This is a genomic window from Shinella sp. (genome assembly GCF_052438155.1).
Lineage (GTDB): Bacteria > Pseudomonadota > Alphaproteobacteria > Rhizobiales > Rhizobiaceae > Shinella.
In genome coordinates this window covers 113712-161008 of sequence record NZ_JBQVPI010000013.1, presented here as the reverse complement: position 1 = coordinate 161008, position 47297 = coordinate 113712, and the positions used below count along the sequence as shown (strand labels likewise).

Here is a 47297-nt window from a genome sequence, read left to right as displayed (position 1 = left end):
GATATGAACAGGATTAAACCGGACGTGCTCTAGTGTCGATGATGGTGGCAGCATAATCGAGGCGGAAATCCACTTAGCGAAACGCCCGAAACTGTTCAGACAAACCGAGCCACCTCTCCGCTCTACAAGGTGGACCGTCATTTCGGTCCACCTACCCAAGCTTTGTGCTGGGCCCACTCCCACTTCCTTCAAACCTGTTTAATAGGCATTTCTCCCAAGCTGCTTGATGGCGTCGTAGCCCATTTTTCCGCCTCCGTAATGGATCAGGACGCTGTGCAGGCTGTCTCCAAATTCTACATTCGAGTAGATTTCGGTCATCAGGACCCCGGCTTCGCAGAGCAGATCGTTAGGGTTGGCCTCTTCGGCCGGTTCCGTCAGGGGCATGTTGCCAAGGACAGTCCCGTCAAAAATACTGACGATCTTCAGCTCCGACATGACGATCTTCTCACAGACGTCAATTTTCCCGTATACACCGACGAACATCGCTTTCCCGGTGTGGTACCACATCGGTATTTCCACCCTGCCTTCGATGCGTTCCTCATCGTTGTTGTCCAGCTCTGCGATCTGGCGCAGTTGAACGTCGAAAGAGGTCGATCCTGATTTCCAGCTGCCTGTCAGATTGTTTGACGACGCTAGAAGTGAAAATACACATCGCCGCTTGATCACTTCATTCGTCTGCGGTTCTCCCGGCCGGAGATCACTCTCGCAAAGAGCCATATTGCCATCGGGCAGCAGATTTCCGTCCAGTTTAATGGGAATACGATGTGTATCGTAGTAATAGGTGCCGACGACGTGCGTGTCCGCTTTCCCGTTTAATTTGCCGAATGTTTGAAGCGACACATGAACCAGTCGATTCCTGATCATGCCTTCGTAGTTTTTTATTTGGTACCATCCGGCATGTGCGCTGTTAAAAGAGAGTAAAAGGAACGAAAGCGTCCAAAAAAATGATGAAAAAGGACGAAGTCGGTGCATGAACGCTTCTTGCATGCTGGGTAGCTCGCTTTAATACTATTCGGCAGGAACGATTCTTAGCGGTGTTGCATAGGGTTCGACACGCAACGAATTGTGGCCGAGTATGCTGACGCGGCGAAGCGGCGCTTCCTCCAATGAACCATCGGCACCCTTTCGGACGGCGAACTGCCAAAGTGACAACTCACGATCGGTCGCCAACGCTTTTCCGATGGCACCGGCAGTATTGCCCTTGAGTTCGGCGATGTCCGCAACGGTGAGACCGACGACGATTTCGTCTTTGACGGTGATGATTTTGAAGAGGGAAATCGGTTCCTGAGCGGATACGCTGCTGGTGAACGACATGGCTGACCCTATGATGCCCGCACACAGCAGGAGGGCGGGCGAACTGAAATGGGAAGCAAGCATTGGGATCCTCTTGGGTTGCATTCTCGTCTTTTGCTGCGGACATAATCCGACTTTGTTTCCCTAGGATTTCAGTTCGCAGAATAGATGTGCCTCGATTGCGCTGCGCAGACCAGAATGCAGCTCTATCTGGCCGACCAGCAATGCGAAGAGGCCGGCGGGGATTTTATCGAAGCGGATCGCTTGCCGTACGTTGGGGTACAGTGTCATCGTCACACCCGGCGGCACCAAAAGGATTGCTGAAATCGCAACTCATGGCGTCTCGCATGTAGGCGATGAACATGTACGGCCTCTCGTCACAGGTAAGCTTTCGAGGCGTGGCGTCGGGGCCGGTGATTTCAAGGCCGGCTTCCCCTCCGCCCGCTCCGTCGTCTGAACTCTTTGGTGGGGTGTAGAGCGAATAGAGCCGATAGGCGTTTTGTCCGCTCCTAAAACGCACCTCTACGAGATAGCCTTCAGGTCCGTCGGAATTAGAGAAAAAGAAATTGTTCCTGCCCGGGCCAGGATCGAGCGGGAAATGCATTGGCGGCATTCCTTCTCCGAAGCCGGCAAATTGCAACGCAGTCCACTCGCCGCTCGGCAGCAGGACACCTGTCAATTCAAACATATTCGTCGGGGCGGCGGCGGGGCCGGAACCGCATACGAAAAGCTGCTGCCGATCATCGGCGAGGGCATGATTAAGCGCAAAAAGAAAGGCCGCTGACATGCAGATACAGAGCTTGCGGGTCAGCAAAGAGAGCATTCTTCTCGAGTCCGCTTCAAACAGATGGAGCCAGTTTATGCGCCGGTGGTACGGAAGCAGCAAGCGGTGTGCCGATGTTTGCGACGAGCTTGACGAGGTCGGCCTGGCGCGCAGTTCCCGTTTTGGCGAAGATACGTCGAAGATGCGTCTTCAACGTGCTTTCGCTAATTCCGAGCGACAAGGCGCTTTTGGATGGTGTCAATCCGCTGCCGATCCGCAGGAGGACACGTGCCTCCGCCGGTGTAAGATTAAACAGTGTCGTGAGGACAGCTTCCGGCAGCGGTGAGGCGGATGTCGTCGTCGATATGAAGATTGCGGCGCATGCGGGCCTGAAGGCCGCGCGTGCCGTCCCATCGGTCAGCGGCAGAACGTAGGCGACGGCGGGTGCCTGATCAATTCCTGAAATGGGGAGTCCGATGCCGCGGGCGCCAAGCGATGTGTCGGCATTCGAGGCGCCGGCGATTGCATCCAGCAAAGCTCGGCCGACCACCGCATTTTGTACGTGGAGCACGCCGTTTCTTGAAAGGATGGGACTTTTCGCGGACAACATTACCTCGGCACTTGCATTCGCATAGAGGATCGTACCGTCCGCGCCGGTGAGAACAATGGGCACGGCAAGGTTGTCGAGCGCTTCGCGATAAAGGCTGGCGACGACGCGCGCATGATCGAGCAAGTCGCCAATCAGGGACGCGCGGCGCAGATGCGGCGAGAGCAAAGCGAGGAAGCGCTGCTCCTCGACCGTGATGATACCCCTGTTCATCCCGATGGTGCAGCCCAGGAGGCCAATCCGGTCTGCCGTGTGAACGAACTTGGTCATGCAGCCTTCTCGCAGCCCCTGTGGCCTTGCCCAGTTCTGAAAAAATGGCGTTTGTTCGAGTTCGGCTTCGCTCATCGTGGAGAGGGTGGTCAGTGGCCTGTCGATGTCACCATCGACCGCTGCTTTCAGGCCTGGAATCTGATCGAAATCATAGTCCTCCTGGAGTGTGCGCATTTGTGCGGGGTCCCAGGGGGATTGGGCAGCAAAACGCCCGCGGTTGTCGGTAGCACTGGCGAGAGCGATGGTCGTGTAGGCCGCGTCGATCGTTTGCGTGATCCGGGTCAAGACATCAGTCCAGCCGGCCGGGTTCAAGGCACAGTCATAAATTTCACCGATAGTCGAAGACAGCACTTCGCTGGTCAGTCCACCCATACTGTCCTATCCTTCAACCTGTCTTTGTATTGCTTGCGGGATAGCGCAGAGAAAAACTCCAAGAAGCAAGCGCTAGATGTACGCCGGCAAAAAAAACTGCGGTGATTGGATAGATTCGCGTGTCGTCATCCTTTCGGATGACGACACGCAGGGGTGGCAGGGTTTAAGCAGCCCGCCACCAGTCTCATCCAGCAACGGCAGTTGAGGCGATGCGACGATTACATGTCCGGTGAGCGGCGAATGTGTTGCCGATCCTGGTTTCCTATCCGCATGCCTTTGGAGAGCCGCATGGATGAGCATCATTCGGTCCGGTCACCGCGCCTCATCGTCGTCGACGATGAAGAGCATTTGCGCGATATGATGGCAGAATATCTGCGTGAAAGCGGATTCTTGGTGCGTACGGTGTCCGGCGGCGCGGCGCTTGATCAGCTTCTGGCGGTGGAAGAGGCGGATATGCTCCTTCTTGATGTCAACATGCCGGTCGAAGATGGATTGTCCATCGCCCGGCGCATCCGGGCAAGAAGCAGCATGCCCATCATAATGGTGACGGCTGCAAGCGACACCGTCGACAAGATCGTCGGCCTGGAAATCGGCGCCGACGACTACGTGACCAAGCCTTTCGACCTGCGTGAATTGAAGGCGCGTATCCGCGCGCTCTTGCGCCGGAATCAGAGCGGCGGGCCAATCACGCAGAATGAAAAATTGGGTGAGGCCCAGCGAGCGAAAAACCGGCCCTTCGGAAAAATGCTTCTCGATATGGAGGCCTGCTGCCTTGTTCGCGCGGATGGCACCAGCGAGCCGCTGACGGCCATGGAGTTCGACCTGATCCGCGTCTTCATGCAGAATCCAGACCGGGTGCTGACGCGGGATCGGCTTCTCGACCTTGCGCATAAACGCGATAACGATCCTTTCGACCGAAGCATCGATGTTCGCGTCACGCGTATTCGCAAGAAGATCGAGCACGATCCGGCAAAACCCCAGACAATCAAGACCGTGCGTGGCACTGGCTATATCTACACGCCTGGGAACCGTGCCGCATGATCGAACCTGATCATGTGGCGCGTGCATTTGACGACACGCATGTGGGTGACCCGCAGCTCCTGCGCGCCTTCTTCAGCGGATTCGTCGGTTGTGCGGCTTTCCTCGATCAGGCCTGCCGCTATCGCGCGGCGAACCAGGAATATCTCGATTTCGTCGGCAAGGCAGAACAGGCCGTTCTCGGTCGCAAGGTTTCCGACATACTCGGAAAAGAGGTTCACCAGTCCTACCAGGAGTTCATCGAGCGCCTGCGTCCCGGAGATAGCATTCGGCGTGAAGGCTGGAGGGATTATGGCCCGCTTGGCACGCGCTATGTCGAGCAAACGATCACCGCTTACCAGGCAAGAGGTGGCGGAGCGCTTGGGTTCATCGTGCTTTCCTGTGACCTGACCGAGTTGAAGGTGCAACAGCAGGAGCTTATCGAGCGGATCGAGGCCCTGCGCGCAGCCGAAGCCTATCATGCCATTATCGTCGAGACGGCTCTCGATGCGATCGTCGTGACCGATGAAACGGGTATTGTGGTTGATTTCAATCCCGCTGCCGTTTCGATTTTCGGTTACGGCCGTGACGAGGCGATGGGACACCAGATTTCAGACCTGATCATTCCGCCCTCGTTGCGCTCTGCGCATGGCAACGGCATGAGGACCTATCTGGAAAGCGGTATAAGCCGGGTGCTCGGTCAGCGGTTGGAACTCGAGGCACTGCGCGCCAATGGGGAGCAGATCCCCATCGAGCTGACCATCACGGACGTGACCTTGGGGACAAAACGGCTTTTTGCCGCGCATTTGCGTGATCTGACCGGCGCGCGTCGGGCGCAGCAAGAAATCGAGCGCCAGCGGGAGGCGCTGCACCAGAAAGAGAAGCTTGCAGCACTCGGCTCGCTCCTTGCCGGCGTCGCGCATGAATTGAACAACCCGCTGTCGATCGTGCTCGGCCAATCGATGATGCTGCGGGAAAGGCTGGCCAATGAAGCGCCCTGTCTGGCACAAAGCGAGGACCTCGCGCAGCGCGCCGTGAAAATCGAGAACGCCGCCAACCGTTGTGCGCGCATCGTGCGCAGCTTTCTCGATATGGCCCGGCAACGCAAGACCGAGCGACAAGCCGTTCTCCTGGCGCATCTCGTCAGGGACGCTCTCGATCTCCTGAGCTATAATCTGCGAAGCGCCGACATTATCGTCGAAACGGATCTGCCCGAAACCCTCCCTCCGCTCTGGATCGACAGCGATCAGATCCATCAGGTGATCGTCAATCTGGTGGTCAACGCGCATCAGGCGCTTGAAGCAAAAAACAACGGCGAGCGGCGTATCCGGATCGCCGCCGAAAGCGAATCCGGGGCGCAGACGGTGCGAATGAGCATATCCGACAATGGCCCCGGTATTCCGCCCGACATCCGCCCGCGTATTTTCGATCCCTATTTTACCACCAAACCACAAGGCATCGGCACAGGCATCGGGCTTGCGGTTTCCCGGGGGCTTGTCGAAGCGCATGGCGGCACGCTCGATGTCGCTGATCGGCCGGCCGGCGGCGGCGCCTGCTTCCTCATCCGGCTGCCGCTGGGGTCATCGCCGTATAGCGATGCTGACATTCACCCGGACGTCACGACAGCACCTGCCGGCACAAAACGATGCGTTCTTGTTATCGACGATGAAGTGGAAATTGCCGAGCTGCTCTCGGACATGGCGGAGCAGCTTGATTTCCGCGTTGTCGTCGCTCACAGCGGGCAGGCCGCAAAGATCCGGCTGGGGCAGGGCGACCTTTCGCCTGACGCTATTCTCTGCGACATCCACATGCCTGGCGGCGATGGACCGGCCTTCTATGAGTGGCTCCAGATGACCCATCCATCCCTTTCGACCCGCACCGGCTTTGTGACCGGCGATACGCTGGGGCCGGCAGCAGGGCGATTTCTTGCGCGTTCGGGATGTCCGGTCATCGAAAAGCCATTCCACCCGGAGGATATTCGCCGCATTCTCGCGTCCCTGACGGGGCCTGCTCCGATTGCATGACGAGCGTCGTAACAGCGCGCCGGAATACATCTGCCCAGCCGTTTTTTGCCAGACCAGCGTCCCTGCGCCCTCTACTCCGTTCCACCGCCGTCGCCAATCTGCTTGGCCATATTGATCCCGGTGGCGCGGAAACCGCTGGTGCGATACACATGTTGCGCACGCGCGTTGTCCGCCGCTACCCTCAGCTTGATCGTGTTGTACCCGCGGGCGCGCAGCATCGCCTCCAAAGCTGCCAAGGCGCGCTGGCCGTCGCCCTTTCCCCTATGCTCGGGCAGCATGCAGAAGTCGCTGATGAAGACCGACCGGTGTTCATCGTCGGGACAATACCAGACGTAGCCGATGATTTCGTCGGGATACCCATCCTGAAGGATGCAGAGCAGGACCTGACCTTGCGTTTCCGGACCTGAGGGAAGGTCCCGGTCGATCTCCTGCTCCGCCCGCCTCAGCCCATCGGGCATCGATACTCCGTAGTTCGTGGAAATTTCTGCGGCATAGTCCGGGATGAAATAGTTCCGGTATCCAAGGAATTCTCCGCGCGACATGCGCCTGAACGCAATCATTCCATTCCCCCTGGTTGTCCGTGCCCGTTCCCGGCGGCCATGCTGCGATGGCGGCTTGGCGAGGGCGAGATACGAAGTGTTTGGCTGGAGCATTTCCGCTTCTGTTCGGAAAGCGAAAGTGCCCCAGCCTTTTGTTCTTACTCGTCCCGGCGTTCGTGACGGTCGGGCGGCGAGATTACAATATGAAATCTCCGGCCTGGAAGGCGATGGCATCATCGAAATGGATGACAAAATCGGCCTTCTTGTCACCATTGGTGTCGCCGGAGACATAGGTATCGGAGGCCTGCATTTCGAAATGAAGCTCGCCTTTGGCTCCGCTGAAAGCTGCCGTACCCTTGAACAGAAACGGCTGGTCGCCTGCGAGCACGGTGTTGGCGTCGATGCCCGAAAGGCTGATCCGGTCACCTTGTGCGTGGTTGAAATCGAAGATGCTATCCCGGCCAGCCGTCGCCACGGTGGTATCGGTGGAGGCCTTGAACAGGAAGATATCCGCGCCCGTGCCGCCAGTCATCTTGTCGCCGCCGGCGCCGCCATACAACGTGTTGATACCATTGTTGCCCGTCAATGTGTCGTTGTGGCTGGAGCCGATCAAGTTCTCGATTGACACATAGGTATCTCCCTTGGCGTCACCAGCATTGGCTAAGGCTGCCGCGAGATTGGCGACGACGCCAGCAGTAGCACCCGCATAGGACGCAGTGTCGGTGTTGGGGCCGCCATTCAGCTTGTCGGCGCCTGCTCCGCCGATCAGCAGGTCGTTTCCCGCACCGCCCGAAAGGGTGTTGACCCCGGAATTGCCAGTGAGCGTGTTCGAAAGCGCGTTGCCTGTGGCACTGATATTGGCGACCCCCAGAAGCTTGAGGTTCTCGATCGTTGCGAATGTGCTGAGGTTGCGCGAGATGAGAGAGGTGATCGTGTCGATCCCGGAGGCATCGATGACCTTGTCGGCCCCGGAACCCAAAACATAGGTATCGTTACCGGCGCCACCATTCAGCGTGTTTGTGCCGGCGTTCCCGGTCAACACATTGGCCAGCCCATTGCCCACAGCGTTTATGTTGCCGTTGCCGGTCAGCGTCAGGTTTTCGATGGTCGAGTAGGACGTGAGACTGCGGCCGATGCTGGAGGTGATGGTATCGATGCCGGCGCTATCGGCAACCTTGTCGTGGCCGGAGCCAAGGACATAAGTGTCATTGCCAGCGCCGCCGCTCAGCGTGTCGATCGCCTCTTCTAATTCCACCCCCCCGTTCAGGATGTTGTTGCCCGAATTGCCGATTATGACATTGGCATAATTGCCGCCGGTGCCATCTATATTGGAGGAACCAAGCAATTTTAGATTCTCGACGAAATCATACTTCGCAAGCGAGCGGCTTATCGTCGAGGTGATGGTGTCGACCCCACTCTCGGTGGTTCCCGGAAACTCCATCTTGCCGCCCTCAAGGACGACATCATGGCCGGAACCGAGGATATAGGTGTCATTTCCCCTGTCCCCTCTCAATGTATCGATAACGGCATCATTGCCGCCATAGAGAACGTTGTTGCCATAGTTCCCGGTGATGGTGTTCACAAAGGCATTGCCTGTGCCATCGATATTCTTCGATCCAACGAGGTAGAGGTTTTCGATATTGTTGTCGGCGGCGAGAGTGTAGGTAACGCCAGTGCCGACCGTGTCGTTGCCGCCGCTATCGATGATTTTAAACTCGGTGTCGCCAAAAATATAAATGTCGTCTCCGCCACCGCCATCGACGGCGTGATCAACCGTGCCGCCGCGGTTGTCGAAAGAGTCATTTCCCTCGCCCAGAACGATCTTGCCCTTGATCGTCCCATAATTTTCGATGCGGTCGTGGCCCGACTTGCCTTGAATAGCGATATCGGCGGACTTGATGAGGCCTTCGTTGACGATCACGTTGGCACTCGCGGAATTTGCATCCAGTTCGATGCCGATGGATGTTGCATCGATTATGCTGGTTGCGTCGAGCTTTAGGTAAGCACCACCATTTTTGGCGACAAACCCCCTGTCAGCCGTGATCGTCCCAGCATTGCGAAAAATCGAAAACATGCTGGCGGTGTTTTCGAAATACACACCCACATTGGCTGTGATTGCTCCGGCGTTGAAGACATCTGCATTGTCGGCATTTGCATAAATCCCCAGGTTTTCAGCGGTTATATGCCCGAAATTTTCTGCAGATGATCCTTCGCCATACATGGCTATGCCGCTATAGGCGTGAATGGTCCCGCCAGCGTCGACCTTGAGGATGGCGCTCGGGCCGTTGGAGAAAATCCCGGACTTGTACATCCCGTCGGCAACGATATCGCCCGCTACCGTGATGACACTGTCATTGAAGGCGTCATTGTTGACGATGCCGTGACCGTCGGCGACGGTAATCGACCCATCGGCGGTGAGAACCCAGCCTTCGTTCGGGTCGTCGATATAGAGCGTCTTGGTTTGCGGCGTGGAGATGTAGACAGGCATGGTGTGGCGTTCCTTGAAGCTAGAGTTGCCTCCAACTAGGCGCTGCCCGTTTCATTCGGATTTCTCGGTTCGTGTTCTCTGTTTCAATTGTTTCAGCCACGTCCGGCTTGAAGCCGTCCTCTCACCCTGGCCTTTGCGGCATCATCTCGACCCTTGTCGTTTCGTCTTCATCGATGATGACTTGGATCAAGGCCGATATGACGTCAATCAGAGGCTAGGGGCCGACTGGAAAGCGTCTTAGCGCCTTTTATTCCGCACGGTCACGGGCGCACGCTGACTTTTCCGGGTGCCTTGCGCTGCGACCGGTTGGTGGCCCCTTGTGAGGAGTGTCAGGAACTTCGTGTACGGGCGTGCATAATGGGTAGGAAGGAGATTGCCCAGGATAAGACGGAAAGAGCCTATTATCCCGGCTAGCGTCTTGAACTAGCTATTGGCCGGTTCTGATGCGAAGATAGCTTTCGAAAGCAACGGGTTGCTCGATCAACGGAAGAAGGCCTTGGCGGGATGCGCTTTGCACGCAGAGATGGATCATCACCTCTCTGGCGAAGGGACCGCCGGCAACAGCCGCAATGGCTACGGCCGCAAGACGGTTCTGACGGATAGCGGCTCTCTGGAGCTTCCATTCCGCGCGATCGGCAGTCGAGTTTCGATCCTCAATTGCTTGCAAAATACCAGCGCCGCTTCCCTGGCTTCGACGAGAAGATCGTTTCGATGTATGCGCTTGGAAAGAGCACGCGCGAGATTGTCGGGCATGTCCAGGAGCTTTACGGCATCGACGTGTCGCCCGACTTGATCTCGGCCGTTACCGATGCGGTGCTGGACGAGGTGGCGACATGGCAAGCGCGGCATCTGGATCCGGTCTATCCGCTGGTGTTCTTCGATGCCTTGCGCGTCAAGATCAGGGATGAAGCCCACGTCCGCAACAAGGCGGTGCATATCGCGCTCGGCGTACGTGTGACGGCACGAAAGAAATTCTCGGCCTCTGGATCGAAACCAACGAGGGCACGAAATTCTGACTGCGGGTGATGAACGAATTGAAGAACCGTAGCGTCGAGGACATCTTGATCGCGGCCGTCGATGGTCTGAAAGTCTTTCCAGACACGGTCAATGCCATCTTTGCAGAAACGACGGTCCAGACATGCATCGCCCACCTGCTGCGAAACGCGCTGGGTTTTGCCTCCTGGATGGACCGCAAGGACCTGACTCGCGAGTTGAAATCAATCTACGGAGCCATCGATGAGAAGGCGGCTGAGGCGGCTCTGACGACGTTCGAGGGTGGCTTCTGGGGCCGGAGATTCCCAGCCGTCGCCCAGATTTGGCGGCGAGCATGGCAGGAGGTCATCCCCTTCTTTGCTTTTCCCGAGGACGTTCACAGGATCATTTACACCACCAACGCCATCGAGGCGCTGAATTCAAGGCTGCGTCGCGCCGTCCGGGCAAAGCGTCATTTCCCTAGCTATGAGGCGGCGACCAAACTGCTCTATCAGGTCTTCAACAGATCGGAGAAAGAGTGGAGGATGCTGCCGAGAGAATGGGCGATGGCAAAATCGCAATTCTCTTTGCGGACCGCTTTCAGGCCGCAAGGGCGTAGACGCGAATGTTCAATCGCACACCCGTACACGAAATTCCTGACGCTCCCGGCCTGGACGATCTCATCGAGCACGTAGCCATCCTGATCGACAGCACGCCAAGCCAGTATTTCCTCCGACCAGTTGTCACGACCATTTCGTCCAGATGCCACACATCGCCTGGGCTTGGCGACTTTCGCCGGAAGCAGCCGACATACTCCGAATTTGACCGATAATTTCAGTAAACTTTTCTCGAAGCCAGAGTCCCAAATCTGGAAAGCCGATCGTCTACTCCACGAGCAGAATGTGTGGCTGCTCTTGGTGGTGGGCTGTGGAGCCTTGAACGCCGTACGATTTGGGGGTTTCGATGACTAAGACTAATTCCGCCTTGGGCCGGGCCGGGGCAGGCCTCACGGCCGTCCTTCTAACGGGAACGGCACTACTGCTGCTGGCCCCCGTGCTGCCGGCGATGGTGCGAGAGGCGCTAGCACAGGCGACCGAGCAATCGATCTTCGTGCCGGCCGGCCCGCTGACGCCGGCGCTGAACAGCCTCGCCGCACAGACTGGCCTCCAGATCCTGTTCGATGCATCGGTCGCCGAGGGGACGACGACCCGCGGCGTGAACGGCACGCTGACGTCCGAACAGGCGCTGAGGACAGTGCTCGCAGGCACCGGCGTCGACGCTCGCTTTGCCGGCAGTAACCAGGTGACGCTGCAGAACGACGCGGCCGCTTCCGGCGTGGTGCCGGAGGGCGCGACGGAACTTGAACCAATCATAATCTACGGCGCTCGCAACGCGACGACCTTGGGCGGCACGACGAGCAGCGTTGCCATTTTGAATGCCAAGACCTTGGCAGACAGCCAGATCCGAACCACGCAGGACACCTATCGCCGCATGGCGAACGTGCTGGACAGCGCTACAGTCAATGCCGGCTTCGTCATCCGCGGCATGAGCTCCGAAGGGCTGGTGCCTTCCGGCGGACCGGCCGGCTCGGTCTATGTCGATGGTATTGTCCAGACGAGATACAATGCCCGTTTCGGCGCGCGCAACCTCTGGGACGTCGAACAGGTCGAGGTCTATCGCGGCCCACAGTCGACGCTATCCGGCCGTGCAGCGATGACCGGCGCAATCTACATAAAATCGAAGGATCCTACATTCGACAAGGAAGTCGAGCTTTCAACGACCGTTGGCAGCAACGACCTGGCAGGCGCCGCCTTCATGGTAAATACGCCGCTTGTCGAGGACCAGATCGCGCTACGCATCTCGGGCGCCTTCGAGCGTTCGCACGCCGAGCCCAGCTACTCAGACTTCAAGATCTTCGACAATTACGACGAGCTGACTACGGATATCAGCGGCCTGCTGCGCGCCAAGTTGTTGATTACGCCATCGGAAATGCCGGACACCCGCGCGCTGCTGACCTATTCCTATTCGAAAGATCGGCCGAACGACGCCCTCGTCGGCCTCTACACAGGGCGCGGTGACTTCAACAATTCTCCAGTCACCTATACGGAGTATCGCTGGACCGAGGCGCACAATCTCGGTCTCGAGATCACGCACGACTTCTCGGACACGCTGCGCTTCACCTCGCAGACCGGGTATCAATATGGCATCAACAACCGTCGCTCGATCGATTACGGCACCGAGGGCGTAATCAACGGCATCACTGGCGAGGACGACAATTCCATCTTCACCCAGGAGTTCCGCCTGAACTACGAAGGCGATCGCTGGAAATGGGTTGCCGGCGTCTACGGCAGCCACGAAGTCTGGGATGGCGCAACGGATATCGTCGCGTTCGACGCCTACCAACAGAGCGACACGCAACACCGCAGGACGTCGAATTTCGCCGTCTTCGGTGAAGCAACTTACGAATTCGCTCCGAGCTGGTTCGCAACGCTCGGTGGGCGCCTAGATTATCTGAAAGACAAGGATCACCAGCAGAACTATTTCGGCCCCATCGATCCGTCACCGGCCATGACTGGCAATCCGTCGTCCCTCAGCGAATTGAACTTCGTACCGAAGGTCGGGATTTCGAAGGAATTCGGCGACAACCAGACTGTTGGCCTTACCTATACGCAGGGCTTTCGTTCTGGTGGCTCCTATTTCGACCGGGTGACAGGCGAACTCGGGACATACGATCCGGAATACTCCCAGAATGTTGAACTGTCATACAAGGGCACGCTCCTCGACGACAGGCTGACGCTGAATGCCAATCTCTTCCATACGAAATACGAAGATCAGCAGGTCGAGATCCGCCCGGATCCATCCATCCCCGGCTATCGCATCACATCGAATGCCGCCACATCGCGGGCCTGGGGTTTCGAGATCGAGCCCACCTTCGAGGTTACCGATCAGTTCACCGTCTTTGCATCGATCGGCTACCTGAATACCAAGTTCCTCGAATTCAATCACGCGGCGCTTACCGAACCGCAGGACGGAAAGTCCTTCCCTGAAGCACCGGAATGGAGCTGGGCTTTTGGCGGCCGATATGAGTTCGAAAACGGTGTCTTTGTCGGGGCCGATGCCAAGTACACGACCAGCTACAATTCGCGCTTCGGCACGAATGGTATGTACAAGATCGACCCGCGCTTCCTCGTGAACGCGCAGACGGGCTTCAAGAAGGACAACTGGGAGGTCACCGCCTTCGTGGAGAACCTGACGGACGAGAAGTACTTCACGATCATCGATCCAGATTACTCGCTGCCATTCGGCCAGGCCGGCAAGCGCCGTTCTTTCGGCCTTAATGTCCGCGCGAAGTTCTGACGAGCATGGCTGTGGGGCTTATTGCGCCACGGCCGTTATCAACCCCTGCGATGTGATGGTGTCTGTCTTGCGTTTTTTTCTCACCCTCTTCACTTTCCTGCTAACCGGCTCGCTCGCGCATGCGACCTGCCAGGGCAAAGCCATCGCGGAAGAGGTTTATAATCCGCCCATCTGCATTCCGGCGAAGCCCAAACGGATCGTGACGCTCGATCCACTGATTACGCTTGGATTGCTGATCGAGCTCAATGCGCCTGTCGTGGCGACGCCCTATATGGCTATCACCGAGGACGAAGTCCTCGACGTGGTGAAGGCCGAGAAGATGGTCGATCTCGGCAATCCCAAGGAGCCCAGCCTCGAGCGGGTCGCGGCGCTGAAGCCGGATCTCATTATCGGTTCGGCCGAGGCCCATTCGGCAATCTACGAGCAGGCGGTGAAGATTGCACCTACGGTCTTTTTCAAGCACATGGACTGGAAGAAACATCTCCAGCGCCTCTCCGAGGTGACCGGCCGCGAAGGCGTGGCAAATGCCGCGCTCAAGGCCTACCATACCCGCGTCGCCGGGATCCGCGAACGGATGAAGGACAAGGACCTGACTGTCTCGACCGTCCGTTTCGCGCCCGATCGCTTCGTCGTCTTCGTCGATGGACCAGATGCGTACGCCCCCTTTGCCGTGCTGCGTGAAGCGGGCGTGAAGCGCACAGCATACGAGACTGTCACCGATGGAACGATCGTCAAGCGGCCGGACTGGGAGGAACTCGCCAATCTCGACGGTGACGTGCTGCTGTACGTTTCCGCCAGCGGATTCGAAAGCGGGCCGGACAACACGTTGGAAAAGCAGGTAACCGAGAACCCGCTCTGGCAATTGCTGCCCGCTGTTCAGGCCGGACGCGCCCATCGGGTCGATCGCGGTCCCTGGCAGAGCTTCCATGGCATCGGTTCGGCGAACCACATCCTCGACGACGTCGAGCGCTATATCCTGGCGGACCAGTGACCGACAGAAGGGCCGGCTGCATTGCCGCGACCGATTGCGGGCGAGTGCTCGCCTTCGCTATCCTCCTCGGCCTGCTGCTTCTTGCCGCACTGAGCGCCATCGCGCTTGGCACGGTGGCGATGGCGCCTTCCAACGTCATATCTGCGATCTTCGCGTTCGATGGCTCGCGAGGCCACCTTCTCGTGACGAGCATTCGCCTGCCCCGCATCATCGCGGCGCTGCTCGCCGGCAGCGCACTCGCCGCCTCCGGCGCCATCATGCAAGCCGTGACGAACAACCCGCTCGCCTCACCCGGCCTGCTTGGCATCAATGCCGGCGCGGCCTTCTCGGTCGTTTCCTCGATGACCCTTTTCGGTGCTGGCATCGGCGACATCTATGTATGGTTTGCCTTTCTCGGCGCCGCCATCGCCGCGAGCATCGTCTATGCACTGGGCTCATTCGGCGCGTTCAGGCATTCGCCACTCGGGCTTGTACTGGCGGGTGCCATCGTCGCGACCTTCCTCACGTCGCTCACCACCACCGTTCTGATCTTCGACCAGAGCACGCTCGATGCCGTGCGTCTGTGGACCGCTGGCTCAGTGACAGGGCGAACCATGGCGCAAGCAAGAACTGTAGCGCCTTATATCCTCACCGGCCTTGTAGCAGCCCTCCTTCTCGGCCGGCACCTCACGACGCTCAGTCTCGGGTCGGATGCCTCGCGCTCGCTCGGGCAGAACCCGGTCGTCTGGCGCGGTGCATCGGTCGTTATTGTCATCCTCCTTGCGGGCGGCGCCGTGGCGCTCGCCGGACCGATCGGCTTCGTCGGTCTCGTCGTACCGCACATCGCGCGTATGTGCGTCGGTGTAGACTATCGCTGGATCGTTCCCTTCTCGGCGGTCGGCGGTGCACTGCTGGTAGTCGTCGCCGACACGGTCGGGCGGCTCGCGTTCGGAAGCCAGAGCTTTCCCGTCGGTGTGACGATCGCGTTCGTCGGCGCACCGTTCTTTCTCTATCTCGCCCGAACACGGCTCAGGGGCGAGACATGATTCGGCTTCTCGTCGCCCTAATGCTACTGCTCGCCCTCCTCGTAGCGGCAAGTCTCGCCTTCGGCGACGTCTCGCTGACCTGGCGGGATCTCTACCATGCCACGACCGGCACGGGCGATCCTGATCCGCAAACCACGATGATTGTCTTCGACCTTCGCCTGCCGCGCGTCCTTCTAGCCCTCTTCGTCGGCGTGGCGCTCGCGACCGCGGGCACGATTACGCTGGCCATCATGCGCAATCCGCTGGCCGAGCCGGGTGTTCTTGGCATCAACAGCGGCGCGGCAGCAGCAGCTATGGCCGTTATCGTCCTGGTCCAGGAGCCTCCCATCGCGCTCTTGCAGGCGGCAGGCTTCTTCGGCGCAGCGGCCATGGCGCTCGCTGTCTACACGCTCGCCTGGCGCGGCGGCACGTCCTCGCTTCGTATCATCCTGATCGGCATCGGGCTTTCCTCTCTCGCCACAGCCGGTACGACCTTCCTCTCCGCATTCGGCGATATCGGCGACGTTCAGCGGGCGATGGTCTGGCTCGCCGGCAGCGTCTACGATGCCAACATGGACAAAGTCCGGCTGCTTGCGTTCTGGCTCATCATCCCCGTCACGCTTGCCTTCTTATCCGCGGGCGAACTTGATCTCATCCGCTTCGGCGACCATTCTGCAAAGAGCCTCGGCCAGCCGGTCGATCTCGTGCGTGGCGTGATGATCGTACTCGTCACAGTGCTTTCGGGCGCCGCCGTTGCAGTCTCGGGCCTCATCGGCTTCATCGGCCTCGTCGCACCGCATATCGCACGCCGGCTGGTTGGGGCCTCGCATGCGAGGATCTTCCCGGTCGCCGCTCTCGTCGGTGCCTGCCTCGTCGTCGCCGCCGATCTGATCGGCCGCATCATCCTGCCGCCGACGCAGCTTCCGGCCGGCATCGTCACTGGGCTCGTCGGGGCCCCATTTTTTGCCTATCTTCTCTGGGGACGCCGCCATGGCGATGGATAATGTACCCTCTTCCAAGATTGCCGGCAGAGGCGTAGATATTGCCTATGGCCAGCGCCGGATCGTAGAGAAGCTCAATCTCGCGATCCCGGAACGGCGCTTTACAGCCCTGATTGGCCCCAATGGCAGCGGCAAGTCGACGATCCTGCGCACCTTCGCAGGGCTCATGAGGCCTTCGGGCGGCAGCATCCTTCTTGATGGCCGCGACTTAACGGACCTCTCGACCCGTGACGTCGCGCGAAAGGTAGGCGTCCTGCTACAGGGACCCGTCGCGCCGGAGGGCTTGACTGTCGACGATCTCGTGCGTCTGGGCCGGTATCCGCACCGATCGCTTTTCAGCCGATGGTCAGCGGAAGATCAGGAGGCTTGCGACGAGGCGCTGGTGCTGACCGGCACCACGGATCTCGCTGACCGCGCACTCGACAGCCTCTCCGGCGGTCAGCGCCAGCGCGCCTGGATCGCCATGACACTGGCACAACAGGGCGAGGCAATTCTTCTCGACGAACCCACGACGTATCTCGATCTAGAACACCAGATCGAGCTTATGAACCTCATCACGATGCTCGTCACAAAACACGGTAAGACGGTTGTTGCAGTCCTGCACGACATCAACCAGGCGGCGCGCTATGCCGAGCATATCGTCATATTAAAACAAGGCAGGATCACCGCAGCCGGAGAGCCCGACGCGGTCATCTCCTCCGAGACGATTGCCGATGTCTTCAAGGTGAAGACGGTCGTGATTCGCGACCCAGTTGCCGGGACGCCTCTTTGCATTCCGCTATAAAACTACCCGCCGCCGTTACCAAGATATCACACTGCTCACCCTTTTGAACCTCGAGAATATGCGGCACGCGACCCACACCAGAAACCTACAACGCGGAATCTGGTAACGAAATCAGACATAAAGATGATTTTTTTTATCATGTTTTATTTAAGGGCTGCCCAACAGTTTCGAGTGTTTCTAACCTGTTGCACTTGCGTGGTTTTTCGAGATTCGCTAGCCATTCGGTCATCATGGTTCAGCCCTGCTTTGAACCTGACTGTTGGTTTGGGAACTGTGCGAATGTCGAGCTCCTCCCCTTTGCCCACTGACTGGGACAGTGTCGACAGCAACGACCTGCTGAACCATGCCATTGAAGCCCACTATGCCGACATGACCAGCGCTGTCCGTCGGCATGGCCATCCCTGGTCCACTGCCCGCGACGTAGTGCATGATCTCTATCTGAAACTCGCCGCCCAGCCCGAGGTGCTGCAGAATAAGCGCTCGATCAAAGCCTTTCTCTGCCGTGCTGCCATCAATCTCGGCATCGACCGCCAGCGCCGGGAAAAGAAAGAAGCGCGGCTCTTCTCCGGCTTCGAGCGTGAAGCGCTTTCGGTGGCGAGCGTTGGACCCGCGCCGGACCAGAGGTTGGAAATCGAAGCGCGGGTCGCGATCCTGCGGGAGGCGATCGCCGAACTGCCGGAACGCCGCCGTGTCGTCTTCATCCTGCACCGCCTGCATCATCTGACGCCGGACCAAATCTGCGTAGAGCTCAACATTTCCAGGAACATGGTGGACCGGCACCTGCGCCGCGCCTTCGCCCACTGCCTCGACCGCCTTCTCTAAAACTGACAAGAGATTCCCGCATTCCGGGCGGAAAACCGCTACGCCTTTTTGCTTGAATTGATCTAAGAGTCCCAAACCGACGACGTCGAACGTCTTAAGTTCAAAGGACAAGTCTGGAGATGGCGATGCCGGCCAAGGGAGTGACCAAAGCTCAGAAAAAACGCAACCGAGAAGCGGCCGACTGGATTGTGCGCAATGGCGACCCGAGCCAGTCGCCGGCCAACAGGGCGCGCTTCAGGGACTGGCTCGACCGCGATCCGGAAAACTGTCGGACCTACAGCGCCGCTGAACGCGTGATGGGTGACGCCCGCCGGGCAATCCAATCCGATCCCGCACTTACCAACATCAAGGTGAAGCCCCAGAGCACGGGAAAGCCAGTCACCCTAACGCTGCTCGTGGCCGTGCTTGCCACGGGCGCTTTCTTCGCTCTCAATGGAGCGATGCGCCTGGAAGCGGATGTGATCGCCGGAACGGACGAGATGCCCGTTCTCACACTTGAGGACGGCTCCGAGGCCCAACTCAATGCCTCATCGGCAATCGCCGTGGATTTCACTGACAAGCGCCGCACCATCCGCCTTCTCCACGGCCAGGCGTTCTTCCAGGTAGCTCATGTAGCTGAAAGACCCTTCACGGTCGTGGTAGGGACGGCAAGCGTGACGGCGCTCGGCACAGCATTCGACGTTCGCTACGGCAATGACGACACAGAAGTGACCGTCACGGAAAACGCGGTCCAGATTGAATTTAACGGGAGCCGCACCAGCCCTGTCCGTGTCGAGCAGGGCGAGCAGGCGATTTATGACAATGCGAAAAAGGAGACGGTCGTCTCGCCGGTCGATAGTCTTGTTGCGCTGGCCTGGAAGCGCGGCCAGATCGCCGTGGACAATGCGCCGCTGTCCTACGTCGTCGAGGAGATGAACCGGCATTTTCGTGGCCGGATCGTAGTTGCAAGTTCGGCGCTGGCCAATCGCCGCGTCAGCGGCACGATCAAGGTTGTGGAAACGGATGACGCGCTTACCTTCGTGACAAAGGCCCTCGGTGTGAAAGTAACACGCCTTGGGCCCCTCATCATCATTCACGGGTAGCGCTTCATGCGGACTTAAGGTCTTTAACCGATATGAACGGTCGGCGCTGTCATTCCCTTGAACCGGCCGAGCGGGTGGGCCCTTGTTAGGTTACGAACTACGTCCCGATGAACGCGGCGCGTATAGGTATATACGAAGGATCGGCCGTTGCAGACGGTTGCTCACGGATCTCTGGTTCCGGCCGACCAAATCCGCATTAATCCAATGATCGCTGCCCTTTCAGCAATAGGAATATTTACTTTTTCTAATGGGCGTGCTACCCCGACGGCCATCCGTCGCAGGCATTGCAAATATATTCGCCGTTGGAGTTTCCTCCGAGGAATTGAACATGCTTGTGAAAAATTTGCTCGCCTGTGCAATGCTTGTGCTCGGCTCGGTATTTTCACACACCTGCGCCGGCGCATTGGCGGCGACGCTAGACGCTCCCACCGATACGTGTCACGAGATAGCGGCTGCCGGTACGCCCGCTTCAGACGGTGCAATTCGAAACAAAGCGGGCAAGTTCGCCCTTGTGATCGGAAACGCGACCTACAGCGGAGGAATATCACCGCTTCGTAACCCGGCGCATGATGCCTCCGCCGTGACCGACGTCCTTCGAAAGCTGAACTTCACGGTATTCTTGGCTCTTGACGCGCGAGGGGCGACGATACGCGACTGCGTCGCGCGTATGCAGGCGTCACTTTTGGGTGACGATATCGCGCTTATCTATTATTCCGGCCACGGCATCCAGATCGATGACCGCAACTATTTGGTTGCAACCGACGCCAAGGCCGGCGGCGCCCTTTCCGATGCCTTCGTTTACATCGATGAGATCATCGACGGAATGAAGGAAAAATCGGCATCAATCCTCGTCTTCCTTGATGCTTGCCGGAACAATCCCTTTGCGGGGGAGGGCAACCAGGGTTTGTCGGTATCCACCGGTCGCGGCCTCGATAGAGGATTGGCGAAGGTCAATTTAGGGACGACGGGCGCGAGAAAGGAGGCGCGCGGCATTTTCGTTGCCTACTCGACATCGCCGAATGCAACAGCGACAGATGGCGAGGGGGACCTCAGCCCCTTCACCGCTGCCTTTGTCAAAGCCGTAAAGACCCCCGGCTTCTCAGTTCAACGCGCCCTTAGTGAGGTTTCTCGTAGCGTCGGCGAGGCGACGGACTGGTCTCAGACACCATGGGTAAAATCGTCGCTCACCGCCGAGATCCTGTTGAACGGCGTCCTGACGCTTGAGGAGGCGCTTTCGGTCTCCCAAAATCACGCGACGACATCGAAGCGTCTTCTGGCAACGGGCGATGTCCAGGGTGCGATCGTTGAAGCCTTTCGCGGGCTTCCGCAGCGAATAGACGAGACGACCGCGGTACAATATCCGCCCGCCTATCAGGCGCTGACGGCTGCTACGCGGTCCAGCAGCATCGTTCTTCCCGTCCCTAAGGACAACATTCATGTCGTCATCGTCAATGCGAGCGGCAGTCGGGCCGTTGTCGCCTCCGTCGACCGCGAATATCGCGGAACAGGCAAAGGCACGCTGGAAATCTGGGATACGGCTGCCAAGAAGGTGATCGGCACTCTCGGAGACGTGGGCACCGCAGTTCCCAGCGCAAAATTCTCTGCGGACGGATCACGCGTGGCGGCCTATCTTGGCAACGGGATCACAAAAGTCTCCGACGCCATCACGGGCGAGACCATCGCAACGATCACACTCTCTACGGACAATCTCGGCCCAGCACATGGTGCCTTCAATCCCCCGATATTGGTGTTCAGCCAGGATGGCGCGGTTCTTGTCAACACGCTCCACAAGAAGGGCATGGCGTTGGTGCAGGGCTGGGATGTGGCGAGCGGTGCGAAGCGTTTCGAGTTCGATCTCGGCTCCAGGTGCAACGAACTGGTGAAGATAGCCGGGTGGACCTTGGACAGGGGGTTTGCCGTGCTGAATGCCGACGGCGCATCCCTTTCCTTCGTTTGCACAAACAATTCCCCCAAAATAGGAAAGGCCATCGTCGTCGGCCGATGGTCATTGTTGCAGAACACCATGATCGGATCCGGTGTCTTGCCGGTCGCGGATGAGATTTATCCGATGGGATTCGGCTTCAGCCCCGACGGGACGAGAATGACTGTCCAGGAACTCGACAATGGCGGGTCGTACCAGATAGTCGTCCTGGATACGCAGAGCGGGCAACAGATCGGAGACGTGACGAAAGGGCTTTTTTCGTCGTTCTCCCCGGAAGGCGACCTCTACTCGGTCGTTCATGAAGGAGGGGCCATGATTTTCTCTGCGAGAAATGGTGAACTCGTGAATGAGATCACGGATTACGCCTATACAGTGCCGGCAGCCTTTCGGAAATTCGGCGAGAAGTTTGCCGACTACGCCCTTCTCGACAACGATATGTCCACGCTGACCCATGACGTGTGGTGGCGACCACCGGGCACTCTCACGGTCGCGGAGGCGGCACGATCGAGGTTGACGACGGAACAAAAGGCGGAGGTGGATGCCGGCGCGCTGGCTTACAATGAAATTCCGTGAAGATGCGTGAAAGGCGCGGCGTCAAGTCATGCCCGCAGTCGAGCATCGATCGCACAAAGGTTTGAACAACCGCGCCGAAAATTCGCATCTGCCTTTGCGAAAGCGGGAGCGTGCGATGCAACGGTTTCGATCGCCAGGTGCACTGCAGCGCTTCGCTAGCGTCTTTTCGGCGGTCCGAAATCTCTTCGTCCCGCCTCGCTCGCAATGCTCAGCCATCGCCATCCATCTGCATCGCCTCAGCGTGATCGCACATTGGAAAACCGTCACCGGGATGGCAGCCTGATCCAAATGTCATGCCGAAAGTGTCCTTCGCTAAGTCAACCTGACATCACCATGGCGACCCGGCGGGCACCGGTCTAAACCATCCAACCAGAAGAATGCGCCAATTATCTCAGAAATGCAGGATGCGCTTCCGTCACGCGTGAAGCGCTCTAGCCATGGTCGCCCAATCATCTTCGGCCCCTTACTTTGGGCAGGTTGCTCAAGAGGGACTCGCAGGCCTTGGTGATGTGGGTGACGAGCAGGTCCGTCGCGAGCGCCACATCTCGTTTGCGGCAGGCGGCAAGGATCTGCCGGTGCTCCCGGTCATCGACGCCCGTCCCGCCTGACAGGGTCAATTGAATGCGAAGATACCGTTCGATCCGGTCGTTCACGGAACGGATGAGATTAAGCAGGAAGGGCTTGTCGGCATCCTCGTAGAGGCACGAGTGAAACTGCCAGTTCAGTTCCGCCCAGCGCGCGACGTCGGTCTCGCGCGCGAATTCATCGCAATAGTCTTCGGCGCGCTGGAACGTGCGCTCGGTCATTCGCGGGATTGAGAGTTTCAACGCATTCGCCTCCAGCATGCCTCGGACTTCAAAGATTTCGGCGATCTCCGGCTCGGTTATGCTCGTTACGACGGCGCCGCGATTGCGTTGAAACTCCACGAGCCCTTCGGCCTCCAGGCGCTTCAGGGCCTCTCGAACGGGGATTTTGCTGACGTCGAAAAGCTTGGCGATATCATCCTGGCGGATGGGTTCGTGTTCATCCAGGGCGCCGGTGACAATCGCCTCGCGGATATATTTCGCGATAATATCAGACGTTGGCGGCGTGTTGCCGAGGGACGGCAAGTTCTGGGCTTTTAGCGGCATTTTTCACTCCATGATCGGCAGTCGCCGACGCATCAGGCTCATCGAATAACGTAGCGTATATACGATATGAGCTTGCCTGTCTTGACTCGCAATCGTATACGATATTCTATATGGTGAATGTAAAACGGACTGCAAGCGATGAACGTGCAGAAAATACCGGGACTGATTGGCTACGTTACGCCGCTGAGCGCTGCGCCCGGCGGCACTTTGGCGTTCAAAATCTCCTCACAAGGCAATCGTCCCGTCACCGCGCGTGCTGTTCGTTTGATCTGTTGCGATCCGAACCCGGCCGGGCCGGGCATCAAGATCGAGGCGGCCGATTTTGGGCTCGCCGAACAATACGCCGCCACGGAACAGCGGGCCTATCTCGGCTCCTGCGCGTTCGGCGCCATTCCGGATCTGAGCGATCGTGTCGCGATCAAGGTCGCGCTGATGGTAAAGCCGACCTTCCATTCCGATTTCGCTCAGACCGTTTTTTCCCTGCAGAATGTCGATGGGACCGCAGGGGTGGCTGTGGTTATCCGGGGCAACACGCTGTTTCTCCAGCTGTTGGATGCGGGTCACGCCGTTGATATCGGTGTCGGCTTGGCCAAGGACCATTGGTCTCGTCTCGAGGTGGTTTTCGAGTCGGACGGTTTTTCGGTCGCTGTCTCGCAGGGTTCGACCAGGAACGGTGACGTAAAACATGTCAGCTTTTCGCATCTCACGAGCCGGGCGCTGGCCGGCGCCGATCATATCTGCTTTGCCGCCGTGTGGCGGGGACACCCTGAGCAGACTTTTAATGGTTCTCTCGAAAATCCAGCGCTGAGTGCAAGGCGTCTGGAAGCGCCGGGATTGGCTGAAGAACCTGCGTGGGAGGTCATCGCCAGCTGGAATTTCGGGAGAGACGCACGCGACACCTGGGTGGACGACGAAAAGGACGAGGGGCGGCGGCTTTCCCTGATCAATATGCCGACCCGCGCGGTCAGGTCGTCGGCGTGGTCCGGCCGGAACCAGGATTGGAAGCAGGCGCCGCACGACTATGCGGCGATCAGCTTTCATTCCGACGATCTCGGCGACTGCGGTTGGGAAACGACGATCCTGATCGACGTGCCCGAGGGTATGCGCTCAGGGGGTTATGGACTTGAGATCGACAACGGCGTCGGCAAGGACACGATCCCGTTCTATGTCGTCCCGGGGGAAAGAACGGAACGGCAGAGGATCGTGTTCCTCGCGCCGACATTCACCTACATGGCCTATGCGAATTTCGCGCGCGGCAACTTTGCCGGTGAACTCGCGGAAAGGGCTGCTGCCTGGAACGCCTATCCGCACAATCCCGACATGGTGGGTGCCTACGGCTATTCCACTTACAGCCGCCATCCCGACGGAACCGGTGTAAGCCTGTCGTCGCGCCATCGCCCCATCCTGACGATGCGCCCGCAATATCTCGTCTATTACGATCCGAACGGATCGGGCATGCGCCATTTCCCGGCCGATTCGCATTTGACGGACTGGCTGGAGGAAAAGGGCTTCGCCTTCGATGTTATCACGGATGAGGATCTCGATCGGGATGGTCTGGACACTCTGTCGCCTTATGACGTCGTCCTGACGGGGACCCATCCCGAATACCACACCCGGCGCACCATGGAGGCGCTGATCGCCTACCGGGAGGCCGGCGGCAACCTTATGTATCTCGGCGGGAACGGCTTTTACTGGAAGATCGGCCGCAACGACGACATGCCCCACCTGATCGAGGTTCGGCGGGCCGAGGGCGGCATGCGGGTATGGGCGAGCCAGCCCGGCGAATATTACCACCAGCTCGACGGTGAGTATGGCGGCCTGTGGCGCCGCAATGGAATTCCGCCCCAGACAGTGGCGGGCGTCGGCTTTACAGCCGAGGGCGGGTTCGAAGGCTCGTACTATGTTCGCACCGCCGCCGCCTATCGGGACGATCTTGCCTTTCTTTTCGAAGGCATATCGCTCGACGAACGTATCGGCGATTTCGGGTTGTCCGGAGGCGGCGCTGCCGGCTTCGAAATCGACCAGGCGGCGACCGATCTCGGCACACCCGATTTCGCAACCGTCGTCGCTTTCTCGGAGGGCCATGGCCCGTCGTTTCAGACGACGTTCGAAGAGCTTCTCCTGCCGGACGTGTTCGATGGAGCGCCGCGCGAGCATGGCGGCATCAGCGCCAATATCGTCTACGGAAAGTCTGAAACGGGCGGCGGTCTGTTTGCCGTCGGCTCGATCACATTCTGCGGGAGCCTTTCGCACAACAATTACGACAACAACGTCTCGCGCCTCCTCGAGAATTGCCTGAAAAGGTTCCTCGCCGATGATTGAGAAGGGTGAAACGCAAGACGCGCGTATCAGTTTTCATGCGCTGAAATCACTGCTGAGAACGATTTTCGTCAACAACGGCACTGTCGCCGAGACAGCCGATATTCTCGCGGAAAACTGTGCTGCATGCGAAAGGGACGGTGCGCTCAGCCACGGCATTTTCCGCATGCCCGGCTATGTCGATTCCCTGAAATCGGGATGGGTGGATGGTCTGGCGGTTCCCGAAACCACGCGGCTCGGGCCCTCCTTCATCCGGATCGATGCGCGCAACGGTTTTGCCCAGCGGGCGCTTGCAGTCGCGGACCCGTTGATCAGAAACGCCGTTCGGGAGACGGGTATAGCGATTGCCGCGATCCGCAATTCCCATCATTTCAGCGCGTTGTGGCCGGATGTCGAACCCCTTGCGCTTTCGGGCTACATGGCCATCACGGTGGTCAATGGGCTTGCGAATGTGGTTCCGCATGGCGGCCGGCAGGCGGTTTATGGAACCAATCCGATAGCCTTTGCCGTGCCGGTGGAGAATGCCCCGCCGCTGGTTGTGGACCAGGCGACCAGCGTGATGGCGAATGGCGAAGTCCGCCTGCATGCACTCGCCGACAAGCCGGTTCCGGACGGAACAGGCATCGACCGTGAGGGCAATCCCACCAACGACCCTCATGCGATTTTGGCGGGCGGAGCATTGAACACTTTTGGCGGCTACAAGGGCTCGTCGATCGCCTTGTTCGTCGAGATTCTCGCTGGCGCCATCACCGGCGGACAATTCTCGTTCGAAAACGACTTCACCGGCTTTCCCGGCGCACAAACCCCGAAGGCGGGGCAACTCCTGATCGTCATAGATCCGAATTGGGGCGGTTCGACGAATTTTGAATCGCGCCTGGCTCGCCTCTGCACCCAGCTGGTCGATGCCGGCCAGGATCGTTTGCCGGGCGCAAGACGGTTTACAAACCGCGTGGCAGCCAAACAATCCGGCATCCCGATCGCACAGGACAAACTCCAGCGGCTTCGAACGCTGGCAGGCGAAGCGCCGTGAAACCGCAAAATGAATGGCTCAAGCAGGAAGGCCGCGACATGACGCTCGATAAAAGCAGACTAGAACTTTTGCGCGCGCTGACGCCGGAGCAGGTGGATCAGCTGGTGGATCTCTTTCAGCAGGAGTGGTGGACCAAGGGCCGCGAGAAAGCGGATGTCGAAAGGCTGATGGCGCAAGCCGGGCCGATCTTCGCCTTCATCGATCCGCTGAACGGGGAACTGGTCGCCTTCGCACGCGCCATGACGGACGGCGTCTACAAGGCGATGATCTTCGACATCATCGTCAAGGATACCTGGCGAAACACCGGGCTCGGTCGGCTCCTGATGGACACCGTCATGACGGATCCCGTTCTCGCGGGCGTCAAGCATCGCGAACTCTATTGCCTCGAGGACATGCTGCCCTTCTACGAAAAGTGGGGTTTTACGGCCAATCTGCCCGGCCTTTTCTTCATGCGCCAGTCGTCCTGAAATACCATGACTACCGTTCGAACCATTCTTGACGTCGACTACGCCGTGATCGGCCTTGGTGTGATGGGCGCTTCAACGCTGTATTTCCTGGCCCAAGCGGGTGGGAAAGTCGTTGGTATCGACGCTTACAGCCCCCCGCATGGCCGGGGTGCCAGCCATGGCGGCTACAAGGTGACGAGAGAGGCCGTCGCCGAAGGTCCTGCCTATCTTCATTTTGTCCGGCGTACGAATGCGCTTCTGCGCGACTTCGAGCGCCGATACGATGTCGACCTGATGCAACGCACTGGAACGCTGATCATCGGGTCGGAGGCGGCGGACAGTTCCAACAGTTTTCTGCGCGACACCGTTCAGATTGCCGAGGCCAACGGCATTGTGCATCACGTCTTGTCTTCCACAGAGCTGAGGAAGCGCTATCCGCAGCTTATCGGCGTGGTGGACGACGACGCGGGTTATCTTGAGCCCGGTGCCGGCTTCATTCGCCCCGAACCGCTGCTGAACCTGCAGATCGCGCTTGCCAAACAGGCCGGCGCCGAGGTTTTGCGGAACGCTGCCGTCAAACGCATCACACCCGTGGCCGGTGGCGTGGACATAGAGGCCGAGGGGGCGCGGATCCGTGCTCGGCAGGTGGTTGTCGCGACAGGTCGATGGACGGGCGAACTCCTTGGCGGACCGTTTGACCCTCTGCTGTCCGTCAGCCGGCAAAGGACGTTTACCTTCAAAGCGCGCGATACGGCCGCCTATCAAGCGGATAGGTTCCCGACCTTGATGTGGTTCCGCAAGGGCGTTGGCGGCGCTTGCGCGACGGTCTTCCCGCTTGAGGGATCGGGGGAGGGGATCAAATTTTTTGTCGCTGACACAGAGGCTGAAGCACCCGCTGGCCTGTCTGGCGACCGCTTTTTCCAGCAGCACGTCGAGCCGTTCTTTGGCGGCGTTTCGCCTGAGCTGCAGGCGTCGGAAACGTGTTTCTACACATCCACGCCCGATCATGGATTCCTGCTCGACTGGCATCCGGATATTCCGGGGCTGTTTCTGGTATCCGCCTGCTCCGGCCATGGTTTCAAACATGCCTTGGGGATTGGGGAGGCCGTCGCCGCGGTGCTTGCGGGACGTTCCGGCCCTGATCTTTCCGCATTCAGCTTGGAGCGATTTTCCGCCAACCAGCCACTGAGTTGAGCATCCGGCCGGGCAAAGCAAGAAACGGCCTTGACACATTTGGTAGATCGTATACGATATCTTAAAGCGAAAAATGAACGATGACACACTGGTCGTCGGCGAGAGGGAGAGACATGAAATTCGATCGGTTCCTAACCACAGTTGAGCTGCACACCTGCGGCGAAACCTTTCGTCTGGTCACGCAGGGTCTGCGCAAGATCCCCGGCAAGACGATTGTCGAGCGTATCACCTGGCTCGAACAGAACGCCGATCACTATCGGCGCGCCGTGCTGCTGGAGCCCCGTGGCCACAAGGATCTCTACGGTGGATATCTGACCGAGCCGGTCCACCCCGAAGCCGACTTCGGCGTGATCTTCCTCAACAATATGGGCTACAGCCCCCACTGTGGTCACGGCGTCATCGCGCTTGCGACTGCGGCCGTGGAACTGGGCTGGATCGAGCGGAAGGCGCCGGAGACGAAGGTCGGCATCGATGCGCCCTGCGGCTTTATCGAAGCCTATGTGCAGTGGGATGGCGAACGCACCGGCTCGGTTCGTTTCGTCAATGTGCCGTCGTTCATCTTCAGCCGTGACGTGACCGTTCACACGCCGACCTTCGGCGAGGTGACGGGTGACGTGGCCTATGGCGGCGCGACTTACTTCTACGTCGATGGCCGCAAGCACGGTGTCGAAATCCGCGAATTCGATGCACAGCGCGTCATGCAGCTTGGCTACGAGATCAAGGCGGCTGCGAATGCCAAGATGCCGTTCGTGCATCCCGAAATCCCGGAATTCAACAATGTCTACGGCGTCATGGTCTATGGCGATCCTCGCCATGTGGGGTCTACGCAGGCCAATTGCTGCGTCTATGCCGATCGCGCCGTCGATCGTTCTCCCACCGGGTCAGGCACGGCCGGCCGTGTTGCGCAACTCTATCTTCGTGGTGAGATGACCGCCGCCGATACGCTCGTCAATGAATCGATCATCGGTACGATCTTCAAGGGACGCGTGTTGTCCGAAACGAAGGTCGGGGATTTCGATGCGATTATCCCGGAGGTGGAAGGCAACGCTTACATTTGCGGCTTTGCCAATTGGGTGATCGACGAAGCCGATCCGCTCAAGTTCGGTTTCCTGGTGAACTGATGATGATCCAGCGCTTCGATGCAACGTCCACCGAGGCCCTGCTTCCCTTCGATTTGCTCGTCGGGGAGCTGGAAAAAACCGTGGCAGACTATGCCGACGGAAAGATCGCCAGCCCGGAACGGCTGGTCATTCCTCTGGCGGCGGGTGGTGTCATGCTCTCCATGCCCGCCAGCGCTCAAGACATTGCGAGCCACAAGCTGGTCAATGTCTGCCCGTCGAATTTCGCCAGCAATCTCGCGACGATCAACGGCGAGGTCGTTGCCTATGACGCCGTCACCGGGGTCTCGCTGTTCGCCCTCGATGGCCCGAACGTCACGGGTCGGCGAACGGCGGCGATAACGCTCCTGGCCATCAGTCGGCTTCGGAAAACGCCGCCGAAGACGGTTGCGCTCATCGGCACCGGCAAGCAGGCGTCGACGCACGCTGAGGCGCTCTCGTCCTTCTTTCCCGGGGTCGACCTGATCGTTGCCGGAATTTCCCCGGAGGAGGAGGCGCAATTCTGCGCCCGGCATGCCGCCTGCGCCGTCAGGCCCTTTGTGGATCGCGATTGGTCCTGCGTCGATGTCGTCGTGACGCTGACCACCAGCAAGACGCCGGTCTATGTGGAAGCAGCGGTACAGCATCGACTTGTCATTGGGGTCGGGGCCTTTACGCCGGATGCCGCCGAAGTGGGCAGGGAGACGGTCTTGGCAAGCACCCTGATCGTCGACGATCCCGCCGGCGCGCGGCACGAGGCGGGCGATCTCATCCAGGCCGGGATCGATTGGTCCGGTGTGATTTCGCTGGGCGATGTTCTGAAGGGAACGGCAAATGTCGGGGGGCCAATCTTCTTTAAAAGCGTCGGCTGTGCCGCCTGGGATCTCGCGGCCTGCCGCGTGGCGCGCGAGATGATCGCCGCAAACACTGCGGGTTAACCCCCGCATTGACTCGAAAAGACTATCGTATGCGATATCCAAAGAGGTTCATTCATCAGCCTCTTGTGCGTGAAAATGGCCTCGCAAAACGTATACGATAAGCGATATTCGAAAATGAACCTATAACAAGAGAGGAACTGAAAATGAAAAAAATGATCCCGCTTATGGCTCTCGCCGCCGTAGCAATGTGCGGCTCGGCCGCCCACGCGGACCAACTCGACGATGTCATCAGCGCCGGCAAACTTCGCTGCGCGGTCCAACTCGATTTCCCGCCGAATGGCTCGCGTGACGCGGACAACAATCCGATCGGTTTCGACGTCGACTACTGCAACGACCTGGGGGCGGCGCTGGGCGTCGAAGTCGAGATCATCGACACGCCGGAAAACGACCGCATCCCCGCAATCCTGTCGGGCCGGGCCGACGTCGCGGTTGCCGTCGCCTCCGATACGCTGGAACGCGCGAAAACCGTTGGTTTCTCGATCCCCTATTTCGTGTTCGAGACAATCGTGCTGGCGCGCGAGGATTCGGGCATCAAGGGGCCGGACGACATCAAGGGGCACGCGGTTGGCGGCCCGGCCGGCGCCTATGAAACGCTCGCGCTCGCCAAGGAAATCGAGAAGGCGAAGGATCCGAAATCGCAGATGATGACGTTCCAGAGCCAGTCGGACACGTTCCTGGCGCTCGGCCAGAAGCGTATCGACGCGACCTATACGACGTCGACGATCGCTGCGGCGATCATCGAGTCCGGCAAGTATCCGGGTCTGAAGGTCGTCGGGCCTGCGCCGGTCGATGCCGACTTTTGTGCGCTGATCGTCAAGCGCCAGGAGCAGGGCTGGCTCAACTATGTCAACCTGTTCCTGAACCGCCAGGTGCGCTCCGGTCGCTACGCCGAACTCTACAAGAAGTGGATTGGCGAGGACGTCGGCGCAGCCCCGGACCTCACAGTTTCCGGCGTCTACCGATAGGCAGCATCCGTCTCATCGAAGGGCGCCCGGTCGCAATCGATCGGGCGCTCCGAGACTTGTGTGCTCATAAAATCCTCTTTGTGCGCAGGGCTGCGACCCGCGGGCGCTTGCAGAGAATGAGGTAGCAAATGGACTATCAATTTCAGTGGCGGCCGGTCCTGCGCGCGCTTCCCGAGATGCTGTGGGGCGCTCTGGAAACGATCGAGATCGCTGGCCTTGCCATGGCGTTCGGAACCGTTCTCGCCATTTTCCTGGCGCTCGGCAAACGCTCCGGCAAAAAATACCTGTCCCTGCCAGCCGATGTGTGGATCGAGACGGCGAGAAACACCCCGGCGCTGTTCCAGATCTACATGCTCTATTTCGGTCTTGGTTCACTTGGGCTGCAAGCCAGCTCCTACGCCGCGCTGTTGTTCGGGATCACCTTCAACAATGCCGGCTACCTTGCCGAGACCTTCCGCGGCGGCTTCGCGGCCGTTCCGGAGACGCAGACCCGGGCAGCGCGCTCGCTCGGATTGGGGGCCGTGCAGACTATGTGGCACATCGTGATCCCGCAGATGTTGAGGGCCGTTTTTCATGCCATGACCAACCAGATGGTGTGGTCCATCCTGATGAGCTCCCTGGGCATCATCGTTGGCCTGACCACGGACCTCACGGGCGTTACCCAGAAACTCAATGTCCTGACCTATAGAACCTTCGAGTATTTCTTCGTCGCTGGTTGCCTCTACTACATCATTTCCAAGTCATTCACGTTTTTGGCGCGGGCTCTCGCCTGGCGCTTGTTCAGATACTAGGAGGTCGAGATGTATTTTGGCGGATCATTCACATGGGGCGACTTTCAGTTTCTGCTGTCCGGCGCCGTGACCACGCTCGCAATTACCCTCGTCGCCGTCGTGATCGGCACGGTCCTCGGCGTCCTGTTCGGCCTTATTCGAGCGGGCTCCCCCTGGTGGATCGGCAACACGCTGGGTGCCGTCCTCGACGTCTTCCGCTCCGTGCCGCTCCTCATTCAGCTCGTGTTGTTCAATTCGTTCAACAGCATGCTCAAGCTGAACTGGCCGACCTTCACCATTGGCTGCCTATGCCTTGGCATCTACGCCTCGGCCTTCTGTACCGAAATCGTCAGAAGTGGCGTGGGTGCCGTCCCCCAGACGACACGAAGGGCGGCCCGGTCTCTCGGCCTCAGCTGGCGGCAGGAGTTGACCTCCATCACATTACCGATCGCCACCCGGGTCGTCTTTCCAAGCTGGATCGGGCTGACGCTTGGCGTGATGAAGGACACGGCCCTCGTCCTGTGGATCGGCATCGTCGAACTTCTGCGCAGCTCGCAGATCGTAACATCGCGCGTTCAGGAACCCTTGCTGATCCTGGGCATCACCGGGCTGATCTACTTCGCGATGAGCTTTCCAATCGCCAGGCTCGGCAATCAACTTGAGAAAAAGTGGGGCACGCAATGATCGCCATTGAGAACGTTCACAAGCAATTCGGCGCGCTGCACGTGCTGAAAGGCGTCGATCTGACGGTGCAGAAGGGCGAAGTCCTGTCGATGATCGGCGGTTCGGGGTCCGGCAAGTCGACGATGCTGATGTGCATCAACGGTCTCGAGGGGATCCAGGAGGGGCGGATCACGGTTGACGGCGTGGAGGTTCACGCCAAGGCCACCAACCTCAACAAGCTGCGCCGCCGTATCGGCATCGTTTTCCAGCAGTGGAATGCATTCCCGCATCTCACGGTTCTGGAGAACGTCACGCTGGCCCCGAGAAAGGTGCTTGGAAAATCCAGGGACGAGGCGGAGGCGATCGCGATCGAGCAACTGTCGCATGTCGGATTGAAGGAAAAGCTCGCCGTGTTTCCGTCCCGTCTTTCCGGCGGCCAGCAGCAGCGCATGGCGATCGCGCGGGCGCTTGCGATGTCGCCCGACTACATGCTGTTCGACGAGGTCACCTCGGCGCTCGATCCGCAGCTTGTCGGCGAGGTGCTCGATACGATGCGCATGCTGTCGAAGGAGGGCATGACGATGATCGTCGTCACGCATGAAATGCGTTTCGCGCGCGAAGTGTCGGACCGTGTCGCCTTCTTCCGCGAGGGACGCATCCACGAGATCGGCGCGCCGGAGCAGATTTTTGAGAACCCCCAGAAGCCGGAAACGGCGGCCTTCCTGAAGTCCATCTGAACCTATCAAGGAACCTGAACAGTGCGCTCATCCAAGATCGTCCATGTCGTCAGCTGCCATGCCGAGGGTGAAGTCGGTGACGTCATCGTCGGCGGCGTCGCTTCCCCTCCGGGCGCGACGATCTGGGAGCAATCCCGCTGGATCGCCGAAGACGAGACCCTTCGAAATTTCGTCCTCAACGAGCCACGCGGCGGCGTTTTCCGGCACGTCAACCTGCTGGTGCCGCCCAAGGACCCGCGGGCGCAGATGGGCTGGATCATCATGGAACCCGCCGACACGCCTCCCATGTCCGGCTCGAATTCGATGTGCGTCTCGACCGTCCTGCTCGACACCGGCATCATCCCGATGCAGGAACCGGTCACGCGTCTTGTCCTGGAAGCACCGGGCGGCCAGATCGACGTCGAGGCAGAGTGCCGAAACGGCAAGGCCGAGCGCATCCGCGTGCGCAACGTGCCCTCCTTTGCCGACAAGCTCGACGTGACGCTCGAAGTGGCAGGGATCAGCACTATAACCGTCGATACGGCCTATGGCGGTGACAGCTTCGTCATCATTGACGCCGCGTCGCTCGGCCTGAGCCTTCGCCCCGATCAGGCCCGCGACATTGCGCGCATGGGCGTCAAGATCACGCAAGCCGCCAACGAACAGATCGGTTTCAAGCATCCGGCAAACGACTGGAGCGGCATCTCGTTCTGCCAGATGACCGATCCGGTGGTCATGAAGGACGGTGTCCTGCATGGGAAGAACGCCGTTGCCATCCGTCCCGGCAAGGTCGATCGCTCCCCCTGTGGCACCGGCTGCTCCGCCCGCATGGCCGTTCTCCACGCCAGGGGGCTGATGAAGGTCGGCGACCGGTTTGTCGGCACCTCGCTGCTCGACAGCGAGTTCCATTGCAGCATTGACGAGGCGCTGGAGATCAACGGCGTGTCCGCAATCAGGCCGATAATTTCGGGCCGCGCCTGGATCATCGGAACGAAACAGCTGATGGTCGATCCCGCGGATCCCTTTCAGGGTGGATATCGCGTTTCTGATACCTGGCCGATGGACAGCTGAGGTCGCCAAGGCGCGCCAAAAAACCCTTGCGAGAACCGCTTTGCCCACGAGTTAAAAGTCTATTCCAGCCGAGATGTGGTCAACCGCTTTGCACCGTCGTTGCCCGGCGAAAGGCCGCCGGGCTCCTTGCCGTCCATTTCCGGAATGCGCGATGGAAGGCGCTGGGTTCGGAGAAGCCGAGGCGTGTCGCGATCTCGCCGACCCCGAGCGTCGTCTTTTGCAGCATCTCGATTGCAAGGTCGCGCCTGATTTCATCGCGGATGGCGGCGTAGTTCTGGCCTTCCGCATGCAGGCGATGTCGGAGGGTCGAGGGCGACAGGCGCATCTGCGCGGCCAGATCATCGAACGTGCTCCATGATGCGGGCGATACCTGTCGCAGCCGTTTGCGAATGCTGGCGGCAAGGCCGGCGTCGTAGCGGTAACGCACGAGGATGTTGGCAGGTGCGTTGCGCAGAAACTGCTTCAGCGCCTGCTCGCTGCGGGCCACCGGCAGCTTCAGAAGCGAAGCATCGAAGGCGAGCCGGCTGACCGGCTGCGCGAAGCGCACGGGCGCGCCGAAGAACAGCCGGTAGTCAGCGGCATGGTCCGGCTCGGCACAGCGGAAATCGACCATCCGCAGCGGAATGCGGCGTCCGATGAGCCAGCATGCGATGCCGTGCAGCAGGATCCAGTAGGTTCGGTAGGCAAAGGCGGAGCGTGCGCCGGTCCGGTCGTTGAGCACGACCTGGGCCAGCCCGTCGGCAATTTCGAGATGGCCTTGCGGATCCTCCAGCACGACGTTGAGGAAGCGTAGCGCGCGCCGCAGCGCCCGGTCGAGGGTCTTGGCATGCAGCACGCAGTGGCAGAGCAGCGTGAAGCTGCCGCGCCGCATCGGCCTGCCGCCCATGCCGAAGAACTCGTCGTCTATCTCGGCAGCGATCGCAAGCCACAGCGCACCATAGCTTTCGGCGGAGACCGGCGCATCGATCCGGGTGGGCAGCCCGACCGCCGCCAGCACCGCTTCGGGTGCCTTGCCATGCCGCTTCAGGCAGTCTGTCGCCTCTTCCACGAAGGAAGGTGATATCATCCGCCGCCCGGTTTCTGTCATCGTAAGGTCCCGCAGGATGTGGTAAAACTGGCCGATGGTTCGAGACGCTTCGGTCATCGCATGCAATATCCCACCGTCATAGAGTGAGGCAAGACGGGCGGGTAGGCTGTCGGCAGAATGTGGCTCAGGGAGGACTGCATGACGCTTCGGGCCGGCCCTACGGAAATCGAATGCGCTGAGGGAGAGCAGCCATGTTGATCGACGGAAAGACCTTTGTCGTCACCGGTGGTGGTTCGGGCCTCGGTGCCGCGGTGGCGCGCATGCTGGCGGGCGAGGGCGCGAATGTCGTGATCGCAGACGTCAACGACGATGCCGGCGCCGGCATCGTCAGTGAGCTTGGAACCCGTGCCGCCTTCATCCAGACGGACGTGACGCAAGAGAAGGATGGGCAGGCCGCCATCGCCATGGCGCTGGACCGCTTCGGCCATCTGCACGGGCTGGTCAATTGCGCAGGCGTCGCCCCCGGCGAGAAGGTGATCGGCCGCGATGGCCCGCACCGGCTCGACAGCTTTGCCCGCACGATCGCCATCAATCTCGTCGGCACATTCAACATGACCCGGCTTGCCGCAGCGGCCATCGCGCAGCAAGAGCCGGGGGCGGATGGCGAGCGGGGCATTATCGTGAGCACGGCCTCGGTCGCGGCCTTTGACGGCCAGATCGGCCAGGCGGCCTACGCGGCCTCCAAGGGCGGCGTCGCAGCCATGACGCTGCCGATTGCCCGGGAACTGGCGCGCCACGGCATTCGTGTGGTCACCATCGCGCCGGGGATTTTCCAGACGCCGATGATGGCCGGCATGCCGCAGGAAGTGCAGGATTCGCTTGGGCGGAGCGTGCCCTTTCCGTCGCGCCTCGGAAAGCCGGCGGAATTCGCCGCATTGGTGCGCCATATCTGTGAGAATGTCATGCTGAATGGTGAAATCATCCGCCTCGACGGCGCGTTGCGCATGGCGCCGCGCTGAGTGAGGTCGTTGGGGAGTTTTGATATGACGCCGCAGGATCCCATCGTCATCGTCGGCTCGGCCCGCACTCCGATGGGCGGCTTCCAGGGCGACCTTAAAGATGCCACCGCACCGGAACTCGGCGCGGCTGCAATCCGTGCGGCGCTCGACCGCAGCGGCGTCAGCGCGGACGCCGTTGAAGAGACGGTTTTCGGCTGCGTGCTGCCGGCCGGCCAGGGCCAGGCGCCCGCCCGGCAGGCCGCGATCGGCGCCGGCCTGCCGTTTGCCGCCGGGGCGACCACCGTCAACAAGATGTGCGGATCGGGCATGAAGGCCGTCATGCTGGCGCATGACCTTATCGCCGCCGGCAGCGCCTCGATCGCCGTCGCCGGTGGAATGGAGAGCATGACGAATGCTCCTTACCTGCTCGACCGAGCCCGCGGCGGCTACCGCCTCGGGCATGGCCGCGTCATCGACCACATGTTCCTGGATGGGCTGGAAGACGCCTATGACAAGGGACGCCTCATGGGCACCTTCGCCGAGGACTGCGCCGAGGCCTACCAGTTCACCCGCTCGGCGCAGGACGACTACGCCGTCACGTCCCTGACCCGCGCTCGTGCCGCAATCGAGACCGGCGCATTCGACGCCGAGATCGTTCCCGTCACCGTGAAGGCGGGCCGGTCCGAGGCGGTCGTCAGCCGTGACGAGCAGCCCGGCAAGGCCAAGCCGGAGAAGATCCCGACGCTGAAGCCGGCCTTCCGCGAAGGCGGTACGGTGACTGCGGCGAACGCCTCCTCGATCTCCGACGGCGCGGCCGCGCTGGTGCTGATGCGGCGCTCCCAGGCCGAGCGGGAAGGACTTACGCCGCTTGCCACCATTGTCGGCCATGCCACGCACGCACAGGCGCCCAATCTGTTCGCGACCGCGCCGATCGGCGCGCTGCGCAGGCTCAGTGAACGCACCGGCTGGACCTTGAAGGACGTCGACCTGTTCGAGATCAACGAGGCGTTCGCCGTCGTCGCCATGGCGGCGATGCGCGACCTCGACCTGCCGCACGACAAGGTTAATGTGCACGGTGGGGCCTGTGCGCTCGGCCATCCGATCGGCGCTTCCGGCGCAAGGGTGCTCGTCACCCTGCTGTCCGCGCTTGAACGTTACGGCATGAAGCGCGGCATGGCGACGCTTTGTATCGGCGGCGGCGAGGCGACGGCGGTAGCGATCGAACGGCACTGAACGGTTTCGGGGAGGAGACCGGATATGATCCTGACGGAACAGCAGATCCAGATCCGCGACATGGCGCGCGATTTCGCTCGCGAACGCCTGGCGCCGGGTGCGGCCGAGCGCGATGCGGAGAGCCGCTTCCCTCGCGAAGAGCTGAAGGAGATGGGCGAACTCGGCTTTCTGGGCATGTTGGTGCCCGAAGCCTATGGCGGCTCTGAGACGGGCACGATCGCCTATGCCGTGGCGCTCGAGGAGATTGCCGCAGGCGACGGTCCGTGCTCGACCATCATGAGCGTACACAGCTCCGTCGGCTGCGTGCCGATCCTGAAATATGGCATGGAGGAACAGAAGCAGCGCTTTCTGCCGAAGCTGGCATCCGGCGAATGGATCGGCGGCTTTGCGCTGACCGAACCGCAGGCCGGCTCCGATGCCTCCAACCTGAAGACCCGTGCCCGCCGTGACGGCGATCACTATGTCATCGACGGTGCCAAGCAGTTCATCACCTCGGGCAAGAACGGCAACGTCATCATCGTCTTCGCCGTGACCGATCCCAATGCGGGCAAGAAGGGCATTTCCGCCTTCATCGTGCCGACCGAAACGCCCGGCTATGAGGTTGTGCGCGTGGAGCAGAAGCTCGGCCTGCACGCGTCCGATACCTGCCAGATTGCCTTCACCGGCATGCGTATCCCTGCCGATGACCGACTTGGCGCGGAAGGTGAGGGCTATAGGATTGCTTTGTCGAACCTCGAAGGCGGGCGCATTGGTATCGCGTCGCAATCCGTCGGCATGGCGCGTGCGGCGTTCGAGGCGGCGCGCGACTATGCCCGCGAGCGCACGGCCTTCGGATCGCCGATCATCGACCATCAGGCCGTGGCGTTCCGGCTCGCCGACATGGCGACGCAGATCGAGGTGGCTCGCCAGATGGTGCTGCATGCGGCCCAGTTGAAAGAGGAGGGGCAGCCCTGCCTCACCGAGGCGTCGATGGCCAAGCTGTTCGCTTCGGAAATGGCCGAAAAGGTCTGTTCCGATGCGATCCAGATCCACGGCGGCTATGGCTACATGGCGGACTATCCGGTCGAGCGTATCTACCGCGATGTCCGCATCTGCCAGATCTACGAGGGAACAAGCGACGTCCAGCGCATCGTCATCGCGCGCAATTTGTAAGTTTGTAGCCGGCCTTCCGTGAGGAGTAGCGGATGGGTGGCCGACAAGGGAGGAATGAGAGGGCATGAACGAGGTTCCGCATCTGAGCCTGCACGTCCCCGAGCCGGCGGTCCGGCCGGGCGGCCAGCCGGATTTCTCCACCGTCAAGATCGCCAAGGCCGGCGCGGTGCCGCGGCCGGCGGTCGACGTGGCGCCAGAGGAGATCCGCGATCTCGCCTATTCCATCATCCGCGTTCTCAACCGGGATGGCGAGGCGGTCGGCCCATGGGCAGGGCTGCTCTCCGACGAGGATCTGCTGACGGGGCTGCGCAACATGATGAAGCTGCGCGCTTTCGATGCCCGCATGCTGATGGCGCAGCGACAGGGCAAGACCTCCTTCTACATGCAGCATCTCGGCGAGGAGGCGGTCAGTTCCGCCTTCCGCAAGGCGCTGAACAAGGGTGACATGAACTTCCCGACCTACCGGCAGGCGGGGCTATTGATCGCCGACGACTATCCGATGGTCGAGATGATGAACCAGATCTACTCGAACGAGGCGGATCCCTTGCGTGGCCGGCAGCTGCCGATCATGTATTCGTCGAAGGCGCACGGCTTCTTCACGATCTCCGGTAACCTCGCCACACAATATGTCCAGGCCGTCGGCTGGGCCATGGCGTCGGCGATCAAGAACGACACGAAGATCGCCGCCGCCTGGATCGGCGATGGCTCGACCGCCGAATCCGACTTCCATTCGGCGCTCGTCTTCGCCTCGACCTACAAGGCGCCGGTCATCCTCAACATCGTCAACAATCAGTGGGCCATTTCGACCTTCCAGGGCATTGCCCGCGGCGGTTCCGGCACCTTCGCCGCCCGCGGTCTTGGCTTCGGTATCCCCGCGCTGCGCGTGGATGGCAACGACTATCTCGCCGTCTTTGCAGTTGCCAAATGGGCAGCGGATCGCGCCCGGCAAAACCTCGGCCCGACGCTCATCGAATACGTCACCTACCGCGTCGGGGCGCATTCGACCTCCGACGATCCCAGCGCCTACAGGCCCAAGACCGAATCCGAAGCCTGGCCGCTCGGCGACCCGGTACTGCGGCTGAAGAAGCACCTGATCGTGCGTGGAGTCTGGTCGGAGGAGCGTCATGTCCAGGCTGAAGCCGAGATCCTCGACGAGGTGATCCAGGCGCAGAAACAGGCCGAAAGCCACGGTACGCTGCATGCCGGCGGCAAGCCGTCCGTGCGCGACATTTTCGAGGGCGTCTATGCGGACATGCCCGCCCATATTCGCCGCCAGCGGCAGAAGGCAGGGTTTTGACATGGCAAGAATGACGATGATCGAGGCCGTGCGCAGCGCCATGGACGTCTCGATGGGGCGAGATGACGATGTCGTCGTTTTCGGCGAGGATGTCGGCTATTTCGGCGGCGTTTTCCGCGCGACGCAGGGGCTCCAGGCCAAGTACGGCAAGACCCGCTGCTTCGACGCACCGATCAATGAATCCGGCATTCTCGGTACCGCGATCGGCATGGCGGCCTATGGCTTGAAACCCTGCGTCGAAATCCAGTTCGCCGACTACATGTACCCGGCCTATGACCAGATCACCCAGGAGGCGGCGCGCATACGCTACCGCTCCAACGGCGACTTCACCTGCCCGATCGTCGTGCGCATGCCGACCGGCGGCGGCATCTTCGGCGGACAGACACACAGCCAAAGCCCCGAGGCGCTGTTCACCCATGTCTGCGGCTTGAAGGTCGTCGTTCCCTCCAATCCGTATGACGCCAAGGGCCTGCTGATCGCGGCAATCGAGGACCCGGATCCGGTGATGTTCCTCGAACCCAAGCGGCTCTACAACGGCCCCTTCGATGGCCATCACGAGAAGCCGGTGACGCCCTGGTCGAAACACGATCTCGGTGAGGTGCCGGAGGGGCATTATACGATCCCGATCGGCAAGGCGGAAATCCGCCGGGCGGGCAGTGCGGTCACTGTCATCGCCTATGGCACGATGGTGCATGTGGCGCTTGCTGCGGCCGAGGAAACGGGGATCGATGCCGAGGTCATCGACCTGCGCAGCCTCCTGCCGCTCGATCTCGACACCATCGTCCAGTCGGTGAAGAAGACCGGTCGTTGCGTCGTCGTGCATGAGGCGACGCTGACCTCCGGCTTCGGCGGTGAAGTCGTTTCGCTGGTTCAAGAACACTGCTTCTACCATCTCGAGGCGCCGATGGTGCGCGTGACCGGCTGGGACACGCCCTATCCGCACGCGCAGGAATGGGACTATTTTCCTGGCCCCGCCCGCGTCGGCCGGGCGCTCAAAGAAGTGATGGAGGGCTGAGGATGGGCAAGTTCGTCATCAAGATGCCCGATGTGGGCGAAGGTGTTGCCGAGGCCGAACTGGTCGAATGGCACGTCAAGCCGGGCGACCCGGTGCGCGAGGACATGGTGCTGGCCGCCGTGATGACCGACAAGGCAACGGTGGAGATACCCTCTCCCGTCGACGGGGTCGTGCTGTGGCTCGGTGCCGAAATCGGCGACATTGTCGCCGTCAAGGCGCCGCTTCTGCGCATCGAAATCGCCGGAGAGGATGAGGCTGCGGCCGAAGAGCCCTTGTCTGCGGCGACAGAGATGATTGCGAAGGCCGAACCGGTCCTGAACAAACCCGTCGAAGCGAAGCCGATAGCCGTAGCAAAAGCTGTCGAGCCGGAAAAGCCGGCCGGGCGTCCCGCCATCCGTGAACCGGTGGAGCGGCCGCTGGCGTCGCCCGCCGTCCGGTTGCGGGCGCAGGAGGCCGGCGTCGATCTGCGCCAGGTGTCGGCCACGGGCCCGGCGGGCCGCATCACCCATGACGACCTCGACCAGTTTGTTGCACGCGGTGCGCAGCCTGTCGCCGTGCCGGCCGGCCTTGCCCGCAAGACCGCCACGGAAGAGATCAAGGTCACGGGCCTGCGCCGCCGCATCGCGGAAAAAATGCGGCTTGCAAGCTCGCGCATTCCCCACATCACCTATGTCGAGGAGGTGGATGTCACCGATCTCGAGGACCTGCGCGCGACGATGAATGCCGGCCGCAAGCCCGACCAACCGAAGCTCACCATCCTGCCGTTCCTGATGCGGGTGCTGGTCAAGACGCTCGGCGAACAGCCGGGTGTCAACGCCACCTTCGACGATGATGCCGGCATCGTCACCCGCTACAGTGCCGTCCATATCGGCATTGCCACGCAAACGCCGTCCGGCCTGATGGTGCCTGTGGTGCGCCATGCCGAGGCCCGGTCGATCTGGGACAGTGCCGCCGAGCTCACGCGTCTCTCCGATGCTGCCCGCAATGGCACCGCTGCGCGCGAGGAACTGTCCGGCTCCACGATCACCATCACCTCGCTCGGCGCGCTCGGCGGCATCGTCACGACGCCGATCATCAACCACCCGGAAGTGGCGATCGTCGGCGTCAACAAGATCCTGATGCGGCCCGTCTGGGATGGTACCCAGTTCATTCCGCGCAAGATCATGAACCTGTCGTCGAGCTTCGACCACCGGATCGTCGACGGCTGGGACGCGGCGGTCTTCGTCCAGCGGATCAAGGCGCTCATCGAAACCCCCGCACTGATCTTCATCGAAGGCTGATGACATGAAAGAGATCGTCTGCAAGCTCCTCATCATCGGTGCCGGCCCGGGCGGCTACATATGCGCCATCCGTGCCGGCCAGCTCGGCGTCGATACGGTGATCGTCGAAATGACGAAGGCTGGTGGTACCTGCCTGAACGTCGGCTGCATCCCCTCCAAGGCGCTGATCCATGCCGCCGAGGAGTTCGACAAGGTCCGTCACATGACGAGCCCCAACGCGCTCGGGATCACGGTCGAGGCACCGAAACTCGACCTTGCCCAGACCATTCGCTGGAAGGACGGTATCGTCGGCCGGCTGAACAGCGGCGTGCTTGGCCTGCTGCGCAAGGCCAAGGTCAAGATCGTGCACGGGCGGGCGCGGTTCCGCGATGGCAAAACCGTCGAGGTCGAGACCGAGACAGGAACCCAGGTCATCCGTGCCGAAACGGTGGTGATAGCGACCGGCTCCGAACCGGTCGCGCTGCCGTCGCTGCCCTTCGGCGGTGCGGTCCTCTCGTCCACCGAGGCGCTGTCGCTTGCAAGCGTTCCCAAAACGCTCGCCGTCGTGGGCGGCGGCTATATCGGTCTGGAACTCGGCACCGCCTTTGCCAAGATGGGGGCACAAGTGACGGTGGTCGAGGCGCTGGCACAGATCCTGCCGCAGTACGACGCCGAACTCGTCAAACCGATCGCCAAACGCCTGAATGAACTTGGCGTGCACGTCATGACCGGCGCAAAGGCGAAGGCGTACTCCGGAGAGGCGCTGGTGATCGAGACCGCCTCTGGCAAGGAGGAACGGATTGCTGCGGGCAAGGTGCTCGTCACCATCGGGCGCAAGCCGCGTACCGAAGGGTGGGGCCTCGAAGAACTCGACCTCGATCGTGTCGGCCGCTTCATCCGCATCGATGAACGCTGCCGAACCTCCATGCGCGGTGTCTACGCGATCGGTGATGTTACCGGCGAGCCGATGCTGGCGCATCGCGCCATGGCACAGGGTGAGATGGTGGCGGAGATCGTTGCTGGCCGCAAGCGCGCCTGGGACAAGCGGGCCATCCCCGCCGTCTGCTTTACCGATCCCGAGATCGTCACCGCGGGCCTATCCCCCGACGAGGCCCGTGCCCAGGGCTATGAGGTCCGTGTTGGCCTGTTCCCGTTCAATGCCAATGGACGCGCCATGACGACCCAGTCCGAGGATGGTTTCGTGCGCACCGTGGCGCGAGCGGACACGAACCTCGTACTCGGCCTGCAGGCGGTCGGTGCCGGGGTTTCCGAACTCTCCAGCGCCTTCTCGCTGGCGCTTGAAATGGGGGCACGGCTGGAAGACATCGCCGGCACCATCCATGCTCATCCGACCCGCAGCGAAGGCCTGCAGGAAGCCGCATTGAAAGCCCTTGGCCATGCCCTCCACATCTGACGCCGCAAAGCCGCTCGACCCTGCTCCCCAGCCGCAGACCCTCATCAGCCGCGCCGGCGCACTTGGCCGGATCCGGCTCAATCGACCGAAGGCGCTCAACAGCCTGACCCTCTCGATGGTCCGCGATATCGAGAAAGCGCTGGATGTGTTCGAAGCTGACCCGGACGTCGCCGCCACACTCATCTCTGGAGAGGGTGAGCGTGGATTGTGCGCCGGCGGCGATATCCGCATGATCTACGACGGCGGCCAGGCCGGCTCGCAAGAGCCCGTCGATTTCTGGCGCGAGGAGTACCGCATGAACGCGCGCCTTCGCCGGCTCGAAAAACCCTACATCGCCTTCATGGACGGCATCGTCATGGGTGGCGGTGTCGGGGTTTCGGTCTATGGTAGTCATCGCGTTGTCACCGAGCGGACGCGCTTCGCCATGCCCGAGACCGGCATCGGCTTTTTCCCGGACGTTGGTGCCTCGTGGTTCCTCACGCGCCAGCAGAATGAACTCGGCACCTACGCCGCCCTGACCGGCGAACAACTTGCCGCCGGCGACGCGGTGGCCTTCGGTCTTGCTGACAGCTATGTCCCCTCGGAGCGTCTGCCGGCATTGGCCGAAGAACTGTCCCGCCTGCCGGCATCCGCCTCGCGGGCCGACGTCTCGGCAACGATTGCCGACTTTGCGGATCCGCCGCCACCGGCGCTGATGGCAGCACAGCAGCCGCTGATCGATCGCCTTTTTGCCTTCGACACGGTCGAGGAAATCCTGGAGGCTCTCGCGGAGGATGGATCGAGCTTTGCGGAAAGGACACTCGGCGTCTTGCGGACGAAATCGCCGCTCAGCCTGAAGGTAACGTTGCGCCTGCTTCGCCTCGGGCGTCCGGAAGGCGCGCTTGAGGCGTGCCTGGAACGGGAGTTCGCCGCAACGGCGGCCGTGCTTCGCAGCCATGATTTCTATGAAGGCGTACGGGCCGCGGTTGTCGACAAGGATCGCAATCCGCAGTGGCGGCCGGCGCAATTGGGCGACGTCACAGAGCAGGATATCGCCGCCTTCTTCGAGCCATCAGTAAAGCCGCTCTTTGCCGGGGAAGCAGGGAAAGGAGAACGCACATGAACGCCATCGCATTCATCGGTCTCGGCCATATGGGTGGCCCCATGGCCGCCAATCTTGCGAAAGCCGGCCATGCCGTCCGCGGTTTCGACCTGTCGCCGGCCTCGCTCGAACTCGCCCGGGCGAACGGCATTTCGACCATGGCGTCGGTCACGGAGGCGGTTTCCGGAGCTGATCTCGTGATCACCATGCTGCCGGCCGGCGCGCATGTGCTTGCGGTCTGGCAGGAACTGGTCGCCATCGTGCCTTCGGGCACGCTGCTCATCGATTGCTCCACCATCGACATGGACAGTGCCCGCAAGGCCCACGCGCTGGCTGAGGCGCATGGTTGCCCCGCGCTCGACGCGCCCGTCTCCGGCGGCACGGGGGGCGCCTCGGCCGGCACGCTGACCTTCATGGTGGGGGGCGATGCGGCCGTCTTTGCTGGCGCAAGGCCGGTTTTCGAGGCGATGGGCAAGAAAATCATCCATTGCGGCGATCCATCCGCCGGCCAGGCGGCAAAGATCTGCAACAACATGATCCTCGGCATCAGCATGATCGCCGTGGGCGAGGCCTTCGTGCTTGGCGAACGGCTTGGCCTGTCGCATCAGGCGCTGTTCGACGTTGCCTCCGTCTCTTCGGGCCAATGCTGGTCGCTGACCACCTATTGCCCGGTGCCCGGCCCCGTCTCGACCTCGCCGGCCAACCACGATTACGAGCCCGGTTTCGCCGCGGCGCTGATGCTGAAGGATCTGAAGCTTTCGCAGGCGGCGGCAGAACAGACAGGTGCCATGACGCCACTCGGCGCGAAGGCCGCGCTGCTCTACCAGCTCTTTTCCGACGAGGGATTTGGCGCGCAGGATTTTTCGAGCATCATCAATATGTTGCGGGGCAAGTCGATGGCTCCCACCGGGTAGCCGCAAAGGGGGCTTCGGTGGATAAACCGATCCGCATCGAGCGGATGACCGCGCCGTCATCCGCGGCCGTCGCGGACCAAGCGGCCAAGCTTCTAGCCGCGCTGGACCGTCAGAAAAATAGCGACAATCAGGAGCAGGAAGAGCCCTGCCGCGGCCGCCGCTATGCCCAGGAGCGCGAACCATGTCCGCACATTGTGCAGGCTTGGCCTTCGGCCATCAGCATTCTTCGTGCCGAGAAACGTCAAAACTCCGAGCACGACCGGCGTCCCTCCGCCAACGATCATCGCCATGGAACCTTCCGGAGCGGTCGTTCGCCAGATCACACCGAACAGGTAGATGCCGGCAATCGTTCCAACGATCAGAGAGGCAAGAATGAGGAGAATGCGCATTGTGTGCCCTTCGCTAGGACAGAAATCGTAGGCGGATTCTCCGCCGGTCGCCCGGCCGTTCGGCAGTGATGTCAATGATTTCCACGGAATTCGTTTCAGCCGCGACACGGTAGGGTGATATGGCGGACAGGCCCTGTTAACGATGATATCGCGACGAGCTGCCACGGGGGGACGAGGTGTCCGAACGAATTCACTGTTTTGAGATCCCCAAAGACGTCTGGTACGCGGCTATATCTGCATTGCGGGACGAGGGATGGTGTGTCGAAACGGGTGGCGGCCTTGACCATTCCTGGGCGGTGCTGGAGCGGGACGGCATGCGCATCGAGATGGAATACGATATCTGGATGGAAGGCGAGATGGTTGTCGCCGCAGCAGATGCGGCGAAATTGAAAGCCTGTCTTCCAGCGCCTCTTCTCGCGAAATTAGGGCTGTTTTGACCGACGGGTCCATTTCGACTTGAACCTAGGATTTACCCTCACTTCAGTGCAATGCTTTCCATGCCAAGTGGGCGGTGCCGGTGCTCCTGGCCGACCGGCGTCGAACGGAAACCACGGCTCCTCATACGCGTCATCGACAGCGTCGTGGCCCGCGAAGACAAAACTGTATTTTCGCTATTTTACTAGAACGATCCAATTTTTATGCCGAAGCGAATGCTTCGCCCATATTTTACGCCAAGGAATGGCGAATTCCCGCAGATAACTTCGTGATTACCAAGTGAGCAAGTGGTCTCTTGCGGCTTGATTTATTGGAACGTTCCAATTATAGCTTCGAAACAGGATGCCGCTGCCTGCGCGATGGGAGGATCCTCGCGCGGCTCTCGGCAGTCCTAATCACGTCACCGTCCGGTTTCAGGTCCGCCGCGGTGCGTCAGGGAGCGCAAAACCTGGGGAGGAAACGTTCACATGCAGAAACAGGTCAGAACGGGGCTGCTGCGCGCAGCCGCGATGGGTTTTGCCGTGCTTGTTCCAGCCTTGATCGCCCGGGCCGAGCCGAGCGTCGAGGTCATGCATTTCTGGACAGCGGGTGGTGAGGCGGCCGCGCTTGCCGAGGTCAAGAAGAAGGTCGAGGCGGAGGGCGTGAGCTGGATCGATGCGCCGATTGCCGGTGGTGGCGGCGACCAGGCAAAGACGGCGCTGCAGACGCGCATCTCCTCCGGCAATCCGCCGGCCGCCATGCTGATGCTCGGCTACAACATCATCGATTGGGCCAAGGCCGGCATGCTCGCCGATCTCAAGGACATCGCGGAAGCGGGGAAATGGGACGAGGCGCTGCCGGAGG

At 60.6% G+C, this 47297-nt stretch carries 41 protein-coding genes and 4 pseudogenes (1 of these 45 only partly in view); 35 read left to right on the top strand and 10 right to left on the bottom strand.

Translation table 11 applies throughout. The annotated features are described in order from the left end of the window. Positions 1-198: 198 nt before the first annotated feature. The 4 genes from ACT6VE_RS22095 to ACT6VE_RS22080 form a co-directional block, all read right to left on the bottom strand. Positions 199-972, bottom strand: a complete 774-nt coding sequence (locus tag ACT6VE_RS22095; protein ID WP_444800583.1) for a hypothetical protein — start codon at positions 970-972, stop codon at positions 199-201. A gap of 36 nt (positions 973-1008) precedes the next feature. Further along, positions 1009-1377, bottom strand: a complete 369-nt coding sequence (locus ACT6VE_RS22090; protein WP_444800582.1) for a hypothetical protein — start codon at positions 1375-1377, stop codon at positions 1009-1011. A 163-nt stretch (positions 1378-1540) separates the two neighbouring features. After that, positions 1541-2116, bottom strand: coding sequence for a hypothetical protein (locus tag ACT6VE_RS22085; protein WP_444800581.1), 576 nt, complete (start codon positions 2114-2116; stop codon positions 1541-1543). 16 nt (positions 2117-2132) lie between these two features. Beyond that, positions 2133-3305: a LuxR C-terminal-related transcriptional regulator gene (locus ACT6VE_RS22080; RefSeq protein WP_444800580.1), complete on the bottom strand. Its 1173-nt coding sequence runs from the start codon at positions 3303-3305 to the stop codon at positions 2133-2135. A 153-nt stretch (positions 3306-3458) separates the two neighbouring features. Here ACT6VE_RS22080 and ACT6VE_RS22075 point away from each other — a divergent pair, with 153 nt between their 5' ends. Then, entirely contained in the window at positions 3459-4346 is an 888-nt protein-coding gene (locus tag ACT6VE_RS22075) for a response regulator (protein WP_444800579.1), read from the top strand. After that, positions 4343-6346 (top strand): hybrid sensor histidine kinase/response regulator, encoded by a 2004-nt coding sequence (locus tag ACT6VE_RS22070; RefSeq protein ID WP_444800578.1) that lies wholly within the window; start codon positions 4343-4345, stop codon positions 6344-6346. The genes ACT6VE_RS22075 and ACT6VE_RS22070 overlap by 4 nt, the downstream gene beginning before the upstream one ends. 71 nt (positions 6347-6417) lie before the next feature. Here ACT6VE_RS22070 and ACT6VE_RS22065 read toward each other — a convergent pair whose 3' ends face one another. Both ACT6VE_RS22065 and ACT6VE_RS22060 read right to left on the bottom strand, forming a co-directional pair. After that, on the bottom strand, positions 6418-6906 hold the full coding sequence (locus ACT6VE_RS22065; protein ID WP_444800577.1) for a GNAT family N-acetyltransferase: 489 nt from the start codon (positions 6904-6906) through the stop codon (positions 6418-6420). A gap of 175 nt (positions 6907-7081) precedes the next feature. Next, positions 7082-9196: a hypothetical protein gene (locus tag ACT6VE_RS22060; protein WP_444800576.1), complete on the bottom strand. Its 2115-nt coding sequence runs from the start codon at positions 9194-9196 to the stop codon at positions 7082-7084. 325 nt (positions 9197-9521) lie between these two features. On the opposite strand from ACT6VE_RS22060, the pseudogene ACT6VE_RS22055 reads away from it, so the two are divergent. Next, positions 9522-9694: pseudogene (locus ACT6VE_RS22055) on the top strand (IS630 family transposase); the annotation flags it as partial. 109 nt (positions 9695-9803) lie between these two features. After that, positions 9804-10935: pseudogene (locus tag ACT6VE_RS22050) on the top strand (IS256 family transposase); the annotation flags it as partial. 77 nt (positions 10936-11012) lie between these two features. Here ACT6VE_RS22050 and ACT6VE_RS22045 read toward each other — a convergent pair. Next, positions 11013-11140, bottom strand: a pseudogene (locus ACT6VE_RS22045) (DDE-type integrase/transposase/recombinase); the annotation flags it as partial. A gap of 168 nt (positions 11141-11308) precedes the next feature. Here ACT6VE_RS22045 and ACT6VE_RS22040 point away from each other — a divergent pair. The 9 genes and pseudogenes from ACT6VE_RS22040 to ACT6VE_RS22000 form a co-directional block, all read left to right on the top strand. Further along, the gene (locus ACT6VE_RS22040; RefSeq protein ID WP_444800575.1) at positions 11309-13702 is read left to right on the top strand and encodes a TonB-dependent receptor domain-containing protein; all 2394 of its coding nucleotides are present in this window, start codon (positions 11309-11311) and stop codon (positions 13700-13702) included. Positions 13703-13760: 58 nt separating this feature from the next. Next, positions 13761-14693, top strand: coding sequence for an iron-siderophore ABC transporter substrate-binding protein (locus ACT6VE_RS22035; protein ID WP_444800574.1), 933 nt, complete (start codon positions 13761-13763; stop codon positions 14691-14693). Continuing rightward, positions 14690-15718 carry a FecCD family ABC transporter permease gene (locus tag ACT6VE_RS22030; protein ID WP_444800573.1) on the top strand — a complete coding sequence of 343 codons (1029 nt, stop codon included), beginning with the start codon at positions 14690-14692 and terminating at the stop codon, positions 15716-15718. The genes ACT6VE_RS22035 and ACT6VE_RS22030 overlap by 4 nt, the downstream gene beginning before the upstream one ends. Further along, positions 15715-16701: a FecCD family ABC transporter permease gene (locus tag ACT6VE_RS22025; protein WP_444800572.1), complete on the top strand. Its 987-nt coding sequence runs from the start codon at positions 15715-15717 to the stop codon at positions 16699-16701. The genes ACT6VE_RS22030 and ACT6VE_RS22025 overlap by 4 nt, the downstream gene beginning before the upstream one ends. Continuing rightward, on the top strand, positions 16688-17482 hold the full coding sequence (locus ACT6VE_RS22020; protein WP_444800571.1) for an ABC transporter ATP-binding protein: 795 nt from the start codon (positions 16688-16690) through the stop codon (positions 17480-17482). Before ACT6VE_RS22025 ends, ACT6VE_RS22020 begins: the two co-directional genes overlap by 14 nt. 279 nt (positions 17483-17761) lie before the next feature. Then, positions 17762-18304, top strand: coding sequence for an RNA polymerase sigma factor (locus ACT6VE_RS22015; protein WP_444800570.1), 543 nt, complete (start codon positions 17762-17764; stop codon positions 18302-18304). 119 nt (positions 18305-18423) lie between these two features. Next, positions 18424-19386 carry a FecR family protein gene (locus ACT6VE_RS22010; RefSeq protein ID WP_444800569.1) on the top strand — a complete coding sequence of 321 codons (963 nt, stop codon included), beginning with the start codon at positions 18424-18426 and terminating at the stop codon, positions 19384-19386. 328 nt (positions 19387-19714) lie between these two features. Then, a complete protein-coding gene (locus ACT6VE_RS22005) occupies positions 19715-21901 on the top strand; it encodes a caspase family protein (RefSeq protein ID WP_444800568.1) in 2187 nt (728 codons plus the stop codon). Between the two features lie 34 nt (positions 21902-21935). Beyond that, positions 21936-22184, top strand: a pseudogene (locus ACT6VE_RS22000) (DDE-type integrase/transposase/recombinase); the annotation flags it as partial. Between the two features lie 166 nt (positions 22185-22350). Here ACT6VE_RS22000 and ACT6VE_RS21995 read toward each other — a convergent pair. After that, complete coding sequence (locus tag ACT6VE_RS21995) at positions 22351-23031, bottom strand: GntR family transcriptional regulator (protein ID WP_444800567.1); 681 nt, start codon at positions 23029-23031, stop codon at positions 22351-22353. Between the two features lie 138 nt (positions 23032-23169). Here ACT6VE_RS21995 and ACT6VE_RS21990 point away from each other — a divergent pair, with 138 nt between their 5' ends. The 11 genes from ACT6VE_RS21990 (at position 23170) to ACT6VE_RS21940 (ending at position 34240) form a co-directional block, all read left to right on the top strand. Beyond that, positions 23170-25353 carry a N,N-dimethylformamidase beta subunit family domain-containing protein gene (locus ACT6VE_RS21990; RefSeq protein ID WP_444800566.1) on the top strand — a complete coding sequence of 728 codons (2184 nt, stop codon included), beginning with the start codon at positions 23170-23172 and terminating at the stop codon, positions 25351-25353. Then, complete coding sequence (locus tag ACT6VE_RS21985; RefSeq protein ID WP_444800565.1) at positions 25346-26380, top strand: Ldh family oxidoreductase; 1035 nt, start codon at positions 25346-25348, stop codon at positions 26378-26380. Before ACT6VE_RS21990 ends, ACT6VE_RS21985 begins: the two co-directional genes overlap by 8 nt. Then, positions 26377-26847 carry a GNAT family N-acetyltransferase gene (locus ACT6VE_RS21980; RefSeq protein ID WP_444800564.1) on the top strand — a complete coding sequence of 157 codons (471 nt, stop codon included), beginning with the start codon at positions 26377-26379 and terminating at the stop codon, positions 26845-26847. The genes ACT6VE_RS21985 and ACT6VE_RS21980 overlap by 4 nt, the downstream gene beginning before the upstream one ends. A gap of 6 nt (positions 26848-26853) precedes the next feature. Continuing rightward, positions 26854-28020 (top strand): N-methyl-L-tryptophan oxidase, encoded by a 1167-nt coding sequence (gene solA, locus ACT6VE_RS21975; RefSeq protein WP_444800563.1) that lies wholly within the window; start codon positions 26854-26856, stop codon positions 28018-28020. Between the two features lie 113 nt (positions 28021-28133). After that, positions 28134-29141 (top strand): trans-3-hydroxy-L-proline dehydratase, encoded by a 1008-nt coding sequence (gene lhpH, locus ACT6VE_RS21970; RefSeq protein ID WP_444800562.1) that lies wholly within the window; start codon positions 28134-28136, stop codon positions 29139-29141. Continuing rightward, positions 29141-30055 (top strand): bifunctional Delta(1)-pyrroline-2-carboxylate/Delta(1)-piperideine-2-carboxylate reductase, encoded by a 915-nt coding sequence (lhpI, locus tag ACT6VE_RS21965; RefSeq protein WP_444800561.1) that lies wholly within the window; start codon positions 29141-29143, stop codon positions 30053-30055. The genes lhpH and lhpI overlap by 1 nt, the downstream gene beginning before the upstream one ends. Before the next feature lie 143 nt (positions 30056-30198). Further along, positions 30199-31020 carry a transporter substrate-binding domain-containing protein gene (locus ACT6VE_RS21960; RefSeq protein ID WP_444800560.1) on the top strand — a complete coding sequence of 274 codons (822 nt, stop codon included), beginning with the start codon at positions 30199-30201 and terminating at the stop codon, positions 31018-31020. 128 nt (positions 31021-31148) lie between these two features. Then, a complete protein-coding gene (locus tag ACT6VE_RS21955) occupies positions 31149-31811 on the top strand; it encodes an amino acid ABC transporter permease (protein WP_444800559.1) in 663 nt (220 codons plus the stop codon). 9 nt (positions 31812-31820) lie between these two features. Beyond that, positions 31821-32474, top strand: coding sequence for an amino acid ABC transporter permease (locus tag ACT6VE_RS21950; RefSeq protein ID WP_444800558.1), 654 nt, complete (start codon positions 31821-31823; stop codon positions 32472-32474). Next, positions 32471-33190 (top strand): amino acid ABC transporter ATP-binding protein, encoded by a 720-nt coding sequence (locus ACT6VE_RS21945; RefSeq protein WP_444800557.1) that lies wholly within the window; start codon positions 32471-32473, stop codon positions 33188-33190. The genes ACT6VE_RS21950 and ACT6VE_RS21945 overlap by 4 nt, the downstream gene beginning before the upstream one ends. A 21-nt stretch (positions 33191-33211) precedes the next feature. Beyond that, the gene (locus ACT6VE_RS21940; RefSeq protein WP_444800556.1) at positions 33212-34240 is read left to right on the top strand and encodes a trans-3-hydroxy-L-proline dehydratase; all 1029 of its coding nucleotides are present in this window, start codon (positions 33212-33214) and stop codon (positions 34238-34240) included. A gap of 79 nt (positions 34241-34319) precedes the next feature. Here ACT6VE_RS21940 and ACT6VE_RS21935 read toward each other — a convergent pair whose 3' ends face one another. Continuing rightward, on the bottom strand, positions 34320-35384 hold the full coding sequence (locus ACT6VE_RS21935; RefSeq protein WP_444800555.1) for an AraC family transcriptional regulator: 1065 nt from the start codon (positions 35382-35384) through the stop codon (positions 34320-34322). A 134-nt stretch (positions 35385-35518) separates the two neighbouring features. On the opposite strand from ACT6VE_RS21935, the gene ACT6VE_RS21930 reads away from it, so the two are divergent. The 9 genes from ACT6VE_RS21930 to mmsB all read left to right on the top strand — a co-directional run bounded on the left by ACT6VE_RS21930 (position 35519) and on the right by mmsB (position 45630). Next, positions 35519-36286, top strand: a complete 768-nt coding sequence (locus ACT6VE_RS21930) for a 3-hydroxyacyl-CoA dehydrogenase (RefSeq protein ID WP_444800554.1) — start codon at positions 35519-35521, stop codon at positions 36284-36286. 24 nt (positions 36287-36310) lie between these two features. Then, the gene (locus ACT6VE_RS21925; RefSeq protein ID WP_444800553.1) at positions 36311-37498 is read left to right on the top strand and encodes an acetyl-CoA C-acyltransferase; all 1188 of its coding nucleotides are present in this window, start codon (positions 36311-36313) and stop codon (positions 37496-37498) included. A gap of 24 nt (positions 37499-37522) precedes the next feature. Beyond that, positions 37523-38650 (top strand): acyl-CoA dehydrogenase family protein, encoded by a 1128-nt coding sequence (locus ACT6VE_RS21920; protein ID WP_444800552.1) that lies wholly within the window; start codon positions 37523-37525, stop codon positions 38648-38650. A 64-nt stretch (positions 38651-38714) separates the two neighbouring features. Next, complete coding sequence (locus tag ACT6VE_RS21915) at positions 38715-39947, top strand: 3-methyl-2-oxobutanoate dehydrogenase (2-methylpropanoyl-transferring) subunit alpha (RefSeq protein ID WP_069063278.1); 1233 nt, start codon at positions 38715-38717, stop codon at positions 39945-39947. A 1-nt stretch (position 39948) separates the two neighbouring features. Continuing rightward, on the top strand, positions 39949-40962 hold the full coding sequence (locus tag ACT6VE_RS21910; RefSeq protein WP_444800551.1) for an alpha-ketoacid dehydrogenase subunit beta: 1014 nt from the start codon (positions 39949-39951) through the stop codon (positions 40960-40962). Positions 40963-40964: 2 nt separating this feature from the next. After that, entirely contained in the window at positions 40965-42242 is a 1278-nt protein-coding gene (locus tag ACT6VE_RS21905; RefSeq protein WP_444800550.1) for a dihydrolipoamide acetyltransferase family protein, read from the top strand. 4 nt (positions 42243-42246) lie between these two features. After that, positions 42247-43635, top strand: a complete 1389-nt coding sequence (gene lpdA / locus ACT6VE_RS21900) for a dihydrolipoyl dehydrogenase (protein ID WP_444800549.1) — start codon at positions 42247-42249, stop codon at positions 43633-43635. Beyond that, entirely contained in the window at positions 43619-44737 is a 1119-nt protein-coding gene (locus ACT6VE_RS21895; protein ID WP_444800548.1) for an enoyl-CoA hydratase/isomerase family protein, read from the top strand. The genes lpdA and ACT6VE_RS21895 overlap by 17 nt, the downstream gene beginning before the upstream one ends. Then, positions 44734-45630 (top strand): 3-hydroxyisobutyrate dehydrogenase, encoded by an 897-nt coding sequence (gene mmsB / locus ACT6VE_RS21890; RefSeq protein ID WP_444800547.1) that lies wholly within the window; start codon positions 44734-44736, stop codon positions 45628-45630. The genes ACT6VE_RS21895 and mmsB overlap by 4 nt, the downstream gene beginning before the upstream one ends. A 92-nt stretch (positions 45631-45722) precedes the next feature. Here the strand turns inward: mmsB and ACT6VE_RS21885 are convergent, their stop codons facing one another. Beyond that, positions 45723-46019, bottom strand: a complete 297-nt coding sequence (locus tag ACT6VE_RS21885) for a hypothetical protein (protein WP_444800546.1) — start codon at positions 46017-46019, stop codon at positions 45723-45725. Between the two features lie 176 nt (positions 46020-46195). On the opposite strand from ACT6VE_RS21885, the gene ACT6VE_RS21880 reads away from it, so the two are divergent. Together ACT6VE_RS21880 and ACT6VE_RS21875 are read left to right on the top strand one after the other, a co-directional pair. Further along, positions 46196-46456, top strand: a complete 261-nt coding sequence (locus ACT6VE_RS21880; protein WP_444800545.1) for a hypothetical protein — start codon at positions 46196-46198, stop codon at positions 46454-46456. A gap of 465 nt (positions 46457-46921) precedes the next feature. Continuing rightward, positions 46922-47297: the beginning of an ABC transporter substrate-binding protein gene (locus ACT6VE_RS21875; RefSeq protein WP_444800544.1), read on the top strand. The gene runs 893 nt beyond the window's last position; only the first 376 of its 1269 coding nucleotides appear in the window; the start codon lies at positions 46922-46924; the stop codon falls past the right edge of the window.

Bases quoted from the DNA above. Each gene is read 5' to 3' on its own strand.
- ACT6VE_RS21895 (WP_444800548.1), top strand. From the start codon at position 43,619: ATGCCCTCCACATCTGACGCCGCAAAGCCGCTCGACCCTGCTCCCCAG.
- ACT6VE_RS21995 (WP_444800567.1), bottom strand. From the start codon at position 23,031: ATGCCGCTAAAAGCCCAGAACTTGCCGTCCCTCGGCAACACGCCGCCA.
- ACT6VE_RS21915 (WP_069063278.1), top strand. From the start codon at position 38,715: ATGAACGAGGTTCCGCATCTGAGCCTGCACGTCCCCGAGCCGGCGGTC.
- ACT6VE_RS21985 (WP_444800565.1), top strand. From the start codon at position 25,346: ATGATTGAGAAGGGTGAAACGCAAGACGCGCGTATCAGTTTTCATGCG.
- ACT6VE_RS22010 (WP_444800569.1), top strand. From the start codon at position 18,424: ATGGCGATGCCGGCCAAGGGAGTGACCAAAGCTCAGAAAAAACGCAAC.
- ACT6VE_RS21960 (WP_444800560.1), top strand. From the start codon at position 30,199: ATGAAAAAAATGATCCCGCTTATGGCTCTCGCCGCCGTAGCAATGTGC.
- ACT6VE_RS22070 (WP_444800578.1), top strand. From the start codon at position 4,343: ATGATCGAACCTGATCATGTGGCGCGTGCATTTGACGACACGCATGTG.
- ACT6VE_RS21930 (WP_444800554.1), top strand. From the start codon at position 35,519: ATGTTGATCGACGGAAAGACCTTTGTCGTCACCGGTGGTGGTTCGGGC.
- ACT6VE_RS22015 (WP_444800570.1), top strand. From the start codon at position 17,762: ATGTCGAGCTCCTCCCCTTTGCCCACTGACTGGGACAGTGTCGACAGC.
- ACT6VE_RS21910 (WP_444800551.1), top strand. From the start codon at position 39,949: ATGGCAAGAATGACGATGATCGAGGCCGTGCGCAGCGCCATGGACGTC.
- ACT6VE_RS22060 (WP_444800576.1), bottom strand. From the start codon at position 9,196: ATGTACAAGTCCGGGATTTTCTCCAACGGCCCGAGCGCCATCCTCAAG.
- ACT6VE_RS21885 (WP_444800546.1), bottom strand. From the start codon at position 46,019: ATGCGCATTCTCCTCATTCTTGCCTCTCTGATCGTTGGAACGATTGCC.
- ACT6VE_RS21945 (WP_444800557.1), top strand. From the start codon at position 32,471: ATGATCGCCATTGAGAACGTTCACAAGCAATTCGGCGCGCTGCACGTG.
- ACT6VE_RS21955 (WP_444800559.1), top strand. From the start codon at position 31,149: ATGGACTATCAATTTCAGTGGCGGCCGGTCCTGCGCGCGCTTCCCGAG.
- ACT6VE_RS22080 (WP_444800580.1), bottom strand. From the start codon at position 3,305: ATGGGTGGACTGACCAGCGAAGTGCTGTCTTCGACTATCGGTGAAATT.
- ACT6VE_RS21920 (WP_444800552.1), top strand. From the start codon at position 37,523: ATGATCCTGACGGAACAGCAGATCCAGATCCGCGACATGGCGCGCGAT.
- ACT6VE_RS22020 (WP_444800571.1), top strand. From the start codon at position 16,688: ATGGCGATGGATAATGTACCCTCTTCCAAGATTGCCGGCAGAGGCGTA.
- ACT6VE_RS21935 (WP_444800555.1), bottom strand. From the start codon at position 35,384: ATGACCGAAGCGTCTCGAACCATCGGCCAGTTTTACCACATCCTGCGG.
- ACT6VE_RS21925 (WP_444800553.1), top strand. From the start codon at position 36,311: ATGACGCCGCAGGATCCCATCGTCATCGTCGGCTCGGCCCGCACTCCG.
- ACT6VE_RS22090 (WP_444800582.1), bottom strand. From the start codon at position 1,377: ATGCTTGCTTCCCATTTCAGTTCGCCCGCCCTCCTGCTGTGTGCGGGC.
- ACT6VE_RS22095 (WP_444800583.1), bottom strand. From the start codon at position 972: ATGCACCGACTTCGTCCTTTTTCATCATTTTTTTGGACGCTTTCGTTC.
- mmsB (WP_444800547.1), top strand. From the start codon at position 44,734: ATGAACGCCATCGCATTCATCGGTCTCGGCCATATGGGTGGCCCCATG.
- lpdA (WP_444800549.1), top strand. From the start codon at position 42,247: ATGAAAGAGATCGTCTGCAAGCTCCTCATCATCGGTGCCGGCCCGGGC.
- ACT6VE_RS22040 (WP_444800575.1), top strand. From the start codon at position 11,309: ATGACTAAGACTAATTCCGCCTTGGGCCGGGCCGGGGCAGGCCTCACG.
- ACT6VE_RS22085 (WP_444800581.1), bottom strand. From the start codon at position 2,116: ATGCTCTCTTTGCTGACCCGCAAGCTCTGTATCTGCATGTCAGCGGCC.
- ACT6VE_RS22025 (WP_444800572.1), top strand. From the start codon at position 15,715: ATGATTCGGCTTCTCGTCGCCCTAATGCTACTGCTCGCCCTCCTCGTA.
- lhpI (WP_444800561.1), top strand. From the start codon at position 29,141: ATGATGATCCAGCGCTTCGATGCAACGTCCACCGAGGCCCTGCTTCCC.
- ACT6VE_RS22065 (WP_444800577.1), bottom strand. From the start codon at position 6,906: ATGATTGCGTTCAGGCGCATGTCGCGCGGAGAATTCCTTGGATACCGG.
- lhpH (WP_444800562.1), top strand. From the start codon at position 28,134: ATGAAATTCGATCGGTTCCTAACCACAGTTGAGCTGCACACCTGCGGC.
- ACT6VE_RS21990 (WP_444800566.1), top strand. From the start codon at position 23,170: ATGAACGTGCAGAAAATACCGGGACTGATTGGCTACGTTACGCCGCTG.
- ACT6VE_RS22005 (WP_444800568.1), top strand. From the start codon at position 19,715: ATGCTTGTGAAAAATTTGCTCGCCTGTGCAATGCTTGTGCTCGGCTCG.
- ACT6VE_RS21950 (WP_444800558.1), top strand. From the start codon at position 31,821: ATGTATTTTGGCGGATCATTCACATGGGGCGACTTTCAGTTTCTGCTG.
- solA (WP_444800563.1), top strand. From the start codon at position 26,854: ATGACTACCGTTCGAACCATTCTTGACGTCGACTACGCCGTGATCGGC.
- ACT6VE_RS21905 (WP_444800550.1), top strand. From the start codon at position 40,965: ATGGGCAAGTTCGTCATCAAGATGCCCGATGTGGGCGAAGGTGTTGCC.